A 57671-nucleotide genomic window follows, 5' to 3' on the forward strand; every position below is an offset into this window, starting at 1 on the left:
CGACGACGGCGAACCCGAAACCCCCGCCGACACCGAGGACGACGGCGTCAACGGCGCACCGCTCGCCGACTCCGGCGGGCCCGTCCACCCCGGGGTGTGCACCGACGACGGCCCCGTCTCGCAGGACTGCAGATACTCCCCGACGCCCGCATCGTCACCCGCCCCGGCCGTCCGCTCCGCCGGCGCCACCGGCCCACCCGCCACCCGGCTCGTACCCCCGGCCGGGCCCCCGCCGCCCAGCTGCGCCAGCATCCCCCCGCAGGCCGCGACGACCCCCACCGCGGCCACCGCGCGCGCCACCCGCGCCCGCCGCAGCCGGCGCTGCCCCGCCTGCCGCAGCTCGGCCAGCGGCACCCCGCCCACCGGCACCCGGCTCCCGGCCTGCTCGCTCAGCCGGACGACCAGGTCCTCCTCGAACCTGTCCTCAGCGTCCACTGCCGACCACCTCCCGCTCGTGCCCCAGCTGATGCCGGAGCGTCCTCATCGCCCGTGCCAGATGCGTCTTCGCCGTCGCCAGCGAGCAGGAGAGCTCCTCCGCCACCTGCCCCATCGGCAGGTCGAGGTAGTACCGCAGCACCACCACCGCCCGCTGACGCGGCGGCAGCGCGCCCAGCGCCGCGCGCAGTTGCTCGTCCCGCTCCCCGTTCACCGGCTCCACGCCGGGGACGTCCGGCAGCAGCGGGGTGAGCACCTCCCGCCTGGTCCGCCGCCAGCGCGAGACATGGGCGCGGACCATCGCCTTCCTGACGTAGCCCTCGGCCGCCGCGAGCTCCCGGATCGAGCCGCGCTTGACGTACACCCGGGCCAGGGCGTCGTGCAGCAGGTCCCGGGCGTCGTGCACATCGCCCGTGATCAGGTACGCCCCGCGCAGCAGCGCGGTGTACCGCGCCGCGACGAACTCGTCGAACGGGTCTGGTCCCGGGCCCACCGGCCGGCTCACTCGGCCACCACCCGGTTCGAATCGCGTGTCATACCCTCAGGACGCACCGGCGGACCGAAACGGATGACATCCGCCGGGAAATGACGAAGGGCCGGCGCCCGGACACCCGGACACCGGCCCCACCGTTCGTTTCGACCAGCCGTCAGTCGGAGCCGGGCACTCCCGCCCGACGCCGCTTCAGCCACAGGGCCGCCCCGCCCGCCACGACCACCAGGCCGCCGCCGACCGCGACCAGACCCGCCTCGCCGCCGACCGAGCCGCTCAGCACCGGGGCGAAGTCGGCCGACACCGGGGCCGGGGAGGACGCGACACCCGAGTCCGTCTCCGCCACCGACTCCGCATGGGCGACACCCGCACCGGACAGCAGCACCCCCGCCGCACCCACGACGCCGACGGCACCCGCCGCGCCCGTACCCACCCGGCGGCCGAGCTGCCTGAGCCTTACCACCCGGACGCGCCGCAACCGCTGCATCCGCCGCAAACCCCGCATCGAGAACTCCCCAAGAACCCCTTCGCGTACGGGATCGACGGTAGCCGATCCGCGTTGCCGTACCGGGCCGTACACCGGTGCCGGAGCCCAAGCGTTGTACGACCGTTGCGCATCAGCCCCGCCCCACCGGCCCGGTGACCACATGTCAGGACCGGCGCCGGGCGCCGGCGTCAGGTGTTGTAGACCGACTGCGCGCGCTCCAGGCCCTCCGACAGCAGCGACTCCACGGCGTCCGCCGCCCGGTCCACGAACCAGTCGAGTTCCTTGCGCTCGGCACCGGAGAAGTCCTTCAGCACGAAGTCGGCGACCTCCATCCGGCCCGGCGGGCGCCCCACCCCGCAACGCACCCGGTAGTACTCCCGGCCCAGCGCCTTGGTGATCGACTTCAGGCCGTTGTGCCCGTTGTCCCCGCCGCCCAGCTTGAGCCGCAGCGTCGCGTAGTCGATGTCCAGCTCGTCGTGCACGGCCACGATCGCCGAGGTCGGCGCCTTGTAGAAGTCCCGCAGCGCCGTCACCGGACCGCCCGAGAGGTTCATGAAGGTCATCGGCTTCGCCAGCACCACCCGCTGCCCCGCCAGCCGCCCCTCGGCGACCTGAGCGCGGCTCTTGTGCGCCTTGAACTTCGCGCCCATCCGCTGCGCCAGCAGGTCGGCCACCATGAAGCCGATGTTGTGCCGGTTGCGGGCGTACGTCTCGCCCGGGTTGCCCAGCCCGGCCACCAGCCAGGGGCCGGTGTACTTCTCCTCGTCGCTCATCCCACGCTCCTCACTCGCTGAACCGATCATCCCGGACACACCGCTGCCGGACCTACCGCTGCCGGACACACCGCTGCCCCGGACTCCCCCACCAGGGGGACCGGGGCAGCGGTCTCAGACAGTGCGCGGGGCTCAGGCCTCGGCGCCGGCCTCGGCCTCGGCGGCCTCGGCGTCGGCGTCGGCCTGCGAGGCCTGGGCGCCGATGACCTGGAGGACGACGGCGTCGGCCTCGACGGCCAGCGTGGTGCCCTTGGGGAGCTCGATCTGACCGGCGGTGACGGAGGCACCGGCCTCCAGGCCCTCGACCGAGACGGTGACGGACTCGGGCAGGTGGGTGGCCTCGGCCTCGACCGGCAGCGCATTCAGGACGTGCTCGAGCAGGTTGCCGCCGGGGGCCAGCTCGCCCTCGGTGAGAACCGGGATCTCGACGGTGACCTTCTCGCCGCGCTTGACCAGCAGCAGGTCGACGTGCTCGATGGTGCGCTTGATGGCCTCACGCTGGACGGCCTTCGGCAGCACGAACTCGTCCTTGCCCTCGATCGGCACGACCAGCAGGGCGTTCGGGGTCTTGAGGGCCATCATCAGGGCGTGGCTCGGCAGGTTCAGGTGAACCGGCGCGTGGCCGTGGCCGTAGACGACACCGGGGACGAAGCCGGCACGGCGGGCGCGACGGGCGGCACCCTTGCCGAACTCGGTACGGGTCTCAGCGTCAAGGCGGATCTCGGACACGACTGCACTCCTCGTGGAAGAAACGGGCGCGGGGGTGCAGGCAACGCGAAAAACCGCCGGGACCACACCCTCAAACAACTGGGGGGTACTCGGCGGCGTACGACTCTGCGAACGACCGGAAACCGGCCGCAGCAGCGCGTCGATCACGGAGCGGGCACCCGAGAACGGGCACACGGCATCCCTCGCCGAGCATTCTCAGGAGTCTAACCGCTCCCCGGCCCCACCGCGAAATCGGGAGCGGCCCCGGTCCACGAAGGACCGGGGCCGCCGGGGCCGCACAACGAGGCGATCGTCAGTGCACACCCTCGAACAGGCTCGTGACCGAACCCTCCTCGAACACCTCGCGGATCGCGGCCGCGATCGACGGCGCGATCGACAGCGTGGTGATCTTGTCCAGCTGGAGCTCCGACGGGGTCGGCAGCGTGTTCGTGAAGACGAACTCACTCACCCGCGAGTTCTTCAGCCGGTCCGCGGCGGGACCCGACAGCACCCCGTGCGTCGCCGCCACCAGCACATCCGCCGCACCGTTCTCGAACAGCGCGTCCGCGGCCGCACAGATCGTGCCCGCCGTGTCGATCATGTCGTCGACCAGGACACAGACCCGGCCCTCGACATCACCGATGACCTCGGCCGACAGGATGGTGTTCGCCTGCGTCATGTCACGACGCTTGTGGATGATCGCCAGCGGCGCACCCAGCCGGTCACACCACTGGTCCGCGACCTTCACCCGGCCCGCGTCCGGCGAGACCACCGTCAGCTTCGAGCGGTCCACCTTCTCGCCCACGTAGTCCGCCAGCATCGGCAGCGCGAACAGGTGATCCACCGGACCCGAGAAGAAGCCCTGGATCTGCGCGGTGTGCAGATCCACCGCCATGATCCGGTCCGCACCGGCCTGCGCCAGCAGGTCCGCCATCAGGCGGGCCGAGATCGGCTCACGGCCCAGGTGCTTCTTGTCCTGGCGGGCATAGCCGTAGAACGGGACGATCGCCGTGATGCTCCGGGCGGAAGCCCGCTTCAGAGCATCGATCATGATCAGCTGCTCCATGATCCACTGGTTGATGGGAGCCGTGTGGCTCTGCATCACGAAGCAGTCGGCGCCACGCGCCGAATCCAGGAAACGCACGTAGATCTCGCCGTTGGCGAAGTCCAGGGCCTTGGTCGGGACGAGCTCGGTGCCCAGCGCCGCGGCCACCTCCTTCGCCAGCTCAGGGTGGGCACGGCCGGAGAAGAGCTTCAGCTTCTTCTCACCCGACGTCGTGATCCCGCTCACTGCACCGTCTCCTCGCGTTGCTTACGCACATGAACCCGCCCCGCCGCAGGCAGGCAGACGCCTGAGAGCGATGAGAGTCGGGGATTGGCGGTACGCCTCGGCACGGGCCGTAAGCCCAATGGCGCACGTATGTACTCCAGGTTACGCGCCCGCCAGGAAAGCGTCCGCTCCGGGACCGCCCCTCGGACACCCGCCAACCCCGCCCCGAGGCCACACCCACGGCACCTCAGGCCTCCGCGGGCCCCCCCGCCGCAGCCGCCTGCGCCGCCTCGGCCGACGACGTACCCGGACGCTTGCGCGCCACCCAGCCCTCGATGTTGCGCTGCTGCGCCCGGCTCACGCCCAGCGCACCCGCCGGCACATCGTTGGTGATCACCGATCCCGCCGCCGTGTACGCCCCGTCCCCCACCGTCACCGGCGCGATGAACATGTTGTCCGACCCAGTCCGGCAATGCGCCCCGATCACCGTCCGGTGCTTGTTCACCCCGTCGTAGTTCACCGTCACCGAAGCAGCACCCACATTGCTGCCCTCACCGATCGTGGCATCCCCGATGTACGACAGGTGCGGCACCTTCGCACCCTCACCCAGCTCCGAGTTCTTGATCTCCACGTACGTCCCGACCTTCGCCCTGCGCGCCAGCCGCGCCCCGGGCCGCAGATACGCGTACGGACCCACCGAAGCACCGTCCCCCACCTCCGCACGATCCGCCGTGGTGTTGCTCACATGCGCCCCCGCACCCACCCGCGTGTCACGCAGCGTCGAGTTCGGACCCACCTCGCAGCCCTCACCCAGATGCGTCCCCCCGTGCAACTGCGTGTTCGGCAGCACCACCGCATCCGGCTCGTACGACACCTGCACGTCGAACCACGTCGACGCCGGATCCACCACCGTCACACCCGCCCGCATCGCCCGCTCCAGCAGGCGGTCGTTCAACAGCCGACGCGCCTGCGCCAGCTGCACCCGGTCGTTGATCCCCAGAATGTCCCGGTAGTCCGCCGCCACCACCGCACCCACCCGGTGACCACTCTTCCGCAGGATCTCCAACGTGTCCGTGAGGTACTCCTCACCCTGCACGTTGTCCGTCGTCACCCGGCCCAGCGCCTGCGCCAGCAGCTTCGCATCGAACGCGAACACCCCCGAGTTGATCTCGGTGATCGCCCGCTGCGCGTCCGTCGCGTCCTTCTCCTCGACGATCGCCGCCACCGCGCCGTCCGCCTCGTCCCGCAGGATCCGCCCGTACCCGAACGCGTCCGGCACCACCGCCGTCAGCACCGTCACACCGTTGCCCTGCTCCGCGTGCGCCCGCGCCAGCGCCGCCAGTGTCCCACCCGTCAGCAGCGGCGCGTCACCGGTGGTGATGATCACCGTGCCGTCCAGCCGCGCCCCGTCCGCCGCCAGCGCCTCCAGCGCCGTACGCACCGCGTGACCGGTGCCCTTCTGCTCCGCCTGCACCACCGCCCGCGCCGCCGGGTACTCCGCGGCCAGGTGCTCCTGCACCTTCTCCCGCATGTGCCCGACCACCACGACCAGCTGCTCCGGGGTCAACTCCTGCGCCGCCGCCACCGCGTGGCCCACCAGCGACCGCCCGCACACCTCGTGCAGCACCTTGGGCAGGCTGTTCGACTTCATCCGCGTCCCGCCGCCGGCGGCGAGCACAATGACAGCGGCAGGGGAATTGGCACTCACGCGGAGGCTCCTCGATCGGGTTCACAGAGAGGGCAGAGCAGCCCGAGACCCAGATCCGCACATCCGCGCCTCGGCGGTTCGAGGATAGTGCGAGGCCGGACGGCAAGCAGACAGCCCCCGACCCTGCTGCACGCTGGGCCGGGGGCTGCTCGCGCTGTGCTCCCGGAGGAGGATTCGAACCCCCATAAGCTGGACCAAAACCAGCTGTCCTGCCCTTAGACGATCCGGGACGGACACTCCGATCGACCCTGTCGCCAGGGCTGCGTCCGCCTAGCCTACGGGGTACGGGGCTCCGCATCTACCACCATTCCTGACCACCACCCCTCGATCCGCCGGTAGAGATCCGCGCAGCCGAGCACGTTGACGGACAGGCAGCCGTGGTGGTTGACCCCAATGTTCTTCCGTGTCGTTGTGGGGTTGTGCCGCTTGAGTGTCGCTCGCTGGAGGAAGTCGGTCGGCACGCCCGCGATCTGGGCCCAGTAACGCTCGGCCGAAGTGACATCCGCCGACTCGTGAATCGCCACCCTCAGTCGCCATCGGTCCTGCTCCACCCCCAGGAGGCGAAGCCACCTCAGGTAGAGCTGGATGACCTGCGGATCACTGTTGATGAACCGCACTCTCTCCCGGCGGTCGTACTCCTTGTCCTTGCCGCCCTCAGCCCAGTAGAGCGCCACGCCGAGCACGAAGAGATCCCGCTCACTGAGTGGTCCGACCTCGGCCCTCGCCGTCGCCTTCGTCCTTGCACGGTGCTCTTCCCGCCTCGCCATGGCGGCCGCAAGCCGCTCCTTGCCGCGGTACGCCCTGGCTCTGCGGGGCGGCTTCGGCATGTCCCGCACCCAGAGGGATATCGAGCTCTTCGACACCCCCAGGGCCGCCTGGATCTCGTCGTACGTCCGGCCCTCGCCGCGGAGGCGCCGGGCTGCTGCCTGCTGTTCGGTCTTCGCTCGCATGGGGGGATTCTGTGCAGGCGCGGCGGTCGTTACCGGTGGGTTCAGACAGGGTCCATCCAGTCGAGTGAATTTGCTAAAGCCCAGTTCGGATCCCCCTCCCGCTACTTCCCTTCCGGATGCCGGGCAACCTACGATGCCGTAAGTTACGCCTTCGTAGGCTCGCTCTCCTCCCTCAGGGACTCCCCATGACCATCCAGGCCAGCGAAGCGCGCGCAGACTCCGCGCCCGACCCCGACCCCAGACTCCTCTCCGCCACCCGCGGTGGCGAGAAGCAGGGGGCCGCCGAGCGGATCACGCTCGCCCTGTTCATCGGTGTGCCGTTCCTGGCCCTGGTCGCCGCCGTGCCGGTGGCCTGGGGGTGGGGGCTGGGCTGGACGGATCTCGCGATCGCGACCGTCATGTACTTCACCGCGTGCCACGGCATCACGATCGGCTATCACCGCTTCTTCACCCACGGCGCCTTCAAGGCCAACCGCACCCTGACCCTCGCGCTGGCGATCGCCGGCAGCCTGGCGATCGAGGGGCCGCTGGTGCGCTGGGTGGCGGACCACCGCAAGCACCACCGGTTCAGTGACAAGGAGGGCGACCCGCACTCGCCGTGGCGCTACGGCGAGAGCGTCCCCGCCCTGCTCAGGGGTCTGTGGTGGGCGCACATGGGCTGGCTCTTCGACGAGGAGCAGACCCCGCAGCTGAAGTACGCGCCCGATCTGGTGCGCGACCCGGCCATAAGGCTGATCTCCCGGCTGTTCTGGCTCTGGACGCTGATCTCGATGCTGATCCCGCCGCTGGTCGGCGGTCTGGTCTCGATGTCCTGGCAGGGTGCGCTGTCGGCGTTCTTCTGGGGCTCGCTGGTGCGGGTGGCCCTGCTGCACCACGTGACCTGGTCGATCAACTCGATCTGCCACGCGATCGGCGCGCGGCCGTTCAAGTCGCGGGACAGGTCCGGCAACGTGTGGTGGCTGGCGGTGCTCTCCTGCGGTGAGTCGTGGCACAACCTGCACCACGCGGACCCGACCTCGGCCCGGCACGGGGTGCTGCGCGGCCAGGTGGACTCCTCGGCTCGGCTGATCCGCTGGTTCGAGCTGGCCGGCTGGGCGCGGGACGTCCGCTGGCCGGACGCGGAGCGGATCGCCGCCCGCCGCGCCGCATGAGGCGGCGCCTGCAGCATGATGTAGGGGTGAACGGGAGCAGCGGAGACAGTGCAGACGGCCACCGGACCTCGCGGACGGGGGCCGCGCCGGGCGCGGCGGCCCGGCCGCGGTCCGCTGCCCCGGCGGCCCGCCCCCGGGGTGGTCGGGTCCGGATGACCGGGAAGCAGCGGCGGGAGCAGTTGCTGGAGATCGGTCGCTCAGTGTTTGCCGAGCGGGGGTACGACGGCACGTCGGTGGAGGAGATCGCCGAGCGTGCGGGGGTGTCGAAGCCGGTGGTGTACGAGCACTTCGGGGGCAAGGAGGGGCTGTACGCGGTCGTGGTGGACCGGGAGATGCAGCTGTTGCTGGACATGGTGACGGGGGCGTTGACGGGCGGGCATTCGCGGGAGCTGCTGGAGCAGGCGGCGTTCGCGTTGATGGATTACATCGACACGTCGACGGATGGTTTCAAGATTCTGGTGCGGGATTCGCCGGTGGCGCAGTCGACGGGGACGTTCGCGTCGCTGATCAGTGATATCGCGACGCAGGTGGAGGACATTCTGGGGCTGGAGTTCAAGGCCCGGGGGTTCGATGCGCGGTTGGCGCCGATGTACTCGCAGATGCTGGTGGGGATGGTGGCGTTGACGGGGCAGTGGTGGCTGGAGGTGCGTAAGCCGCAGAAGGCGGAGGTGGCGGCGCATCTGGTGAATCTGGCGTGGCACGGCCTGGAGGGTATGGAGCGGCATCCGACGCTGGTGGGGGAGCGCAAGGCGTAGCCCGCCGGGCTGCCGGGGTGGCCGGCGGGCTTGGACCCCGGCTGGTCCCGGCCTGAGGACGTGACTGAGGCCCTGACTGAAGCCCCCGCCTGGGGTTCGGGTGGGCCTTGCGGGCGGGTTCAGGTGCGTGTTGCGACGGCGAAGATGCGGCGGAACGGGAAGACGGTGCCGTGTGGGCCTGCGGGGTAGGCCTGGTCGAGCAGGGTGCGGTACTCGGTGAGGAAGGCCGTCCGGTCGGCGGGGCCGGTGAGCCGGCTGAGGACGGGGCGCAGGGTGGTGCCCTTGACCCATTCGAGGACGGGGTGGGGGCCGGTGAGCAGGTTGTAGTAGGTGGTCTCCCAGAGGTCGACGGTGCAGTGGGCGGCTGTGAGGGTGTCGAGGTAGTCGGTGGGGTGGTGGGTGCCGGCGGGGGTGGTGTCGTGGCCGAGGGTGGGGTTCCAGCGGGGGCTGTGGCGGAGTTCGGTGAGCAGGGTGTGGCTGGGTGCGTCGAAGTTGCCGGGGACCTGGAAGGCGATGGCGGCGCCGGGTTTGAGGGCGTGGGCCCAGGTGCTCAGGAGGTCGAGGTGGCCGTCGACCCACTGCAGGGTGGCGTTGCTGAGGATGAGGTCGGGGGCGGTCGGGGTGGGGTCGTAGTCGCGGGCGTCGGCGAGCAGGTAGTGGGCATCGGGTTCGCCGTGGGTGCGGGCGGTGGCGAGCATGTCGGGGGAGTTGTCGATGCCGGTGAGGTCGGCGTGGGGCCAGCGTTGCCGGGCGGCGGCGGTGGAGTTGCCGGGGCCGCAGCCGATGTCGTGGATGACGGGGGTGTCGGCGCCGGGGAGGGTGGGGACGCGGGCGAGGAGTTCGTGGACCGGCCTGGTTCGTTCGTCGGCGAAGCGCAGGTACTGGGTGGGGTCCCAGTGGGGTGTCGTCATGGCCGCACCTCTCAGGTCTCTTGACGTCAAGATATTCACTCGCAGCCTGCTCCTGGCATTTCTCGATGTCAAGAGACTTCACATCGACACATCCCCCGATACACTGATCGTCATGGAGGACGAGGTCGACCGCCTGGTCGCAGCATGGCGCCGAGAGCGCCCCGACCTCGACGTGGAACCACTTGAGGTGCTCAGCCGGGTCAGCAGACTCGCCCGGCACCTCGACCGCGCCCGCCGCACGGCCTTCGCCGAGCACGGCCTGGAGCCGTGGGAGTTCGACGTTCTGACGGCGCTTCGACGGGCCGGCCCCCCCTACCAGCTCTCCCCCGGACAGCTGCTCACCCAGACGCTGGTGACCTCCGGGACGATGACCAACCGGATCGACCGCCTCACCGGCAAGGGCCTGGTCAAGCGCCTGCCCGACCCGGACGACCGGCGTGGCGTCCTGGTGCGGCTGACCGACGACGGCCGCGACCGCGCCGACCAGGCACTCGCCGGGCTGCTCGCCCACGAGCGGGCGCTGCTGGCCGAGCTCACGGCCGGGCAGCAGGGCGAACTGGCGGGGCTGCTGCGCCGGCTCGTCGCACCGTTCGACAACGTCCCGGGCTGAGCCCCCGCGCTCCGCCGCCCCTCCCGCTCCCGCCTCCTCCTCGCGGGCGCGGCCCCGCCGGCTGCTCCACCCCGGTGTCGGCCGCCCGGGCGACCCGCGAGCGGCCCGCGCGGTCCGGCTGCACCCCGCGCCCAGCCCTCAACTCACCCTTCGGGCAAGGACGTCCGCCGATCGGGGCGCACTCCGCCGGCCCGGCCCGCCGGGCCGCAGGTGCGGCGGGCCGCCGGGTGGATCGCGGCGCCCGGTGATCTGCTGGAGACCCGGCCGGATGCCCGACGCGGACGAAGCCCTGCACTGTGGGCGGCCCGGCACCAGCCACCCACCTCCCAGGGAGAGACCTTGCTGAGATTCCCACGCCGCGCCGCCCTCGGCGCCGCGGCGGCCGCGCTGGCCCTGTTCGCCCCGGCCCCGGCGACCGCCGTCGCCCCGCCGCTCTCCGATCCGCACATCATCGCGCACTTCGACAAGTCGCTTGGGCAGTTGCCGGAGAACCTGGCGCTGGAACCGGACGGCTCGGCCGACCTGACCTTCGTCGGCAGCCGGCAGATCGTCCGGGTCACCCTCGCCGGCGATCTCACCACGCTGGCCCAGCTGCCGCCCACCTCGGCGCCCGTCACGCCGGTGATCGGCATCGCGGCGCCCACCGGGATCGACCGGGCGCACGACGGCACGCTGTACTTCAACTACGCCACCGGCACCGCGGAGCTCCAGGGCGTCTGGCGGCTGGTCCCCGGCGGCACGCCCGAGCGGATCGCGGCGCTGCCGCCGAACGGCCTGCCCAACGGGCTGGCGCTGGACGAGCACGCCGGCGTGATCTACTCCGCGGACTCGGTGCTCGGCACGGTCTGGCGGATCCCCCTCGCCGGTGGCACGGCGACCGCCTGGGCCACCGGGCCGGAGCTGCTGCCGACCACCTTCATCGGCGCCAACGGTCTCAAGGTGCACCACGGCGCCGTCTGGGTGAGCAATTCCGACCAGGGCACCCTGCTGCGGATCCCGCTCTGCGACGGCGGATCGCCGGGGCCGGTCTCGGTCCGGGCCTCCGGGCTGCCCGGGATCGACGACTTCGCCTTCACCGGGCACGGTGACACGGTGCTCGCCGCGATCAACCCCTCCAGCGAGCTGGCGCTCGTGACGCCCGACGGCGACCACCACATCGTGCTCACCGCCGCGGACGGCCTGTCCAACCCCTCCGCCGTCGCGCTGCGCGGCCGCACGGTGTACGTCACCAGCCCCGCCTTCAACACGGCGGACCCCAACCTGCTGCTCGCCCGGATCACCCGGTACGACCGGACCGACGGCTCCGACAGCTAGGCGCCGGGCCCCGGGCCCGCGCTCAGAACCCGTCCGGGTACGGGCTGCTGAGCGCGGGCACCGGGGCCTCCTGCGGGGTGCGGTAGCCGGGCAGCAGCTCGGCCAGGCGCCGGCGGACCTCCGGGTCGCAGTTACCGGCGGCCGCCTCGTACAGGCCGGTCAGGCCGCCGGCCAGGTCCTCGGGGCCGGCCGTGTGCTCGGCGACGGTGGCGTAGATCCGCGCGTGCGCCGTCGGCAACCGCTCCTCCCCCTCCGAGAACAGCGCCTCGTTGAGCTTCTCCCCCGCGCGCAGCCCCGTGTAGCGGATCTCCACCTCGTCGGCGGCCAGCTGCACCTGCTCGGCGAAGTTGTGCACCAGGTCGACGATCCGTACCGGCTCACCCATGTCGAGGACGAACACCTCCCCGCCGCGCGCCATCCGGCCGGACTCCAGCACCAGGCCGACGGCCTCCTCGATGGTCATGAAGAACCTGGTCACGTCGGGGTGGGTGATGGTGACCGGGCTGCCGCTGCGCAGCTGCTCGGCGAGCACGGAGAGCAGGGAGCCGCGGGAGCCGAGGACGTTGCCGAAGCGGACGGCGGAGAACACCCCGGTGCCGAGGTTGCGGGCGTCGCGGGCGTTGGCCTGGACGATCAGCTCGGCGAGGCGCTTGCTGGCGCCGAGGACGGAGGTCGGGTCGGCGGCCTTGTCGGTGGAGATCAGGACGAACCGTTCGACGCCGGTGGCGAGGGCGGCCTCGACCAGGTGGTCGGTGCCGAGCACGTTGGACTTCACGGCCTCGCTGGGGTGGCGTTCCAGCAGCGGCAGGTGTTTGTGCGCGGCGGCGTGGAAGACCACCTCGGGTTTCAGGTCGCGGAAGATCTGCTGGATCCGGGGGCGGTCGCGGATGTCGGCGATCACCAGGGAGTCGTCGGTGAGCAGCGCCTCGCCCCAGATCTCCAGCTGGAGGCGGTGCAGGTTGGACTCGTCGTGGTCGAGCATGTAGAGCTCGCTCGGGCCGAAGGCGTGGACCTGGCGGCAGAGTTCGCTGCCGATGGAGCCGCCGGCGCCGGTGACCAGGACGCGTCGGCCCTCGATCACCGCGCGGACGTCGGAGGAGACGACGTGCACCTCGTGGCGTCCGATCAGCCGGTTGACGTCCAGGCTGCGCATGTCGGAGCCGACCACCTCGCGGCGTAGGGCGGAGAGGAAGGAGGGCAGGTAGCGGACGGCGGCGCCGGCGGCCGCGGCGGCGGTGGCGAGGGCGCGGACCCGCTGCGGGGCGAGGCCGGGGATGGCGAGGGCGACGACCTGGGCGCGGTGGTGGACGGCGAGGGCGGTGAGGTCGGTGAGCGGGCCGAGGACGGGGACGGCGTCGACGAGGCGTCCGGCCTTGGCGGGGTCGTCGTCGAGTAAGCCGATCGGGGTGAGGCCGAAGTCGGGGGTGCGGTGCAGGTCCCGGACCAGCGCGGTGCCGGCCGACCCCGCCCCGACGACCAGCGTGCGCAGGCCCGCCGTCGGGCCGTGCTGCCTGGTATGAACCGAATTCGGGCGTGCGGGATTACTGTTCGGCGACATCTGTCCTCCGGTTTTCCCTGACCTGACGGAGTCGGTACCTGGGTGGTGCGGGGCTGGTCAGCCGACGCCGGGCGCTGCGGTCGAGGCGACGGACGGCGGTGCGGTGATCGGGGCCGGCTCGGCGGGGCCGACGCCCGCCCGGCGGGCGACCGCGACGGCGGCGAGGGTGGAGTGCACCCCGAGCTTGCCGAGGACGTTCTGCATGTGGGTGCGCACGGTGTGCGGGGAGAGGTAGAGCCGTTCGGCGACGGCCTGCCGGCCCAGGCCCGCGACCATGCAGCGCAGGACCTGCTTCTCCCTCGGGGTGAGGGTGTCGACGAGCCGTTCGCTCTCGGTGCGGTCGCGGCGGGCGTTGGTGAGTTCCCTGATCACGCCGGTGAGGAGGGCGGGCGGGAGGTGGGTCTCGTCGCGCAGGACGCCGCGGACGACGGCCATCAGGCGGCTGAGGGAGCTCTCCTTGGCGACCCAGCCGCCGGCGCCGGCGTGGAAGGCCCGGGCGGCCCGGCGCGGGTCGTCGGCGGCGGCGAGGACGATGGCGCGCAGGCCGGGGTGGTTGCGGCGGGCCCGGGCCAGCAGCGTGATGCCGTCGGCGGCGGGGCCGTGCGGGGGCGCGTGGACGGGCGCCGGGGGCTGGGCGGGCGCGAGGCCGGGGCGGGCGTCCGCCCGGACCTCACTCCGGAACTCGTTCCGGGAGTCGCCTCGGACCTCGGCGCGGGTGTCGCTCCGGGTGTCGCTCCGGAGTTCGGTCGTGGCCCTGCGCGGGGGCGGGACGGAGGGCACCGCACGCGGCCGGCCGGAGCCGAGGTCCGCGTCGATCAGGACGATGTCGAAGGCGCGGCCCTCCGCGGCGGCCCGCTCCAGTGCCCGTTCGGCCGCGGTCGCACTGCCGGCCGCGCCGACCTCGACATCGGGCTCGGCGGCGAGTGCCGCGGCCAGCGCCTCGGCGAAGATCCGGTGGTCGTCGACCACCAGGACGCGGATCCGCCCCATCGTCACTTCCCCCCTGCTCAGGCGCCGACCCCCACCGGTACCGGAATCAGCGTACGGGGCGGGGGACGGCTCGGTGGGGGTTTGGTGAAGTTTCCCGCGGCGGCGGCGGGGACGGGCGAACTCACCTGGGGCACACTCGACTTGGGGCCCCTGGGGCAGGAGTGACGACAGCGTCTCCGGGGCCGCGAGGGGCCGCTCGGCCGACGCGGCGCGGGCGGTGCGGCGGGCGCCGGCGGTGCGGCGGGCGCGGCGGGCACGGCCGGTGCGGCGGGAACCGCTCAGCCGGTGCCGCCGACGACCGGTCAGCCGATGCGGCGGGCGCCCGCCGACGGGACGGCGGTGAAGGTGCGCGGCTCGGCATGGCCGGCGTCCCGGAAGGCCGCGGTCACCGCCTCGGCCACCTGGTCGAGCGCGTACTGCGCCACCAGCGCGATGACGGAGCCGCCGAACCCGCCGCCGGTCATCCGGGCTCCGAGCGCGCCGGCCGCGACGGCGGTGGCGACGGCGAGGTCGGTCTCCGGGCAGGAGACCCGGTAGTCGTCGCGCAGCGAGGCGTGCCCGGCGGTGAGGATCGGGCCGAGGGCGGCCGCGTCACCCCGGTCCAGGTGCTCGACGGCCTGCCGGACCCGGCCGTTCTCGGTCACCACGTGGCGTACCAGCGGCCCCAGTTCGGCCGGCAGCCGGCCGAGGGCGGTGTCGAGGCCGTCCGCGGGCAGGTCGCGCAGCGCGCGCAGGCCGAGCAGTCCGGCCGCCCGCTCGCAGCCGGCCCGCAGCCCGGCGTAGGCGCCGTCGGCGAGGTCGTGCTTGACCCGGGTGTCGATGACCAGCAGCCGCAGGCCCTGCGCGGCGAGGTCCAGCGGTACCTGGCGCTGGGTGAGGTCGCGGGTGTCGAGGAAGAGCGCCGCGCCGTCGGCGCAGCACATCGAGGCCATCTGGTCCATGATCCCGCAGGGCACGCCGGCGTAGTCGTTCTCGGCCCGCTGGGCGATCAGGGCGAGGTCGGCCGGGGCCAGGGCGAGGTCGTAGAGGTCGTTGTAGGCGGCGGCGACCGCGCATTCCAGCGCTGCCGAGGACGACAGCCCGGCGCCGGTGGGGACGTCGCTGTCGATGAGGATGTCGGCGCCGCCGACGGCGTGCCCGGCGTCCCGAAGGGTCCGGACGACCCCGGCGGGGTACTTGGTCCAGCCCCGGGTGCGGGCGCCGGTGAGCAGCGGGAGGGGGATCTGCAGCGGCAGCCGGGCCTGGACGCTGTAGAGGCGCAGGACGTCGTCCTCGCGCCGCCGGACGGTCGCCCTGGCCGCGTGCGGCAGGGCGATCGGCAGGACGAAGCCGTCGTTGTAGTCGGTGTGCTCGCCGATCAGGTTGACCCGGCCCGGCGCCGCCCACGTTCCGTCGGGGGCGGCGCCGAACACCTCGTAGAACTGCGTCACTTCGTCCTTTCCAGGGTGAACGCCCAGGCGTCCGCGACGATCGCGTCGAGCTCCGGGCGGCTGGGGCGCCAGCCGAGGGCGTCGTGGGCGCGCTGGGCGGAGGCGACCAGGACGGCCGGGTCGCCGGGGCGGCGCTCGGCGGTGACGACCGGGATCTCCCGGCCCGTCACGCGCTTGACCGACTCGATGACCTCGCGGACCGAGAAGCCGCTGCCGTTGCCGAGGTTGCAGATCAGGTGCTCGCCGGGCTTGGCGGCGTCCAGGGCCAGCAGGTGGGCCTCGGCGAGGTCGGCGACGTGGATGTAGTCGCGGATGCAGGTGCCGTCGGGGGTCGGGTAGTCGTCGCCGTAGACGGCGATGTGCGGGCGCTGCCCGAGCGCGGCCTGGAAGACCAGCGGGATGAGGTGCGACTCGGGGTCGTGCCGCTCGCCGTACGCGCCGTACGCGCCGGCCACGTTGAAGTAGCGCAGGCTGACGGCGGCCAGCCCGTGGGCGGCGGCCTCGCTGGTGATCAGGTGGTCGACGGCGAGCTTGGTCGCGCCGTAGGTGTTGGTCGGGGAGGTGCGGGCGGTCTCGGCGATCGGGACGATCTCGGGCTCGCCGTACACGGCGGCGGTGGAGGAGAAGACCAGCTTGCGGACGCCGGCCTTGCGCATCGCGGCGACCAGCTCCAGCGAGCCGGCGACGTTGTTGCGCCAGTACTTCTCCGGGTCCGCGACCGACTCGCCGACCTGGGAAGAGGCCGCGAAGTGCAGGACGCCGTCGAAGGAGGCGTCGAGTACGTCGCCCGCGTCCTGGATCCGGCCGCGCACGAAGTCGGCGCCGGCCGGCACGCCCTCGCGGAAGCCGGTGGAGAGGTCGTCCAGGACGGTGACCTGGTGGCCCGCCTCCAGCAGGTGGGCGGCGACGACGCCGCCGACGTAGCCGGCGCCACCGGTGACCAGGTACTTACTCATTGTGCGACCTCCCGCAGGCGATGCGCCGCCGCCTCCGGCGACACATCGTTGATGAACGCGTCCATGCCGGATTCGGTCCCGGCCAGGAACTTGAGCCTGCCCACCGTACGACGGATCGTGAACAGCTCCAGGTGCAGGGCCAGCTCCTCGCCGTGGAGTGCCGGTGCCTGGTGCCAGGCCGCGATGTACGGCGTCGGTTGGGCCCGCTCATTGTGCCCCGGATCGGCGTCGGGGCCGTCCTCGGTGAAGATCCGGTCGAAGCGTCGCAGCAGGTCGAGGTAGATCCTGGGGAACTCGGCGCGCTCGTCCTCGGTGAGGCGGGTCAGGTCGGCGACCCTGCGGTTGGGCTGGAGGTGTACCTCGTACGGCCAGCGTGCGGCGAAGGGCACGAACGCCGTCCAGTGCCGGCCCGTGATCACCACCCGTACGGGGTCGGCGTGTTCGGCGGCGAGGAGGTCCTCGAACAGGTTGCGCCCGGTGCGGGCCCGGTGCTCGGCGGCGCGCTCGATCATCCGGGCGGTGCGGGCGGTGACGAACGGGAAGGCGTAGATCTGGCCGTGCGGGTGGGCCAGGGTGACGCCGATCTCGGCGCCGCGGTTCTCGAAGCAGTAGACCTGCCTGACACCGGGGAGGGCGGAGAGTTCGGCGGTGCGGTCCGTCCAGGCGTCCAGCACCCGGCGGGCCTTGGCCTCGCCGATGCCGGCGAAGGAGGCGTCGTGCTCGGAGGTGAAGCAGACCACCTCGCAACGGCCGATGCCGGGGGCGGCGCGGTACGGCGACGGGGTGGTGGCGGGGGCCTGGCCTGCGGGATCGACGGGGTGGACGAGGTCGGCCGGGTCCCCTTCGAAGGCTCCTGCGCTGAGAGACGGGAAGCGGTTCTCGAAGACCACCACGTCGTAGTCCTCGGCGGGGATCTCGCTGAGGCGGCCCTCGGCGCTGGGGCAGAGCGGGCACTGGTCGGCCGGGGGGTGATAGGTGCGGGCCTGGCGGTGCGCGGCGATGGTGACGTGGTCGCCGGTGGTCGGGTCGCGGCGGACCTCGGCCCGGTCGGCCGCCGGCTCCAGCGGCCGGCGGTCGACGGCCTCGCGGGGGGCCGCGCCGTCCTCGTCGTAGTAGATGAGTTCGCGGCCGTCCGCCAGCTTGGTGGTGGTCTTACGCACGCCCTGGATCTCCTGCCGCTGTGCGCCACATGTCGAACATAATTGAACGAGAACCCCCAACAGTCAACACTCCCGCGTACGCGGGCGGCTGGCGGCTGGCGGCTGGCGGCTGGCGGCTGGCGGCTGGCGGCTGGCGGCTGGCCCAGGATTCGGGCCCGGGCTCGGGCGCGCGCCCGGGCTCGCGGGCATGGATTGGACGCCCGGGCTCGGGGAGCGCGGCTCAGTCGCGGGCGACGCGTTCCAGCAGGCCGGTACGGGCGGCCACGGCGGCCGCCTCGAGTCTGGTGCGCGCACCGAGCTTCATCAGGACCCGCTGGACGTGGGTGCGCGCCGTACTGGAGGCGATCCGCATGCCGGCCGCGATCGCGTGGGTGTCCTCGCCCTCCGCGATCCGCGCCAGCACCTGCACCTCACGGCGGGTCAGCAGCCGCAGCAGCCGCAGCGACTCGTCGTCCGGCTCCGCCGCGGGCCGCAACAGCCGCTCGAACGCGCCCTGCAGGACGTCCACCGCGACGGCGGCCTCCCCGGCGCGCACCCGCGCGATGGCCCGTTCGACCACCTCGATCCGCTCGTCGCTGCGCACATAGCCGGCCGCCCCGGCCGCGAAGGCCGCTGCCACCCCGCGCAGTTCGCCGACCGGGCCGAGCACGATCACCGACACCTCGGGCCGTTCCCGGCGGATCCGCCGCAGCGCCTCGAAGGCACCGGGCTCCCCCGGTGCGGCCACGCCCAGCAGGCACACCTCCGGCCTGCGGGCCACCACCAGGTCAGCGGCCGCGCCGCCCGGCGAGCCGACGGCGAGGATCCGGTGTCCGCGCAGCTGGAGGGCGGTGGCCAGTGCCTCAGCCAGCAGCCGGTGGTCGTCGACCACCACGAGCCGAACGCCCAAGGCGCCCCTCCCACCAGTCCGGTCCGGCCGGCGCCCGCACCGGACTGCGACGGGCCGCCAATGACGCACCATCACAGCGCATTCCGTACCCGACCCGCCAGACCGCGTACCCGCGCCCGGTCCACGGCCTTGACGAGGGTACGCAAAAGACCCCCGCCAGAGGCGAGGGTCTTGCTTGTGGAGCCCCCATGCGGAATCGAACCGCAGACCTTCTCCTTACCATGGAGACGCTCTACCGACTGAGCTATAGGGGCGAACTGGCCGAACAAGGAAGACAGTACACGGCCTCCGGGCCGAAAGTGAAATCGATGCCCCGGCGGACCCGGCCACTCCTCGCCCACCCCGCGCTCACTCCTCCGCGGCTCCGGCGTGCAGAGCGTCGAACTCCTCGCGGGCCGCGAGCATCCGCTCGGTGTTGAGCTCCGTCCAACGCCCGATCGGCGTCACCAGCGCGGCCAGCTCGCGCCCCGGCGACAGCAGGTCGTACACCACCCGGGGCGGAGTCTGCGGGTGCACGGTGCGCCGCACCAGACCGTCCCGCTCCAGGGTGCGCAGCGACTGGGTGAGCATCTTGCGACTGACCCCGTCGACCGCCCGCTGAAGCCCGGAGAAGCGCTGCGCGCCGAGCTCCGCCAGGCACATCAGGATCAGCAGCGACCACTTGTCGGCAAGCTCGGCGAACATCGCCCGGCTCGGGCAGAGCTGCGCGAAGACGTCGAGCGCCTGCTCCTGGCCTCGGCCCGCGCCCTGACCCTCGCTCTGCCGGTCCTGCTCCCGCTGCTCCTGCGTCGTCATGACTCCCAGGGTACCGGCAAGGTCTCCATCGAGCACTTGGTAACCAGGAGAGACTTGGTCTATATTCGAGACCGAGAGCGGCGCCCGTCCGTCCGCACCGCTCTCGACCTCTGCCGTATCCCCCTGCGTTCAGGAGTGCCTCCGCCATGACCACCACTCGTCCGACCGTCGCCATCGCCTTCCACTCCGGCTACGGCCACACCGCCGTCCTGGCCGAGGCCGTCGCCCGCGGTGCCGCCACCGCCGGTGCCGACGTCGTCCCGATCGCCGTGGACACCATCACCGACGAGCAGTGGGCGCAGCTGGACGCCGCCGACGCGATCATCTTCGGCTCGCCCACCTACATGGGCACCGCCTCCGGCGCCTTCCACGTCTTCGGCGAGGCCAGCAGCAAGCGCTGGTTCACCAACGCCTGGGCCGACAAGCTGGCCGCCGGCTTCACCAACTCCGCCTCCAAGAGCGGCGACAAGTCCTCCACCCTGGCCGGCTTCCAGGTGCTCGCCGCCCAGCACGGCATGCACTGGGTCAACCTCGGTCTGAAGCCGGGCTGGAACTCCACCACCGCCAGCGAGAACGACCTCAACCGCCTCGGCTTCTTCGCCGGCGCGGCCGCGTCCACCCCGTCCGACGGCGGCGTGGACGCCGTGCACAAGGCCGACATCGCCACCGCCGAGCACCTCGGCGAGCGGGTCGCCCGGCACGCCGAGGTCGTCCTGGCGGGCCGGGCCGCCCTCGCCGCGCGCGGCTGAGCGACCCGCTCCGCCTCGCACCCCCACGCCGTCACGCTGGTACGCCGTCACGCGTCGCCCGTCACGCCGCCGGGTCCGTACCCGGTACGGCTGCCCGGCGGCGTCCGGTGTCCGGGTGCGGCCGCGCCGTGAGGTCCGCGCCGCTGGTCTCGGGCAGCAGCCGCACACAGAGCAGCGCGACCAGGCCGAGCCCCGCCAGGTACCAGCCGGCGGGCTCGGCCGTGCCGTACGCCTCGGTCAGCCTGGTCGCCAGCAGCGGCGTGGTCGCCCCGCCGATCACACCGCCGAGGTTGTACGTCAGCGCGGCTCCGCTGTAGCGGACCCGGGTCGGAAACAGCTCGGGCAGGTACGCGGCGACCGGCCCCAGCAGCAGTCCCAGCACCACCATCGCGCCCGCCAGTCCCAGGAACATCAGCGGCGTCCGCACCGTCTCCAGCAGCGGGAACAGCACCAGCGACCAGCCCGCCGCCAGCAGCGTGGCGACCTGGAGGGTGCGCCGGCGCCCCCAGACGTCGCTGCACCGGCCGCTGAACCAGACCGCCACCCCTTTGCCGACCGCCCCGACCAGCAGCATGCCCAGCACCAGGCTGCTGGAGGCGCCCAGCCCCGTGGTCGCGTACGCCAGCGAGTACGTCGTGGTCAGGTAGAACAGCGCGTACCCCACCGTGATCGCGCCCCCGCCGAGCAGCACCGCCCGGCCGTGGTCGCGCAGCACCTCCACGGCGGGCGTCCGGGCCCGGTCGGCCTCCGCCCTGAACAGCGGCGTCTCGTCGAGCCGCAGCCGGACGAACAGGCCCACCGCCACCAGGGCCAGCGAGGCCAGGAACGGCACCCGCCACCCCCAGCCGATCAGCGCGGCCTCGTCCAGCGACCGGGTGAGCAGCAGGAACACCCCGTTGGCGAGCGCGAACCCGACCGTCGGCCCGAGCTGGAGATACGCGCCGTACCGGCCGCGCCTGCCGGGCGGGGCGTTCTCGGCGATCAGCAGGGCCGCGCCGCCCCACTCACCGCCCAGCCCGACGCCCTGGCAGATCCGAAGCACCACCAGCACCACCGGCGACCACCACCCCCAGGCGCCGTACCCCGGCAGCAGCCCGACGGCCGCCGTCGACAACCCCATCAGCAACAGCGACACCACCAGCGTCGCCTTGCGGCCGAGCCGGTCCCCGAAGTGGCCGAACAGCAGCGCCCCCAGCGGGCGCGCCAGGAACGCCACCGCGTAGACCGAGAAGGCCGCCAGCAAGGCGCCCACGCTGCCCAGTTCGGGGAAGAAGACCTTGCCGAACACGAGCGCTGCTGCTGTTCCGTAGATGAAGAAGTCGTAGAACTCGATCGCGGTGCCGATGAAGGCCGCACCGGCGGCCCGTCTCAACTCGGCGGCGGGGACGGGGACTGGGACTGGGACTGGGACAGAGTCGGGGACAGGGGCAGGGCCGGGGTGCTCACTGGTCTCACGGCTCTCGTGGGTATCCATACCGCCACATTGGAGACGTTCCGGGGCATGCCGACAGCGGCCACCCGAGTGACGGCGGTGCACTCTCGGGGCGTGCGGACACCCGTGCACGCTCCCGCGCCGCCACCACGCCGCCAGCGCCGCTCCGCCACCGCCAATCCGCACGGACCCGGACCGCCCCTGGCCGGCCGTGGCCGGCCCTTCGCGGCGACCCCCGCGACCGACCTACGCGGTGATCCGCAGCGCGCCGACGCCCTCGGCGTCGGCCAGCAACAGGATGCCGTCCGGCGTGACATCCGCCCCCGCGAGCGGACCGGCCGAGAGGAACACCGCCACCGGCCGGTCACCCGTACGCGCCCAGATCCGCAGCTCGGCGGCGCCCGAGCCACCCGTACCCGGCTGCGCCGCGGTGAGCGCGTACCGGGCGTCGGCCCGCGCGCCCTCGCTCGGCGCGGCCAGCCGCTCCGGGAACGGCAGCGGCGCCCCGCTCACCGCGTCGTACCCGGCCAGCTCGGTGCCCTCCACCGCCGGCAACGCGACCAGCACCGCGGGCGAGCCGTCCGGCGCGTACGCGGCGCCCACCGCGGTGACCTCCGGCAGCGACTGCCACCAGAGCGTGCGCCACGGCAGGCAGGGGCCGAGGTCGAGCTCCGGCAGACCCTCCCGGTGCCAGGCGTGCTCCAGCAGCCCGGCCCGCACCGCCGGGCCGGCCTCCGCGCCGATCAGCAGCGGGGCGAGCCGCAGCCAGGTTCGGGCCTGCGGCGGCACCTCCACCCGCCGGCTCACCAGGCATTCCACGGCGGCGCGCAGCACCACCTGCGGGGAGTGCAGCAGGAAGCCGGGGTCGGCCAGCAGCTCGGGCAGCTGCCCGGCGGCCAGGGCGTGCCCGGTCAGCAGCTCCCGGACGGCGGGGTCGAGCGCCGCCCACCGCTGCGGCCCGCCGCCGGGCACGGCGTCCAGCAGAGCCCGGGTGATCCTCCGCTGGGCCTCCCGCACGGCGGTGCCGAGCCCCTCGCGTACCTCGGCCCCGACGGCCGGGTGCAGCAGCCTGACTGCGGGCTCCCCGCCGTCCTGGCCGCCGCTGTGGCTGCTGCTCGGCCCGCCGTCCGCCGCGCCGCCCCGGGTGCCCGCCCCGACCGGCACCACGAACGGCGCCACCAGCGCGTGCCCGTCCAGCAGCGCCACGGAGAGATCCCGCCCCGCCACGGCGGACGCCAGCCGTACCCAGAGCGAACGCGGGAGCGCCGCGCCCTCACCCGCCAGCGCGAGCGGGACGAGCAGCCTGCGCAGCGTCAGTTCGTCGGCGCCGCAGCGGGCGGCGTGCAGCGCGATGGCGTCGGCGACACTCGCGGGCAGCTCCTGCGGGGTGGCCGGCCGGGCGGACTGCGGATCGTCGTGGTCCGGCGGGACGCTGCGCAACGACCGGGCGGCGAGACGCACCACCAGCGGGCTGCGCGCCGTTCTCGCCAGCGCGGCGGCCAGGCCCGCCCGGGTCCGGTCCCCGAGCTCGGCCTGAGCCTGCGCCGTCAGGGCTCCGCGGTCCGCCCACCGCTCCTCGTCCAGGTCGAGCACCGCGACCTGGCCCGGCGGCAGCTGATCGGCGAGCCAGTCGGCCTGCGGGCGAGGCAGGTCGGCGAGCAGCCGTACCCCCGGTGACTGGGCGAGCGGGCTGAGCACCGACCGGGTCGCCTTGGCCGCCTCGTCGAACTCCCGCAGCACCCCGACGCGGTCCACGTCCAGCACCACGACGGCGACCGGCGCGTCCTCGTCCAGCCCGGCGAGCCGCTCGTACACCTCGGCGGTGGCACCCGCCCCGGGGACGAGCCCGTCCGCGACCCGCCCGAGCAACTGCGCCGAGGTGAGCCCGGCACCGCCGACCACCAGCGGGCGGCTCGTCCCGCCGCCGAGGAAGTCCGTGATCAACCGGGTCCGCCCACTACCCGGGCCGCCCGTCACCAGCAGCACCCTGGGCGCCCCCGGCCCACCGAGCTGCCAGGCGCTCAACTCCCCCAGGGCGGCGGCGCGGCCGCCCTGGTCAGCCTGTGGGTGCCGGTTCGGGTGCGGCTGGTGGCCGACGGTGCTCGGGGCGGTCATTCCCACTCTCTCCCTCGTCGCGATGGAGGTCATCGCGGCACGGGACACCCGCACGGCGACCACACCCCGTGCCCTGCCCCCGCACAACCGGCAACCCCCCACGGCCCACCCGGAGGTGACCTGTCTGCCGCTCAGCGTAGTGCCAGCAACGCCCCCCATCCGGCAGCGGGGCCGCATCCCCCTGCGCGGGCATGTTGAGTATCCGAACTCATGCGGGCCACCCGAAGTGGCCGCTAGCTTTGGTCGGCCGCACACAAACGGGCGGTATCCCACAGGACGACGGCGAGACGAGGAGGACGACTGTGGCCCCATCGGGCTCCGGATACAAGGTCGATCCCGACGAGTTGGACGCGGCCGGCAAGAACGGTCACCAGGTAGCGTCCGCAGTCCCAGGTGAGACGAAGGTGGTCCTCATCGCCAGTGACCAGGCCGAGGGCAGCCTGCGTGGCTGGCAGACCGGGGCGGCGCTCAACGACTGCACCGACGCATGGCGGCAGATGCTCGACGAGTTCGCCAAGGAGATTGATCAGACCGCCGCCAATCTCACCGAGAACGCCCGGACCTACCGGGAAGGTGACGCCAACGTCGCCAGGGCGATGAACCCACCCGTCGCAGGACCGGGCAACGCCGGCGTCATGAACGCCCGGCTCAACACAGCGGCGATCGCCGACACCGCCACGCGAGCAGCAGTCGCGGGAGTCGATGGTCACTACACCACCGGACCCGCGTTCCAGGAACGACCTGCCTTCATCACCGGTCCGGTGAGCACAAGGCCCACGCCCGCCGACTCCGGCGATCCGTTCCTCACTCGCCTGCCCGGGCAGATTCCCTTCCGGACTCACCAGTTCGACCGCCCGTCCCCTGAGGGCAGGGACCGCATGGCCCAGGTGATCCACAGCGAGGGCCCCAACCCGGTGGGGCTCTGACCCATGGACATTCCAACCCTGCGCGACGCCAAGCCCAGCGATCTCCACGGCGCTGCGGACGCCTACGACCAACTAGACAATGCGTTCACGACCCATCTGGCGGACTGGCGGAGCGGCACCGCCAACCGGGTCAAGAACTGCGGCTGGACCGGTGACGCCGCCGACAGCGCCAACTTCTCGATCCGCGAAACGGACAAGAAGCTCCACGCCGCGGGCATCGAACTCACCTACATCAGCCGCGTCCTGCGCCAGGGGGCCGAGGCCTTCCTGCTGGCCCAGTCCCAACTGCAACAGGCTCTGGCCGACGCCAAGACACACGACCTTGTTGTCCACGACGATGGCCAGATCTCCTGGGGCCCATCCAAGGAAGTCCAGAACGGCGACGGGCTCAAAGAGCTCGACAGAGCGAAGAAGCACCAGGCCGAACTCATCAGCGACCGCATCGCCAAGGCCTTGGGCAACGCGGCCCAAGCGGACCGCACCACCGCCGAACGCCTCCGAAACTACACCGCCAAGGCCCGCACAAAGTCCGGTCTCGACCTCGCCGGCGCCACCTCGCAGCAGGCCGTGACGATCGCCTCCTTCGGCGGCTCCGACCCCATCGACGCCATGTTCCCCAAACCGGACGCCTCGCCCACCGAGGTCAATTCCTGGTGGAAGGGCCTCACCCCTGAGGAGCAGAATCGCCTCATCGAGGCGCACCCGGAGCGCATCGGCAACCGCGACGGTATCCCCGCGGATGTCCGCGACCAGGCCAACCGGAAGAACCTGAGCACCCTTATCGACCAGTACCGGAAGCTGAATCCACCGTCCGCCGAGCAGAAAGCAAAGCTGGAAGGCTTCGAAGCGATCAAGGCGAAGATCGACGAGGGTGAGAGGAACGCAGCCCAGCGGGACAAGCCGAAGCCGTACCTGATCGGCATCGGCGATCAGGGCCAGGGCCGAGCGATCCTCTCCTACGGGAACCCCGATACCGCACAGAACGTGGCGTCGTACGTTCCTGGCACCAGCACGACGCTGAAGGGGGTCGGCGGCTCCGACGCAGACCGAGCAGAGCGTATCTGGGAAAGCGCAAGGGGGCTCAACGGCAAGCAGTCCACAGCCTCGATGGTGTGGCTCGGCTACGACGCTCCGCCCGAGATTCCCGACGCGGCGGACGGAGGCAGGGCAGGGGTCGGCGCCGTTTCGTACCAGAAGTTCATGCAAGGCCTGCAAGCCACCCACCAAGGCGATCCGGCCCATGTCGCTTCGGTGGGGCACAGCTACGGCTCCACCGTTGTCGGGCTGGCGGCCCAACTGCCCGGAGGGCTCGCCGCGAACGATGTCGTCCTGGTCGGGAGCCCGGGAGTCGGGGCCGACAACGCTTCGAAGCTCAGCGTCGGAGCCGACCACGTCTGGGTCGGCTCCGGCATGGTCGACCCCGTGACCCAACTACCGTCCCCCGCCGACGTGGCTGGCGGAAGCCTCACCGGAATGACGATCGGGTCGGTCGTGGGTCCGTGGGGCACGCTCGGGGGCAGCGCACTCGGAGGCGTGGGAGGACACATCATTTCCGGTAGCGACGACCGTTGGTTCGGCAAGGACCCTGCCAGCGAGGCATTCGGAGGACAGCGATTCACCGTGGACGACTTCAACCCGAACAACCCGGCCGACTTCGCCGGCACTCATTCGCTCTACTTCAGAGACCAGTCCCTCGACAACATCGGCGCCATCGTGGTCGGCGACCTGGGCTCAGTCAAGCGGGAGGAGAAGCGATGACCAAGCGCTTTCGGCGGTTCCTCCCGGCCGTGGCTCTGCTTCTCGCCACAGGCCTGTTGACCGGATGCTCCACGCTCTCCAGCCCGACGACGGTCTCGGTGTTCGACGCACGGCAGGAGCTGGATGCGCTGATGGACTACACGGTCGGAGCCGTGAACCCGAAGCTGGAGTGGGCTTCGGACCCGTACAGCATGGCCGAGGACAAGGACGACCTCACCGGCAAGGAACCGGGCACCGTGACGGTTTACACCGCACGTCACCTCAAGACGATCGTCGGCCCTTCGAAGGCGGAAGAGCTGTTCAGTGCGGTAGAGAAGCGATTGAGGGAGAAGGACTACCGCCCTGAACGGACCGCCAGGAGCCTGACAGTCACGCAGGGCAGGATCTACTTCAACCTGGAGAACCACCAGGACGGCTTCGGCGTCCGGGTCGAGTACGGCCCCGCCGCTGACCCGCACAACTCCACGGTCTTCGACCCTGCCACCCCTGTGGTCGAACAGGCGGTCATGTCCCGGGGGACGGTCACCGACCCGTACTGGTCCCACTGACGAGGCCACTTGCACCACAAAGGGCGGGCAGTGGCCACATCGGCCGCTGCCCGCCCTTCTGTTCTGCTACTGGGCGTACGGGTTGTCGCCGGGCGGGGTCGCCGGCGGCTCGTAGACCGGAGGCGGCGGCGGGGTGCCGGGGCCGCCCTGCGGCGGGAGCTGCTGACCGTACGAGGACTGCGGGGCTGCAGGGGCTGCGGGAGCCGCCACCGGCTCGGGTGAGGCCGCTGTGGCGGCCGAGCGCCTGCGGAGCAGCGCGAACACGACTCCGCCGACGAGGAGTACACCCACCACGCCGCCGCCGATGATCAGCGGCAGGTTGCCGGAGCCGGAGTCGGAGTTGGCGTCGGCGGCGACCGTCTTGGTCCCCGGGACGTCGACCGGCTCGCTGCCCTCCCCCGGCGTCCCGCTGGGCGCCGCACCGGGCTCGGACGCCGCCGGGGACGCGGGCGCGGTGGTCGCCTGGCCCGGGTCGGTGGCGGGCGCGCTGCTGCCGGGCGCGGGCTCGGAGGGATCCGGCTCACTGTCGAGCTGGCTGACGTTGGCCGGCCCCGGGTCACCCGGCGTGGCGAGCGCGACGCGGGGGCGGACGATGCCGTAGCCGATCTGGTCGGTGCGGCTTGCACCGTTCTGCGGCTTGCCGGCGGTGTTGATCAGGACGCGCAGGATCTGGTTCGCAGTCCACTCCGGGTGGACGGACCAGAGCAGCGCGGCGGAGCCGGATACCAGCGCGGTGGCGTCGGAGGTCCCGTGGCCCTTGCAGTAGCCCGACGCGGCCGTGCACGCGTTGAACATGTCCATGCCCGGCGCGGCAAGGTCGACCTGGCGGCCACGCTCCGACTCGGAGGTGACCGCGCCCGCCCGGTCGGTTGCACCGACTCCGACGACTCCGGGCAGAGCAGCCGGGTACTCAACCGGGTTCCCCTGCGCAGCGGAGTTCCCGACCCCTGCCACCACAAGGGAGCCCTTCGAAGTGGCATACGACACGGCGGACTTCAGAGCGTTGAAGTCGGCGGTAGAGGCTCCGGCTCCGGCAGAGGCCTGCGAGATGCTGATGATCTTGGCGCCTTGATCGGCTGCATAGGTAATGGCCTGGCCGATCTGCTTGAAGAACTCCGAGGCGGTAACGCCAGTCGAGTTGTCATCGTTCTTGATCTTGATGGGAAGGATTCTGGCAGCAGGCGCAAGGCCGTAGGCCCCCTTTCCACCCAGGCCCTTCCCGGTGGCAGCGATGAGACCCACCATCTCTGTGCCGTGACTCTCCTTGTAGGCCCCGACTCCGCCCGGCAACCCGCTGAAGTCCTTACCCGGCAGAAACTGGCCGACAAGGTCCGGGTGATCCAGCTTGAATCCGCTGTCGATCACCGCGACGGTGATGCCCGCACCCTTGGTGGTCTGCCACATCTCCGGTGCCTTCATGGCGTCCAGATGCCACTGCTGGTCCCGGATCGAGTCGGCCGCCATGGCCGACGGTGCGGCCAGTCCCAACACCACACCTGCCGCCAGCAATCCTGCGGCGAAACGCCGCCCTCGCGCTCCCACGCCCGTCCGCAGCATCACAAGCTCCCTCGTCGCTCCCCGTCGACCGAGGACTTCGCCCCCGGACAGGTCTGCCCGGCCACCAGGTGTCGCCCTGGTGGCCGGGCAGTTGGTCTGGCCCTTACTCAATCACGCCCGGATTGCTCTGCGGCGTGCCGTCGGTCCAGGTCTCCTCGTCCTCGTGCAGGTAGTCGGCACGGTTGCGACGCTCGCGCTCGCTCTTGCCGGCTCCGCCCATGCCGCCCATCATGCCGCCCTGGCCCTGGCCGCTGCGGCCACCGCCGGCAGCCGCGCCGCCCGCACCGCCGCCGGCCGCACCGGCCCGGTTGCGCAGGCCACTGCCGCCGGGGGTGAACTCGCCACCGGGGCGCGGCCCCTTGCTGCCGCCGATCGTGCCACCGGCCGTGGACGTCAGGCCACGGCCGCGCGAGCTGCCGCCACCGGCACCTCCGCCACCACCCATGCCGCCACCGTGCATGCCACCGGCGCCCATGCCGCCGGCGGTCGCGCCGGCGCGACCGGCCTGGCCGTCCTTGGCGCCGAACGCACCGCCACCACCACCGATGACGCCACCGCCCGAGGACCCGGAACGCCCGGGGATGCCGCCGGCGCCGATCGTCCCGGAGCCGCCCTTGCCGGGCAGGCTGCCGCCGCCGTAGCCGCCGCCTCCGCCCTTACCCGGGATGAAGCCGCCTCCGGGCAGACCGCCTCCGGGCAGGCTGCCGCCCCCGGTGCCGGGCCCGCCACCGGGCAGGCTCCCGCCGGGGAATCCGGGACCGCCGCCACCGGGCAGGGTGCCGCCCGGCACCGTCCCACCGGGGTAGGTCGGTGAGGTCGCCGCCGGAGGAAGGCTGTTGATGTCCGTCCCCGGCAGGGGAGTCGGACGCGGAGTCGGGTGCTGGCCGAACTCGTCGTCGTAGGAGGGATGTGCGGGGACGGGCTGCGGACCCGGCGTGGGAACGGGCTTGGACGGGTCCACCCGCCCGCCGGGCAGGCCGCCGCCGGGCGGCAGGGGTTGCCCGGGCGTGGGGTGCCCCGGAATCGACCCGCCGCCACCACCCCCGCCGCCACCGCCGCCACCGCGGCCGCCGGGGATGTAGCCGCCGCCACCTCCGCCGCCGCCGCCACTACCACGGCCACCGGAGCTGCCACCCGCGCCGGGGCCAGGACCAGGGCTGGGGGTGATCGGAACCTCTTCCGATCCACCGACTCCGCCGCTGCCCGGCGTCGGGCTGATCACCGGCACCTCGAGCGCGTTCAGTCGCGACGTGGCCGACTGGTACGCCTGCCCCAGCTTCTCCATCTCGTGGATGGCTTCCTGGTGCGCCTTCTCGACCCGCGCCTGGGCCGCCTTCGCCTCGCCCTCCGTCACCCAGCCGGAGTCGAACGCACGCGCCGCGTGGTCCGCGCCGAAGGCCCCCAGCGCCGGGTTGTCGAGCAGCGTCGCACCGGCGACCTTGCCCAGGAACGTGACGGCCGACGGCTGGTTCTTGTGCTTGTCGACCGCCGCGATGTCGGTCTTGGGGACCTCGGGGATGCCGCTCCTGGCACCGCTGAGGGCCTCGCCCGCCTCCACCATGCACTCGCCGGCGACCTTCGAGTACTGACCGGTCTCGCCCGTGCTCTTGTGGACCAGCGCCGCCCACTGCTTGAAGCTCTCGGCCGCCTCGCCCTCCCAGGAGAGGTGGCCGATGAACGCCTGCAGCGCCTGGCTGATCTCTTCGAGCACGACGCCGGCGTGGCTGAGCTGCGTACCGCGGCTCATCACGCGCCCCGGGTCCGCGTGCTCGACCATGGCCTTGAGATTGGCGTGCTCGATGCCCTCGAAGTTCGTTCCGCCCATCACATGCTCCCCGTGTAAGTGAACCGACCGCCAGTGAAGTGACCGGCCATCAGTACGCTCCGGCCCCGCCGGCGTCGACGGTCGTCGACGGCGGCGCCGCCGCCGCACCCGCCGCGCCCGCCGACTGGCCCGCCACCGCGGGGACGTTCGGCACGGGCCCGCTGTACCCGACCACCTTGCCGTCGACGCCCTTGATGTTGCTCGTCTGCGCGTCCTCGGTGCCGCCGTAGTTGGCCGCGGCGGCGGCGATGGCGCTGCCCATCGCCTCGATCTGGGTCGCGAGCGCCTTGGCGAGCTGGTCCAGGTTGCCGTGCGTCCTGTTGTACGCGGCCATCAGATCGGCCGACTCGGAGAACCCCGAACCGAGGTTCCCGTCGCTCAGCTGCTGTTCCGAGATCTTGGCCTGCGCAGCGGGCGAGGCCTCCAGATCGTGCAGCAGTCCGTCGATCTTCTTCTTGAAGCCGATCAGCGTGTCCAACTCGACCTGGACGGTCTTCGCCCCGTAGGCGGCGACCAGACTGGCCGCGCCGGCCGCGGCGGCAACGCCCGCCGACGCCAGGCTCGCGGCACCCATGCCGGCGACAGCCCAACCGATCGGGTCGGACGACGCCGACGGAGGCGTGCCGCCACCACCGTCTGCAGCAACGCTCACCACAGCAATCCACCTCTCCCCCGCGTGCGCGCCAACCCCCGGCTGCCGCGCCGCAACACACCATCAACTACGAAGTCGTGCGCCCTGCTCGGCGCGTTCCCGGGATCCGGGACAGCACGCGCCACCGCCATCGTAGTCACCCCCGCCGTCGGACCGGCAGGGGCCATGGCCCACAGGACCGCGATCGGTACGAACTTGTCACGAACAGGACCGGCCCCGCCCGACGCACCGTCAGCCGGACACGCACCGGCGGGCCCAGGACCAGCGGGTCCCCCTCGCAGGACGTCCCCCGCCCCCACCCGCAACCCCCGGGGCCCGGAGCGAACAGCCCCGGGCCCCTACCGCCCCGCGTCAGATCTGCTCGGCCAGCTCCATCCAGCTCAGCTCGAGCTCCTCCTTCTCCTCCCGCACGGCCCGCAGCTGCCCGTCCAGCTCCGCGACCTTGGAGAAGTCCGCGGCATGCTCGGCGAGTTGGGCGTGCAGCTTGGCCTCCTGCTGGTCCAGCTTGGCGATCTGCCGCTCCAGCTTCTGCAGTTCCTTCTTCGCCGCCCGGGTGTCACCGGCCGGCCTGGCCGCGGCCGCCGCCGGCGCGGCGGGGGCGGCCTCGGCGGCGATCCTCGCCCGGCGCTCCAGGTACTCGTCCACGCCGCCCGGCAGCATCCGCAGCCGCTTGTCGCCGAGCAGCGCGTGCACGGTGTCCGTGGTGCGCTCGATGAAGAAGCGGTCGTGACTGATCACGACCATCGAGCCGGGCCAGCCGTCGAGGAGGTCCTCCAGCTGGTTGAGGGTCTCGATGTCGAGGTCGTTGGTGGGCTCGTCGAGGAACAGCACGTTGGGCTCGTCCATCAGCAGGCGCAGCAGCTGGAGCCGGCGGCGTTCGCCACCGGACAGGTCGCCGACGGGCGTCCACTGCTTGTCCTTGCCGAAGCCGAACTGCTCGCACAGCTGGCCGGCGCTCATCTCCCGGCCCTTGCCGAGGTCGACCCGGCTGCGGACCTGCTCGACGGCCTGGAGCACCCGGGTGGCCGGGTCCAGCTCGGCGACCTCCTGGGAGAGGTAGGCGAGGCGGACGGTCTTGCCGACCTTGACCACGCCGGACGCGGGCTGCACGTCCCCCTCCGAGGCGTACGCGTCCCGCATGGCGCGCAGCAGCGAGGTCTTGCCGGCGCCGTTGACGCCGAGCAGGCCGATCCGGTCGCCGGGGCCGAGCTGCCAGGTGAGGTTCTCCAGCAGCAGCTTGGGGCCGGCCTTGACGGTGACGTTCTCCAGCTCGAAGACGGTCCTGCCCAGCCGCGCGTTGGCGAACTTCATCAGCTCGCTCTTGTCACGGGGCTCCGGGACGTCGGCGATCAGGGCGTTGGCCGCCTCGATCCGGTAGCGCGGCTTCGAGGTGCGGGCGGGGGCGCCGCGGCGCAGCCAGGCCAGCTCCTTGCGGGCGAGGTTCTGCCGCTTGGACTCCTCGGTCGCCTCGATCCGGGAGCGCTCGGCGCGGGCGAAGACGTAGTCGGAGTAGCCGCCCTCGTACTCGTGGACGGAGCCGTGCTGGACGTCCCACATCCGGGTGCAGACCTGGTCGAGGAACCACCGGTCGTGGGTGACGCAGACGAGCGCGGAGCGGCGGTTCTGCAGGTGCCTGGCGAGCCAGGCGATGCCCTCGACGTCGAGGTGGTTGGTGGGCTCGTCGAGCACGATCAGGTCGGGCTCGCCGAGCAGCAGCTTGGCCAGCGCGATCCGGCGGCGCTCGCCGCCGGAGAGCGGGCCGATGACGGTGTCCAGGCCCTGGTCGAAGCCGGGCAGGTCGAGGCCGCCGAAGAGGCCCTCGATGATGTCGCGGATCCGGGAGTCGCCGAGCCACTCGTGGTCGGCCCGGTCGGCGATCACCTCGTGCCGGATGGTGGCCTTGGGGTCGAGCGAGTCGTGCTGGGTGAGGACGGCCATCTGGACGCCGCCGGCGTGCGTGATCCGCCCGCCGTCCGGGTCCTCCAGCTTGGCGAGCATCCGGATCAGGGTGGTCTTGCCGTCCCCGTTGCGCCCGACGACGCCGATCCGGTCCCCCTCGCTGACGCCGAGGCTGACCCCGTCGAGAAGGGCCCGGGTTCCGTAGACCTTCGTGACGGACTCGATGGTGGCGAGGTTGACGGCCACGTGTGCTGCGCTCCTGGGATCGGCTGGGCCGGGGGATGCCCCGGTCTTCCCAAGAGTAGTGGGGCCGGGCCCGCCGCCCTCCCGGCCGTCCGCCCGGCTGCCCGGGCACGCCACGCGGCCCCGTGCCGTGCTCCGAACCAGCCGGAACGAGCCCCACCCCCGGAGGACACCCGCCGAGCCCGCCGAGCCCGCTCAGCGCCCCTCAGCACCCGCTCAGCACCCGCTCGGCGCCCGCTTCAGCCCGCGAGGACCCCCGCTCCCGCGACGGGCCCGTACGTCGCCCGTGCCGCACGGCAGGTGCCGGAGGCGGTGAGGGCGGCGGCGACGGCGACGGCGGAGTCGGCGTCCTTGGTGAGGAAGGCGCAGGTTGGGCCGGAGCCCGAGACCAGTGCCCCGATGGCGCCCGCGTCCGTGCCGGCCCGAAGGGTGGCGGCCAGGGACGGGCGCAGCGACAGGGCGGCCGACTGCAGGTCGTTGGTGAGCGCCGCGGCGAGGGCGGCCGGGTCGCCGTCGGCGAGGGCGGCGAGCAGCGCCGGGTCGGCGTCGGGGGTGGGGACCTCGGTGTCGGCGGAGCCGGTGCCGGCCTCCTCGCGCAGGCGGTCGCACTCGCGGAAGACGGCGGGGGTGGAGAGGCCGCCGTCGGCGACGGCGAAGACCCAGTGGAAGGTGCCGGTGACGGGCAGCGCCTGGAGGATCTCGCCGCGGCCGCGGCCGAGGGCGACGCCGCCGAGCAGGGCGAAGGGGACGTCGGAGCCGAGTTCGGCGGCGAGGCCGAGCAGCACCTCGAAGGGGGTGTCCAGGTCCCACAGCGCGTCGCAGGCGACCAGGGCGGCGGCGCCGTCCGCGCTGCCGCCGGCCATGCCGCCGGCCACCGGGATGTCCTTGGCGATCTGCAGGTGGACGTCGGCGCCGATGCCGTGGTGGGCGGCGAGCAGCCGGGCGGCGCGGGCGGCGAGGTTGCTGTCGTCCAGCGGTACGTGGGCGGCGTCCTGGCCGGTGCAGCCGAGGGTCACACCGGTGCCGGCCGGGCGGGCGGTCGCGGTGACCTCGTCGCCGAGGGCGACCGCGAAGAACACGTTGGCGAGGTCGTGGAAGCCGTCGCCGCGCAGGCCGCCGACGCCCAGCTGGACGTTGACCTTGGCGGGCACCCGGACGGTGACGCCGGCGCCGCTGGTGGCACTGGTCCCGCTGGTGGCAGGGGTCGCGGTGTTCACTGCTGCTCCGGCTCCGGGTTCGGCTTGTGCTCGGCGATGGCCGCGAACTGCTCGACGGTGAGCATCTCGCCGCGCAGCTTGTGGTCGATCCCGGCGGCGGCGAGCGCCTGCTCGGCGGCGGCCGGGGAGCCGGCCCAGCCGGCGAGGGCCGCGCGCAGGGTCTTGCGGCGCTGGGCGAAGGCAGCGTCGACGACCTTGAAGACCTCGGCGCGGGTCGCGGTGGTCTTCGGCGGCTCCCGGCGGATCAGCGAGACCAGGCCGGAGTCGACGTTGGGTGCGGGCCAGAACACGTTGCGGCCGATCGCGCCGGCGCGCTTGACCTCGGCGTACCAGTTGGCCTTGACGGAGGGCACGCCGTACACCTTGTTGCCGGGCTTGGCGGCGAGCCGGTCGGCGACCTCGGACTGCACCATCACCAGGGTCCGCTCGATGCTGGGGAAGGTCGCCAGCATGTGCAGCAGGACGGGGACGGCCACGTTGTACGGGAGGTTGGCGACCAGCGCGGTGGGCGGCGGTCCGGGGAGCTCGGTGACCTCCATGGCGTCGCTGAGCACCAGGTCGAAGTCCTCGACGCGGGCGGGCAGCCGGGCGGCGACGGTGGTCGGCAGGTGCTGGGCGAGCAGCGGGTCGATCTCGACTGCGGTGACGTGCGCGGCGACGTCCAGCAGCGCCAGGGTCAGCGAGCCGAGCCCGGGGCCGACCTCGACCACCGCATCCTCGCTCGTCACCTCGGCGGCCCGGACGATCCGGCGCACGGTGTTGCCGTCGATGACGAAGTTCTGCCCGCGCTGCTTGGTCGGCTTCACCCCGAGGGTGGCCGCCAGCTCCCTGATGTCGGAGGCGCCGAGCAGGTGCGTGTCGGAGGTGGGGTCGGTGGTGCTCACCCCGCAAGGATACGGGCGGGGCGGGTGCTCACAGTTCGACGACCTGCTTGAGGTCGATCTCGACGGGGTACGGCAGCTCGGTGCGCAGCACGCCCGCGTGCTGGGCGAGGGGAAGGTAGCCGCCCTCCTCCTCGTCCCGGTGGAACTCGTGGACGAGAGGGAGGTCGTCGCTCCCGCGCTCGACGCGCCCGGCCGGGGTCAGTCGGGCAGCGGGGGTCGGAGAGCCGGAGGGTCAGTACCCGAAGGCCCGTGCCGTGTTGGCCGCGATGGCGGTGGCCAGCTCGTCCTCGTGCAGTCCGAGGGTGGCGGCCATCGAGCGGACCGTCACCGGGATCAGGTACGGCGCGTTGGGGCGGCCCCGGTAGGGGTGCGGGGTGAGGAAGGGCGCGTCGGTCTCGACCAGGACGCGGTCCAGCGGGGTGGCGGCCAGGGCGTCCCGCAGCGGCTGGTTGGCCTTGAACGTGACCGGCCCGGCGAAGGAGAGGTACCAGCCGTGCTCGGCGCAGACCTTGGCCATCTCGGCGTCGCCGGAGTAGCAGTGGAAGACGGTGCGCTCGGGCGCGCCCTCCTCCAGCAGGACGCGGATGACGTCCTCGTGGGCGTCCCGGTCGTGGATGACCAGGGTCTTGCCGTGCCGCTTGGCGATCTCGATGTGCCGACGGAACGACTCCTGCTGGATCTCCACGCCGTCCGGCCCGGTGCGGAAGTAGTCCAGGCCCGTCTCACCGACGGCCTTGACCTGCGGCAGGGCGGCGAGCGCGTCGATCTCGGCCAGGGCCGCGTCCAGCGCGGCGGCGCCGCCGGCCGGGCGCCGCTGACCGGACCACCCGTCCGGGTCGCCGAGGTGGATCCGGGGCGCCTCGTTGGGGTGCAGGGCGACGGCCGCGTGGACCTGCTCGAACTCGGCGGCGAGTTCCGCCGCCCAGCGCGAGCCGGCCACGTCGCAGCCCACCTGGACGACGGCGTCGACCCCGACGGCCGCGGCCTTGGCGAGGCCCTCGGCCGGGGTGCCGGACTGCATGTCCAGGTGGGTGTGCGAGTCGGCCACCGCCACCGCCAGCGGGGCGGGCGGGGGCGGCGGGGTCGACCGGTCGTCGTCCTTCTTGGCCATCAGGCTGCGGGCTTCTCTTCCAGGCGGGGGAACAGGATGTCGCCCTTGGTGATGACGGCGCCGGCGGGCAGCCGGCCCCAGTCGGCGACGGTGTCGATGCGCTGCTCGGCGAGCGCACCCAGCGAGGCCTGGGCGCCCAGCGAGGCCCACAGCTTCTCGGCGGTGGCCGGCATCACCGGGTTGAGCAGCACGGCGGTGGCGCGCAGCGACTCGGCGGCGGTGTAGAGGATGGTGGCCAGGCGCGCCCGGCCCTCCTCGGAGTCGTCCTTGGCGACCTTCCAGGGCTCCTGGTCGCTGATGTAGCCGTTGACCTGCTTGACGAACTCGAAGATCGCGGCGAGGCCGCCGGCGAAGTCCAGGTCCTCGCCGATCTTCTGGTCGGCGGCCTTGGCGGCGGCGGTCAGACCGTCGGAGACGGCCTGCTCGGCCGCGCCGGCGGCGGTGGCGGCGGGCAGCGCACCGTCGAAGTACTTGCCGACCATGGCGGCGACGCGCGAGGCGAGGTTGCCGAAGTCGTTGGCCAGCTCCGAGGTGTACCGGGCGGAGAAGTCCTCCCAGGAGAACGAGCCGTCGGTGCCGAACGGGATGGCACGCAGGAAGTAGTAGCGGTAGGCGTCCACGCCGAAGTGCGAGGTGAGGTCCTGCGGCGCGATGCCGGTCAGGTTGGACTTGCTCATCTTCTCGCCGCCGACCATCAGCCAGCCGTTGGCGACAACGCGCTTGGGCAGCGGCAGCCCCGCGGCCATCAGCATCGCGGGCCAGATCACCGCGTGGAAGCGCAGGATGTCCTTGCCGACCAGGTGCACCGAGGCGGGCCACAGCTCGGCGAAGCGCTCCGGGTCGCTGCCGTAGCCGGCCGCGGTGATGTAGTTCTGCAGCGCGTCGACCCAGACGTAGAGGACGTGCTTCTCGTCCCAGGGCAGCGGCACGCCCCAGTTGAAGGTGGAGCGGGAGATCGAGAGGTCCTGCAGGCCCTGCTCGACGAAGCGCAGCACCTCGTTGCGGGCGGACTCGGGCGCGATGAAGCCGGGGTTCGCGGCGTAGAACTCCAGCAGCTTCGGGCCGTAGGCGGAGAGGCGGAAGAAGTAGTTCTCCTCCTCCAGCCACTCGACCGGCTTCTTGTGGATCGGGCAGAGCTTCTCGCCCTCGGTGGCGCCGTCGAGCAGTTCGGCCTGGAGCTTGTACTCCTCGCAGCCGACGCAGTACGGGCCGGAGTAGCCGCCCTTGTAGATCTCGCCCTTGTCGAAGAGGTCCTGGACGAACTCCTGGACCCGGTCGGTGTGACGCGTCTGGGTGGTGCGGATGAAGTCGTCGTTGGCGATCTCCAGGTGTTCCCAGAGCGGCTTCCACGCCTCCTCGACCAGCCTGTCGCACCACTCCTGCGGGGAGACGCCGTTGGCCTCCGCGGTGCGCATGATCTTCTGACCGTGCTCGTCGGTGCCGGTCAGGTACCACACCTTCTCGCCGCGCTGGCGGTGCCAGCGGGTGAGGACGTCGCCCGCCACGGTGGTGTACGCGTGGCCGAGGTGCGGGCGATCGTTGACGTAGTAGATCGGGGTGGAAACGTAGTACGCGGGGGTCTGGGCCCCGGTGGTGCTGTGGTCTGCAGTGGCCGCCATGGTCGGAAAGCTTAGTCGGGCCCGGGGGCCGCCCTCGACCGGTCACGTCGGGGGCGGCCCACCGGCCCGGCGACCGTGCGGCTCAGCGGCCCACCGGCCCGGCGACCGTGCGGCTCAGCGGCCCACCGGCTCGGCGACCGTGCGGCTCGGCGACCCGGCGGCTCAGCCGAGCAGCCGCGACCAGAACCGGGCGAAGCGCCCCTGTGCCTTCTCCTCGGTGCCCGCCGCGGTCGGGGTGCTCCGGGGCCCCGATCCGGCCGCGCCGCTCGGCGCGGTGGCCGGGCCGGCCGCTCTGGTCCGCTCGGCCGACTCGGCCGGTTCGGCGTGCGCCGGGTAGCCGGGCGCGTGGTACGGCCTGGACTGCTCGGCGGTCGCGACCCGCCCCTCGCGCATGATCCGAACGGTGTGCCCGCCGCAGCCGGGGCACGTCGGCTTGAGCAGCGGCGAGGGGACCAGGACCCCGTTCGCGTGGTACTCGTGCGTGGTCCGCCCGTCCCGGCCGACGTGGTGCTCGATGTCGTAGGCCTGCTCCCAGCCGTAGCCGCAGCTGAGGCACGCGAAGGAGTACGCCTCCCGGACGGTCTCCACGGGAGTGGGCGGCCGGCTGGTCAGGCCGAGGCCGCTCATGGCGTTGCCACCGAGGGGGCTACCAATCGTTTCGCTCATAGCCGTCTCCCAGTGCCCGCCGGGCGTTCGCCCGGCTCGGGTCTTTCCATACCGGGGAATGCCCGGGGCTACCTGGCTGATACCCAGCTTGTGAAGACTTGGACCGGTGTTGGGGATCCCTGTACGAAGACCCGCCCAAAGCTTCAGCTCAGCTGGTGTTTACCAGGGCCTTCTCTCCAAGGTACGCGTCACTCGCCCCGGCGGCACCCCCGCTTCTCAGCTGCGGTTTCCGGCCTCGTTCTTCGCTGCCACCACAGCGTCGAAGACCTCCCGCTTGGGCAGCGCGAGCTCCAGTGCGACGGCCGCGATGGCCTCCTTGCGGCGCTCGCCGGCTTCTTCCCGGACGGCCACCCGGCGGGCCAGCTCGGCCGGGGTGAGGTCGCTCGGGGCGGCCGGCGGGGCGCCCGCGACGACCACGGTGATCTCGCCCCGCACGCCCTCGGCGGCCCAGGCGGCCAGCTCGCCGATCGGGCCCCGCTTGACCTCCTCGTACGTCTTGGTGAGCTCGCGGCAGACGGCGGCGGGCCGCTCGGCGCCGAACGCCTCGGCCATCGCGGTCAGCGCCTCGGCGATCCGGTGCGGCGCCTCGAAGAAGACCATGGTGCGCGGCTCGGCGGCGACCTCGGCCAGCTGACGGGCGCGGTCCCCGGCCTTACGGGGAAGGAACCCCTCGAAGGTGAAGCGGTCCACCGGCAGACCGGACAGCGCGAGCGCGGTGAGCACGGCGGACGGGCCGGGCACGGCGGTCACCTTCACCTGGGCCTCGACGGCGGCGGCGACCAGGCGGTAGCCGGGGTCGGAGACCGAGGGCATCCCGGCGTCCGTGACCAGCAGGACCCGGGCCCCGCCGAGCAGCGCCTCGACCAGCTCGGGCGTGCGGCCGACCTCGTTGCCCTCGAAGTAGGAGAGCACCCGCCCGGCCGGGGTCACCCCGAGAGCCTGGGTGAGCCGGCGCAGCCGACGGGTGTCCTCGGCGGCGATCACGTCCGCCGTGGCCAGCTCGGTGACCAGCCGGGGCGGGGCGTCGGAGACGTCGCCGATGGGTGTGCCTGCAAGAACGAGTACGCCTGTCACGGGCTCCATCCTCGCAGGGTCCGGGGGCGCGGCGGTCCGGCGGCGGTCCGGCGCGGTGGATCGCCGGCCCGTGACGGGTCCGGCGCGGGCGGATCGGCGGTGGGCGGCCGGCGCGGCGCGGGGCCGCCGGGCGTTTGGTGACGAACCGGGCAGCTGCGGAGGGAACCACTCCACGCTCATCCGCCGCCCCTACGATGTCCGGGTGAACGGCGACACGGCGGCGGATGAGCCCACAGCTACGGACCACGACCCCCGGGGTGGCGTCGATGTCCTGGGCCGGTCCGACCGGAGCGACCTGACCGACCTGGCTGACCGGCCGGCCACCCCGGGCCTGCCCGGCGTCCCCGGCGTCCCGGCCGCGCGCGATCCGCAGGCGCCCGGGGAGGCGGCGGCGGACACCGGCAAGCCAGGCACGCCGGGCGGCGCCCGGACCGGTGCTCCGGCACGGCCGTCGCCGTGGCAGCGGATCCTGGCCGGCTACGGTTACCGCACCCCCGCGCCCGTCCCGCTCGCCGAGCAGCTGGCGCCGCCGATGCCGGACGGCCCCGGGGTGACCCCCGTCCGGGCCCAGCCGTCGCCGGTGCTGGTGCGGCTCGGCGTGTTCGTGCCCGAACGGCTCTGGTCCTGGCTGTGCCGCTGGGCGCACTGGCTGGGGCCGCTGGTGGTGGCCCTGTTCGGCGGGGTGCTGCGGTTCACCGGCCTCGGCGAGCCGCACGCGATCATCTTCGACGAGACGTACTACGCCAAGGACGGGTACTCGCTCTGGCACGGCGGCTACGAGACCAGCTGGGGCGACTCCGCGAACCAGCAGATCATGGCGCCGGACCAGGTCATCCCGTACAAGAGCGACCCGGCGTACATCGTGCACCCGCCGGTCGGGAAGTGGATCATTGGGGCCGGCGAGCAGCTGTTCGGGATGAACCCGTTCGGCTGGCGCTTCGCGGTGGCCCTGCTCGGCACCCTGTCGATCCTGATGATCGCCCGGATCGGGCGCCGGCTCCTGCGTTCCACCCTGCTGGGCTGCGTCGCCGGCCTGCTGCTGGCGGTGGACGGCCTGCACTTCGTGATGAGCCGGGCGGCCCTGCTGGACCTGGTGGTGATGTTCTGGATCCTCGCCGCCTTCGGCTTCCTGCTGCTGGACCGCGACCGCACCAGGGCCAGGATCGCCGCCCGCCTGGGCGGCGTGGCGGACCCGCTGACGGCCCGCCGGATGAACCTCGGCTGGCGGCCCTACCGGCTCGCCGCGGGTGTCTGCGTGGGTCTGACCTGCTCCACCAAGTGGAGCGGCATGTACGTGGCCGCGGCCTTCGGCGTGCTGACGGTGCTCTGGGACGCCGGCTCCCGGCGGCTGGCGGGCGCCCGGCACCCGCATCTGTGGTCGCTGGTGCGCGACGCCGTCCCGGCCTTCTGCTCGATCGTGCTGACCTCGGTGGTCGTCTACATCTCCTCCTGGGCCGGCTGGTTCGCCAGCAGCAACGTCCAGGGGCAGGGCGGGTACGGGCGGGACTGGGCGGTCGGCCGCTCCGGGCTGTCCTCGGAGTTCGTCACCCTGCCGGTGCTCGGCAAGGTGCGGATGCCGTTCCAGGTGGACCTCACCTGGGTGCCGGAGGGCCTGCGCAGCCTGTGGCACTACCACTCGACGATGTACGACTTCCACACCCACCTGACCAGCCCGCACACGTACCAGTCGAACCCGTGGAGCTGGCTGGTGGTGGGCCGGCCGGTCTCCTACTTCTACGAGTCGCCCAAGGCCGGCCAGGACGGCTGCAAGGTGAGCGAGTGCGCCCGCGAGGTGCTCGGCATCGGCACGCCGATCCTGTGGTGGGCGGGCACGGTGGCGCTGGTCTACTGCCTCTACCGCTGGGTGGCCCGGCGGGACTGGCGGGCCGGCGCGGTGCTGTGCGGCCTGGCCGCCGGCTACCTGCCGTGGTTCGCGTACCAGGAGCGGACGATATTCCTCTTCTACGCCGTCGCCTTCGTGCCGTTCCTGGTGCTTGCTCTGACGATGATGATCGGCGCCCTGATCGGGCCCGCCCACGCCTCCCGGGAGCGGCGGATCATCGGCTCCTCGGTGGCCGGGCTGCTGATTCTCGCCGTCATGTGCAACTTTTTGTACTTCTATCCGCTCTATACCGGGCAGACGATACCGATGGAGGACTGGCGCGGTCGGATGTGGTTCAACAGCTGGATCTAGCCGGTTCCGGCCGGATCCGCGAAACCGGACCACGTACCAGATGCGTCACAAGAACCGGACGTTTCGTAAACGGATGGAAAGGGACCTGCCTAGGCTGGTCCGCGAAGATGCTTGCGACAGCCACTCGGAAGCCCGCCAGACGCCAGACCCTTGGGGGACCAGCACCATGCGCAAAGGCGCGAAGATCGGCCTCATCACCGGAGTGTCCGTAGCGATGATCGCCGCCGGCAGCTACGGGGCGTACAGCCTCGTCGGCTCCGACGGCGGCTCCTCGGACGACGCCAAGACCCCGAAGGTCCGCACGGTGGTCGCCGAGCCGCCGTCGGCCGAGCTGGCCGCCGGTGGTGCCAAGGCGTTCCTCGAGGCCTGGGCGGGCGGCAACCTGGAGGCCGCCGCCAAGCTCACCGACGACCCGGCGGCGGCCACCACCGCGCTGACCGCCTTCAAGGACAAGGTCAAGCCCAGCGCGCTGACCATGGTCGCCGGCGGGCCCGCCACCACGGCGGCGTTCGACAAGGCCACGGCGGACCCGTCCGCCAGTGCCGGCGCCAAGCCCTCGGCCGCCCCCTCGGCCTCGGCTTCCGCGTCGGCCCCGGCCTCCGCCACGCCGGCCCCCGCCGGGCAGGTGCTGCTCACCTACAAGGCCAAGGCCGAGTTCGAGGGCACCACCAGCGTCTGGCAGTACGACGGCTTCCTCGGCATGGTCAAGATGAGCGACGGCACCTCCGCCGTGCACTGGTCGCCGACGGTGATCCACCCGCACCTGGGCGCCGGCGAGAGCATCATGACCCAGCCGATATTCGCCCCGGCCTCCAACGTGGTCGACCGCAACGGCAGGACGCTGGCGGCCTTCGCCTCGCTCGCCCCGCTGCTGCCCTCGCTGCAGAAGAACGCCGTCGGGGATCCGGCGGACGCCGGCAACGGCGTGGTGATCGTCAACGAGTCGGGCAAGGGCGCGCCGGAGAACGTCTTCACGATCACCGCCCCCAAGCCCGGCAAGCCGCTCAAGGTGACCATCGACGCGGCGCTCCAGGCCGCGGCCGAGAAGGCCGTCTCCGAGCAGTCGCAGGGCGGCAAGCGCAACGCCGCGCTGGTGGCGATCGAGCCGACCACCGGCAAGGTGCTGGCCGTGGCCAACTCCGGGAGCTACAACTACGCCTTCCTCGGCGCCACCGCGCCCGGCTCGACCATGAAGGTGATCACCTCGGCGGCCCTGCTGGAGGCCGGTCTCAGCCCGGACTCGCCGATGCCCTGCCCCGCCACCACCTCGGCCGGGCACACCATCAAGAACGACTTCGACACACCGCACCCCGAGTACACCTTCCGGGACGACTTCACCAACTCCTGCAACACCGCCTTCGTCATCGAGGGCAAGGCCAGGCTGAAGTCGGGCGACCTGGCCGAGGTCGGCAAGAAGTTCTTCGGCTTCGAGAGCGTCTGGAAGACCGGCGTGCCCAACGTCGACGCCGTGATCCCGGGCGCCGGCCAGACTGCCGACGAGGCCGCCGACGAGTACTACGGCCAGGGCAAGATCAAGATGAACGCGCTGGCCATGGCCTCGGTCGCGGCCACCGTGAAGGGCGGCGTCTTCAAGCAGCCGATCCTGATCGAGGGCCTCAAGCAGAGCGAGGCGCCCGGCCAGCTCTCCCCCGACTCGCTCGCCAAGCTGCGGGACATGATGGCCGCCACCGCCAAGGGCGGCACCGCGACGGCCCCGATGTCCGGCCTGCGCGGTGACATCGGCGCCAAGACCGGCACCGCCGAGCGCGCCGCCGGCGCGGCCACCGACAGCTGGTTCACCTCCTACCGCGACAACCTCGCCGTCGCGGCCTGGGTCGAGGGCGGCGGCCACGGCGTCGACGCCGCCGGCCCGGCCTCCGCGGCCGTCCTGGCCGTCGGCAACGGCGGCTGACGCGACCGCCCGGGGTACGCCCCCGGGCGCACCGGGCACCGTGAAACGGGACCGCCACCCCCACCACCGCCGAGGCGGCCGGGGTGGCGGTCCCGTCGCGTTCACTGGGACATGCTGGCGGCGGGCACGCTCATCAGGCAGTTGGCCGGGACGGGCCTGCGGGCGAGCCAGCGGCGAGCCGCCAGGCGGGGCCAGATCACCAGGACGACGGGCAGCGCCAGGTACCCGAAGCGGCCGGCCGGGGCGAGCGTGAACGCTATCGTCAGGCCGGCCGCCAGCAGGTCCGCGGCGGCGATCGCCGAGACCGGCGGACGGGCCAGCAGCCAGATCGCCACGCCCGCGCCGCCGAGCGTCAGCAGCGCCAGCGAGACGGTGTGCCCGGTCGGCCCGAAGCCGGCCAGGATCTTGCCGGGCAGCGGGCTGCCGGCCGGGGTCCGGATCGCGGTGAGGCCCAGCGGGAAGCGCACCACCTGCTCGCGCAACGCCTCGGCGTGGGTCAGTGCGACCGGCAGGATCACGGCCAGAGTGGTGCCGAGCGCCGTGAGCGCGGCCCGGGCGGCGGGCCGGCGCCCGTACAGCCGCCAGAGCAGTAGCACGGCGACCGGCAGGGCCGGCCAGGCCGTCCACTTCAGGGTGCAGGCGAGGGCGAGCACCAGCCCGGCCGGGATGGTCCGGTCCCGCTCGGCCAGGGCCATCGCCAGGCAGCAGACGCCGATCAGCGGCAGGTCCACCCCGCCGACGGCCAGCGCCAGCGCGATCAGCGGCGAGGCGGTGAGGACGGCGAGCGGCAGCAGCGGCGCGCGGTCACGGCTCGGGCGCAGCAGTCGCCAGCTGAGCAGCAGGCAGGCCAGGAAGGTCAGCGCGAACCAGATCCTGGCGTCTCCCAGCACCAGCGCCAGCGGCCCGTCGCTGCCGAGCAGGGCCCGCGGCATACCGAAGAGCGCCATCGCGGGCAGGTATGGGTTGTAGTCGGTGACGACGGTGGGGTCGGCGAGGTACGGGTTGCCGGTGCCGAGCAGCAGTCGGGCCGAGCGCTCGACCACCATCACCTCGGACTGGTGGCGCCCCTGCAGGGCGAGCGCGGCCAGCGGCACCAGGACGGCGCCGAGGACGGCGGTGGCGGCGGCCGCCCGGGGGGCGAGGCGGCGCGGCAGGGTGAGGCAGAGCAGGCCTGCCAGGGCGTACGAGGGTGCGGCGACGGTGCCCCAGAGCCGCTGGTTGGGCAGGTCCGAGACGATCGGGAAGGCGGCGGCCCAGCCGGCCGCGATGGCGCAGCCCAGCGCCTGGACGCTGCGCATCCGGGCGAACCGGGCTGGCTGCCAGCGATCGGGTGGGCTGTCGTCCGGCCCGGTGTCGCCGCGTTGGCGGGGGAAGGGACGGGGGCCGGAGCCGCGTCGCGAGCCTGCGCGCCGTGGGGCGTGGGCGGGCGCGGCGGGGTGGGCCTGCGGGCTGCGGCGGCCGTTGAAACGCCCGCGGGGGCGGGACTGGCCGGGCGTGCGGGTGCTCACCATGGTGGAAGGTTATGGGTGGTGAGCCCCCCCTGTCGCCATGTCCGCGTAGGGGGTTCGGGGTGTCCCTGTGGAGCTCTCGGGGCCACCGGCACTTCCTACTTACCGGTAGCCCCGTGCTGACCTGCGCGGACGCCGTCAGCCGACCTCGGCGAGGTCGCTTTCGCGCTCCTGGGTGTTCAACTTGGAGTGCTTGATGCTGTAACCGAAATAGACGGCTGCGGCCAGCACCAGCGTCACCGCGGCGAACAGGTACACCTTCGGGTCGAGCCCGTAGATGAGGTATGCGCAGAAGCCGACGCTGAGGATCGGGGTGACGGGGTAGCCCGGGACCTTGAAGCCGCGCGGCAGGTCCGGCTGGGTACGGCGCAGCACGATCACGCCGACCGAGACCACCGAGAAGGCGACCAGGGTGCCGAGGCTGGTGAGGTCCGTGAGGATGTCCAGCGGCACGAAGGCGGCCAGCGCGCCGACGGCGACGCCGACGACCAGGGTGTTCCAGACCGGGGTTCCGGTGCGCGGCGAGAGCTCGGCGAACTTCTTCGGCAGCATGCCGTCGCGGCCCATGGAGTACAGGATGCGGGTCTGGCCGTAGATCACCACGAGGGTGACACTGAAGATCGAGATGATCGCGCCCAGTGCGAACATCATGGCCGGCCAGCTCTGGCCGGTGATGTCCTGGAGGATCTGGGCGAGCCCGGCCTCCTGGCCGTCGAACTGCTTCCACGGCTGGGCGCCGAGGGCGGCGATCGCCACGCCGATGTACAGCAGCGTGACCACGACCAGCGAGATGATGATCGCCAGCGGCAGGGTGCGGCGCGGGTTCTTGACCTCCTCACCGGCGGTGGACACGGCGTCCAGGCCGATGAAGGAGAAGAAGATGCTGGAGGCCGCCAGCTGGACGCCGCCCATGCCGAGCGGCATGAAGGGGCTCAGGTTGCCGGAGTGGAAGCCGGTGACGCCGATCGCGATGAAGAGCAGCAGGATGAAGATCTTGATGGCCACCATGGTCGCGTTGACCTTGGCCGACTCGCTGACGCCGCGCACCAGCAGGAGGCAGATCAGCGCGACGAGGATCACCGCGGGCAGGTTGAGGTAGCCGCCGGAGCCGGGCGAGGCGGACAGCGCGGCCGGGATCTGGACGCCGAACGCCAGGTCCAGGAACTTGTTGAGGTACTCGCTCCAGCTGACCGCGATCGCCGAGGCCGAGACCCCGTACTCCAGCAGCAGGCAGACCCCGACGCCGAAGGCGACTCCCTCACCGAGGGTGGCGTAGGCGTAGGAGTAGGACGAGCCGGACGCGGGGATGGCGGAGGCCATCTCGGCGTAGCAGAGCGCGGTGAGGCCCGCGGTGACCGCCGCCAGTACGAAGGACAGGATGACGGCGGGTCCGGCCTCGGGCACAGCGCTGCTGAGCACGAAGAAGATCCCGGTGCCGACCGTCGCGCCGATGCCGATCGAGGACAGCTGCCAGAGGCCGATCGTGCGGCGCAGGTGGATGCCGGAGCGTCCGCCCTCCTCGGGCGCGCCGGCGGGCAGGGCGTCGCCGCCCTCGCTCTCGGCGATCAGGGTGGCTACGGGCTTCCTTCGGAGCAGACGCTCTCCGAGGGGGGTGTTGCTGGCCAAAACGTGATCCTTCTAGGCGGGGGAGGGTGTCCTAGCGACCGGTCACTCGATGCCCCATCGGGAGACATCGCGGACCAACCGAACAAACATGGGACAGTACCCCGCGAATGCGCCAGTGTCGTAAACGAACAGCCTGGGGCCCCGCCTTGTACGAATCGTAGAAACAGTCAGCACAAACCGGACAGTTCGCAGGCGGCGGACCGTCGTACCAGCAGGTAGGGGGCATGATCCGCCCCTCGTGGGCGAGGCGCCCGGGCGCCGTGCCGGCGCTGATACCTCGTCAGCCCCGGGGCGGCGTCAGCCCTGGAGCAGCTTCAGACCTGGGGCGGCGTCAGCCCTGGAACAGGTGGTGGCCGACGTCCGAGGGCACCACGTCCTGGACGGGCCTGCTGTCCGGGCCGGGCACCCTGGTGCCGGGCACGGTGTCGCTGCTCTCCCGGTGCAGCAGCACGACGCCGTCCTCGGCCCAGATCTGCCGGTAGCCGTGCGCCAGCAGCAGCTGGATCCGCTCGGCCTGCTCCCGGTCGGTGGCGAACGGGAAGGACCGCTTGTCCGACCTGGTCAGCACGTACTCGCGCCCGCGCGGCGTCTGGTCCACCAGCACCACGTCGGTACGGGCGGTCAGCCGGGGCGCCACCTGGTTGTCGGCCTCCACCGAGGCGCCGTCCGGGATCAGCGCGGCCGCCCGGACCAGCGCCGCCTCACTGGTGGCCGGCCGCCAGTTCGAGGGCAGCGCCAGCGTCGCCAGGCCCATCGGCACCGCCGCCACCAGCACGCAGCCGGCCGAGGCCAGGCCCAGCACCAGCGCCCTGCGCCGGGTCCGCTCCACGGCGTACAGCCGGCCGAGCACCTCGATCGCGGCGGTGAGCAGGATCGGCCACAGGAAGGCGTCGTAGTGCCGGGCGACCGACCAGTGGTTGGGGTTGCTGGAGAGCACCCGCTCGGCCAGCAGCGGCACCGCGCACAGCACGGTGGCCGAGCGCAGCGGCAGCAGGCACATGGTGCCCAGCAGCCAGAGCAGCAGCAGCGGCTTGAGCGGCTGGTCGAAGGCGGCCCGGACGAGCAGCAGCGGGTTCCCGAGCAGGTTGTGCAGCGCGCCGCCGGCGTCCGGGCCCAGCGAGCCGTAGTTCCAGTAGTACCCGGGCTGCCCGCCCATCGCGGGGATCAGCCAGGTGATCGCGACCGCCGAGGCGAGCGGCCCGCCCAGCAGCAGCCCGGCGCCCGTCCAGCGGCCGGCCGGCTCCCCCGTACGACGCGCGCGCAGCAGCAGCACCAGGCCGTACGCGCCGACCATCAGGCCGACGTCCTCCTTGGTGCAGCAGAGCAGCACCGCGGCGAACACCACCGCGCCGTAGCGGCGGGCCTGGCCGCGCTCCAGCAGCAGCAGGGTGAGCGGGACGGCGAAGGCGACCTCGTGGAAGCCGACCCGGGCGGCGACCAGCAGCGGCCAGCCCAGCGCGTACACCAGCCCGGCCAGGTCGACCGCGCGGCGGGCGGCCACCGGCCCGGCGCCGGCGAAGCAGCGGGCGGTGATCCGGCGGATCAGCGGCACGCCGGCGGCGAACAGCAGCGACTGGCCGATGATCAGCGAGCGCGGGTCGTCCCAGATCCAGTACAGCGGTGCGAGCAGGGCCAGCACCGGCGAGAAGTGGTCGCCGAGCAGCGAGAAGCCGGGCGGAAACTCGTGGTGGTAGCTCTTGAGCGAGGAGACGGGCGACCCGAGGTGCGCGTAGCCGCGTACACCCTGGTCGAAGATGCCGAGGTCGAAGCCGCCGAGCTGGGCGCTGGCCCAGCCCCGCAGGCCGATCGCGGACATGACGGTGAAGCAGAGCGCGGTCAGCAGCAGGGTCCGCCGGCGGGCCGTGAGCAGGCCCGCCAGCCGGGCGCGGGCACCGGCCGGCGCGGCGGCCGGGGCGGGCCGGGGTTCCGTATGAGTGGTCACGTCGATCTCTGCTCTGCTTCGTCTTCTGCTTCGTCGGTGCTGCACCGCGGGCCGGCACAGCGTCCTCGGCTCGGCCCGAGCGGACCGGCCAGACACGACCGGGCGTGGTCGGGCACGGCCGGGGACGGTCAGGAACGACCGGCCCGTCCGGTCACGACCGGGCGCTCCCGCGCGCCCGGGGCGCAAGGCCGAAGGCACCAGTCTGCCTCAGCCCCCGCGCGCCACCGACCACGCGGTCAGCCGCCCAGCACCGCCTGCATCACCGATCTGGCGATCGGCGCGGCCAGGCTGCCGCCGGTGACGTCGGTGGCGGCACTGTCCGCGATCACCACGGCGACGGCCACCGGCGGCACGGCCGTGGAGCCGGCGGGCTTCGCCCAGGAGATGAACCAGGCGTACGGGGTGCCGGTGTTGTCGACGCCGTGCTGGGCGGTGCCGGTCTTGCCGCCGACGATCGCGCCGGGGATCCGCGCCCTGGTGCCGGTGCCCTGCTCGACCACGTCCGTCATCAGCTGCTGGACCTGCCCGGCGACGGCCGGCGTCATCGCCTGCCGGTAGGTGGTGGGACGCATCACCTGCACCGTGGCGCCGTCGCTCCTGGTCAGCCTGTCCACAAGCTGTGGATGCATCACCGTGCCGTTGTTGGCGACGCCGGCCGCCACCATGGCCATCACCAGCGGTGTCGCGGCGGTGTCGAACTGGCCGATCGAGGAGAGCGCGAGCTGCGCCTGGTCCATCCTGGTGTCGAAGTTCGAGCGGGCGGCCCGGACGGGGACGTCCAGCTGGGCGTCGTTGAAGCCGAAGCTCTCCGCCATCGCGACCATCTTCTCCAGCCCGGTCTGCACCCCGAGGTAGCCCAGCACGCTGTTGCAGGAGAGGACCATCGCGGTGTCCAGCGACAGTCCCGGCCGGTCGCACGCGGCGGTGTCGTTGACCAGCGGCGTCGTCGTCCCCGGCAGGATGTAGGGGGACGGCGCGCCGGTCGGTGCGTCCAGGTCGCCGACCACGCCCGCCGCGAGCGCGGCCGCCGCGGTGACCACCTTGAACGTCGAGCCGGGCGGGTAGATCTGGCGCAGCGCCCGGTTGAGCATCGGCTGGTTGGTGTCGGCCTGGAGCCTGCTCCAGGCGTCCTGGTCGGCGGCCGAGGTGCCGGCGAACGTCCCCGGGTCGTAGGACGGCGTGCTGGCCAGCGCCAGGATGCGCCCGGTGGCGGGTTCGATCGCGGCGACCGCGCCCTTCTGCCGGCCCAGGCCCTTCATCGCGGCCTCCTGGGCGGCCCGGTCGATGGTGGTGTAGACGTCGCCGCCGGGGTTCTGCCGGCGGGCGATCTCGTTCCAGAGCGCCCAGCTCGCCAGTCGGCTGTCGGTGCCGGAGAGGACCGCGTCCTCGGTGCCCTCCAGCAGGCTGTTGCCGTACGTCTGGGAGGAGTAGCCGGTGACGGCGGCGTACGTCGGTCCGTCGGTGTAGGTGCGCCGGTAGTCGTAGCGGCCGCCGGTCGGCACGGAGCCGGTGACGGTGTCGGCGCCGACCCGGATGTTGCCGCGGGGCTGGGAGTAGCGCTCGATGGTCAGCCGCTGGTTGGCCGGGTTGTGGTCGAGCCGCTCCCGCTGGAAGACCTGCACCCGGGTGGCCTGCGCCGCCAGCGCCACGATCAGCAGCACGCAGAAGGTGCCCGCGCGCCGTCCGGTGGTCGAGATCCCCGGGCGGCCCGGCGGCCCGGCGGCGGGCGGGCGCGGCCGGCCGCGTCGCAATCTCACGCGCCCTCCCCTGGCGGCGGCGGGCGCCGGGCGAGGTCGCTCATCCGCACCAGCAGGGCGACGATGATCCAGTTGGTCACCACCGAGGAACCGCCCTGGGCGATGAACGGGAGTGTCATCCCGGTCAGCGGGATGAGATCCAGGACGCCGCCGGCCACCACGAAGACCTGGAGCCCGACGATCGCGGCCAGCCCGATGGCCAGCAGCCTCCCGAAGGGGTCGGGCAGCGCGAGGCCGGTCCGAAAGCCCCGCGAGATCAGCAGCGCGTACAGCAGCAGGAGCGAGATCAGCCCGGCCAGCCCCAGTTCCTCGCCGACGGTGGCCAGGATGAAGTCGGACTTCGCCGCGAAGCCGATCAGGATTGAGTGGCCGAGGCCCAGGCCGGTGCCGAGGAGGCCGCCCCAGGCGAAGGCGAACAGCGACTGCGCGATCTGGTTGGCGCCCCGGCCGGCGGCGATCGAGCCCAGCGGGTCCAGCCAGTCGGCGACCCTGCTGTGCACGTGCGGGGAGAGCCAGCCCACCCCGACGGCGGCGAGCGCCGTCAGGAACAGCCCAATGGCGATCCAGCCGCTGCGGGCGGTGGCCACGTACAGCATGATCACGAAGAGGCCGAAGAACAGCAGCGACGTCCCGAGGTCGGTCTCCAGCACCAGGACACCCACGAACGCGGCCCAGATCAGCAGGACCGGCCCGAGCACCCGCCCGCGCGGCAGCTGGAACCAGAGGAAGCGCCGGCCGGTCAGCGCCAGCGCGTCGCGGTGCACGGCCAGGTAGGCGGCGAAGAAGACGGCCAGGAGGATCTTGGCGAACTCCCCCGGCTGGAAGGAGAGCGGTCCGAGGGTGATCCAGATCCGCGAGCCGTACACCGGCGGGAAGAGGACCGGCAGCACCAGCAGCACCAGCGCCAGCAGCGCGCCGATGTACGCGTAGCGCTGCAACCGCCGGTGGTCGCGCAGGAAGACCACCACGGCGATGAAGAGCGCCACCCCGAGCGTGGACCAGAGCAGCTGGGTCTGTGCGGCGGCGCTGCCCGGGGTCGCCCGGTCCAGGCGGTAGATGACGACCAGCCCGATCCCGTTGAGCAGGATCGCGATCGGCAGCAGCAGCGGATCGGCGTACGGCGCCCGCCAGCGGATCACGCCGTGCGCCAGCAGGGCGAGCACACCCAGCGCCGCGCCGTAGCCGGCCGCGCCGGAGGGCACCTCGCCGTCGATGTTGGCCCCGACCTCGATGTAGCCGAAGACCGCGATCAGGACGGCGGCCAGCACCAGGGCGAGTTCGGTGTTGCGACGGGTCCTCACCGGCCGCCGGGGCCGGGCGCCGGCCCTCGTCACGGCGGATGGAGTTGCCACGGATCGTCCTGTCGCAAGCTCGTCGGGTCGCCCTCGTCGGGTCGCCGGCTCTGGTTGGCCACCCTAACGAGAATTAGCCATATTTACGGACCTTGGTGTCGGTGTGTCCGATATTCGCCCGCCGACCCGTCAGCGGCCGGGCCGAGAGCGCGCCCGCAATCGCCCTCGCGCCCCCGGGCCCCCGGCCCCGGCCGGGCGCGAGGCCGGTCGTGTCCGGAGCAGAAGTCGCCAGCCCCGGCCCCAGATTGGCCGTCCCCGACCGGTGATCCATAGGATTCGGCGGGTGACTACCGGACGACGACCCAGAGCCAGGCTCGGCAGCCTGCTGGCCGCCCTGGCGATAACGGGTGGTGCGCTGCTCAGCGGCCTCCCCGCCCACGCCGACGAACCATCAGCCGGCGCCGCCGCGGGCAGGGAGGCCCCCAGGGTCGACCTCGTCCTTGACGTCAGCGGCTCCATGCACGCCACCGACATCCAGGGCAAGAGCCGGATCGCGGTGGCCCAGCAGTCCCTGAACGAGGTGATCGACGCCCTGCCGCCGGAGACCGACTTCGGCATCCGCACCCTCGGCGCCAACTACCCCGGCGACGACAAGAACCAGGGCTGCCAGGACACCAAGCAGCTCTTCCCGGTCGGCAAGACCAACAAGGTGGAGGCGAAGACCGCCGTCGCCACCCTGCGGCCCACCGGCTGGACCCCGATCGGCCTCGCCCTGCGCGGCGCCGCCCAGGACCTCGGCAAGGGCGAGACCACCCGCCGGGTGGTGCTGATCACCGACGGCGAGGACTCCTGCGCCCCGCCCGACCCGTGCGACGTCGCCCGCGAACTCGCCTCCCAGGGCATCCACCTGGTCGTCGACACGCTGGGCCTGGCGCACGACGACAAGACCCGCCAGCAGCTGCTCTGCATCGCCAACGCCACCGGTGGCACCTTCACCGACGTGCGGACCCAGGAGCAGCTCACCGACAAGGTCAAGCAGCTGGTCGACCGCTCGGTGGACACCTACACGGTGACGCCCACCAAGACCACCGGCACCGACAAGTGCGAGAGCGCGCCGGTGCTGACGCCCGGCGTCTACAGCGACCGCGAGAAGTTCTCCGAGCACCGGGTCTACCGGGTGCCGGTGAAGGCCGGGCAGGAGCTGCGGGCCTCGGTGAGCGTCTCGGTCGACCGGGCGGTGGCCCGCGACTACGGCGTGCTGCTCCAGGCGACCAGTACCACCGGACAGGAACTCGTCCGGGGTACGGACGCCGGCAGCGGGCGTACCGACGTGGCCTCCGCCGGCCTGCGCTGGTCCTCGTCGATGTCCTCGACCTCCCCGACGGCGTCCGCCTCCCCCAGCGGCGCGGCGGAGACCGCCGTCTGCCTGGTGATCAGCAACTCGCTCGCCCCGCAGCCCGGTGTGGCGGCGGACCCGGGCCTGCCGCTGGAACTGACGGTCGACCTGGCCACCGCCTCCCCCGCGCCGGACGGCCCGGCGCTGGGCCTGGGCCGCGGCTGGATCCTGCTGCTGGTCCTGACCCTGGCGGGCCTGCTGACCGGTCTGCTCTTCGGCTGGATCGCACGCTGGCGGATCGCTGTCTGGCGGGAGAACTGACGATGCGTACCACTCTCAAGGCCGCACTGGCCGCCGTCGTACTGGTGCCGCTGCTGGCCCCGGCCGCCTCGGCCGCCTCACCGTCCGCCTCCCCCAGCGCGAGCAGCCTCGCCCCGGTCAACAAGGCCGGTACGTCGTTCCTGACCGCGACCGCACTGGCCGCCGGCCAGGACGCCAAGGTGGCCGCCTCCACCGGTGACTACCTCTACTGGTCGTTCGGCGCCGCCGAGGGGCAGACGCCCACCATCGAGCTGTCCGTCACCCTGGCGCCGGCCGCCGACCGGCACGGGCCGCAGAGCTGGAGCGTGGAGGTCTTCGACGGCCTGCGCCGGCGCCAGTCCTGCACGGCGGGCACCCAGAACGCCACCGGCGCGCCCACCGCCACGGACCTGACGCTCAGCTGCACCCTGCGCCAGATCCGCTCCTGGGCCGAGCCCTGGTCCGGTGACCCGCTGCCGGGCACGTACTACGTCCGGCTGTCGGTCGCCGACGCGCCGCAGCAGGACCTCGGCCTGGCCGCCGGCGCCCAGCTGCACATCGCCACCAAGGGCGGCCCGGACGACGCCCAGCCCGAGGGCGGCTCGTTCAAGGCCCCGCTCGTGCCCCCGGTGAACGCCGGCGGCAGCGCGGTCGGCGGCAAGACGGCCGCGGTACCGCAGGAGCCCGAGTCGCACTGGTACTCGGGCTGGTTCTCGGGCTGGAACAGTCGCTGGTTCTGGACGCTGGCGGGCGGCGCCCTGGCCGCCCTGGCCGGCGTCGGCGGCTACACCGTCACCCGCCACCCGCGCGGCCGGCGACCGGCCCGCTACGGCGCCGTCCCGCCGCAGGCCGGCGCGCCGCAGCCGGGTCCGTACGCCGGGTCGGGGCAGTCCTGACCGGTGCGTGAGGCGAGGGCCGGCCGGGCTTCCCGGCCGGCCCTCGCCCGTACCCCGGGGCCTCGCGCGCCCGCCCTTCCTCCGCCCCTGGTGGGCGCACGGCCGCGCTCAGCCCTCGCAGCACCGCCGCAGGCCCTCCGCCTCCATCCCGAGGAAGCGCCGCGCCCGCTCCCCGAGCAGCAGCTCCACCGGCCGGGCCAGCGGGCCGCTCTGGTCCAGCGTCAGGGTGAGCCGCATCCCGCCGGCCGGCCCGCGTTCCAGCTCGTGCCCGCCGACGGTGGTCACCCCGGGCCCCGCGCTGAGCCAGCTGAACGACCGCCCCAGCTCGAACCCCGTGACCCGCCAGACCGCGGCCGGGAGGCCGGGCTGCTTCAGCCGGGCGGTACTGCCCAGCAGCAGCGGACCGTCCTCCAGCCGCCGCACATGCGTCATCGAGGCCGTCCAGCGCGGCCAGCTCTCCACGTCGACCAGCGCGGCCCAGATCCGCTCGGGCGGGGCATCGATCCTGACCATGACGGTGTGGCGCACCCGTACCCCCCGCGATCTCGCTCTCCTGCGACAGCCGGTGCCAACCAGCGTAGGGGCGGGCACCCGCCGAGGACAGACCTCTGCAAGCCACCCGGAAGGCCGCGGGTCGCGCGCCGGCCCGCGCGCGCCGGCGGCCTAGGCTCGGCCCCGGCCGACGGGACCGCGATCCACCGGAGCGGAGCGAGGAGCGAGCGATGGGCGGCGGGCGACCGCAGGACCGGATCGTGGTGGGCGTCGACGGCTCGGCGCTCTCCCGCGCGGCGATCCGATGGGCCGCCAGGCAGGCCGCCCTCACCGGCAGCGCCCTGGAGGCCGTGACCGTCTGGCACTTCCCCAGCCTGTACGGCAGCACCGGGATGGTCCCGCCCGTCCTGGACGGCTTCGACCTGGAGGCCGACGCCGCCAAGATCCTCGACGAGAGCCTGGCCGCCGCCCTCGGCCCCTCCCCCGACCTGCCCGTCCAACGCCACATCAAGGCCGGCCAGCCCGCCCGCGCCCTCGTCGAGGCCGCCCGGGGCGCCTGCGCCCTGGTCCTCGGCAGCCACGGCCACGGCGCCCCCCTCGACACCGTCCTGGGCTCCGTCAGCCACTACTGCGTCCACCACGCCCGGTGCACCGTCGTCATCGTCAAAGCCGAGCCGCCACCCCACTGACGACCGGTCACCCCCATAAACGCAGAGATCCCGCCCGATCAACTGATCGGACGGGATCTCGTGGCCACTCACGAGCGGCCGTTGGGTGGAGCTGAGGGGATTCGAACCCCTGACCCCCTCGATGCGGACTACCGGCGGGGCGGTCGTTGGGGTCTCCGGCGCTGGTCGCCCTGTCTGGGGCGTCCGCCGTCGGCCAGCTGCGACCGCCCCGGTTGCTGTATCGCGCTGCTGTACAGCAACCCACCCATGTCGACGGGGCGCATGCCCGTGTCGGCTCCGCATGCCACAGACTGGCTGTCCGCGGCATCTCCGTCCCGAAGCAACCTGGGCGCCCACCCGACCTCGGCGAGCAGCGTCGCTGACCTGCCCGAACGATTCCCAAGTGTCCGTGGCCGTCCACCGCTGTACGCGGCCGTTGTAGCGCAGTTAGACACTCAGGCTTGCGCGGCCCGCGTGCGCACCCTCGCCGCGGGCATTCGCTCGCCGAGCATAAGCGCCACGATGCCGGCCACCGTCGAGAGGACCGTCGGCAGGATGTCGGTTGGCGCTCGCAGCACAACCACGATGACGATCACGGCCGCTGGCCAGATCTGGGGAGCCCTGGTTGACAGGGGCCCTGGGCTAGGAGACAGACTCACAGGGGTACCTCCAAGAGGTGCTCATGCCCGCCCTTGCCGCAATCGGTTCCAGCCTCAGCGGCAGTGGCGGGCTTGGCCATTCGGTTAACTGACCGTAGCAGTGGACGAGTACGCAAAGGCGCCGGAGCAATCACTCTCAGCTATGACCTCTGCTCATGCTTAGCGAGCAGGGCTCATACTCTCCGCCTCTCACGCGGCGTCGACTGCGCGGAGCAACTCTCCAAAATCCTCCATGCACCTGCGCTTCTGACTCTTCAGAATGCTGGAAAGTTGTCGCTGATTTGCTCACCCAGGGGAGCCGATCGAGTTGGCTGGATCCCGTCGTCGGAGACGAGCAACGCGGGTGGTGGAGCGGTTTTGGCCGGTGTCCTGTCTGGTCTGGGTCCGGGCATGATCGGGGCCCGTAAGCTCATCGCGTCTCGGTCAGGGCTTTTGGGCCTGACCGCAATTTGGCCGAGTGGCCCCCCGGTCTTGCTCGGTGCGGGTCCCGGTCCTGGCAGGTGGGTAAAACCGTGGAGCCGCCCGCCCCCAGCCCCGGTGGGGTTGGTCCTGAGATCGAATTCCCCTGCCCTCCTGTACCGGGGAGGGGGTAAGTCTGGACGCTGTCCGTTCCTGCCCCGGCCTTAGCTTTCCGCCCCTCGGGCGCGGCCGACGACGGCAAAGCCCCAGCCGGGGCGAAGACAGGAGGCGGGGCGCGCGCCGGAGGACGGCCGGCGCCGCCCGCGCATCGCGCGGCACCCCGAACCCTTGTGTGAGGCTGCTCCCCAGTCAGTCCAGGAGGCGGGGAATCCTCGCCGGTATCTCCGATGCCGCCGTGATGTGCCTTCCCCACTGGCCCCGCCCTCCCCGCGGCGAGCGCAGCGAGGCGCCTTGAACCCGTAGAGAAGGTTTCTACGCATCCCTGTACTCCCCGCACTCCTCGCTCTTCCTCCACTCGATCACTGACCGAACCGCCCCGTTCCGGCTAGCCATGGTGTTCACGAGCGTTACCGCCTGGGCATGCTGACCTGTTGTCAGGCATCTCGGCTGGGGAGGGCGGAGCCGCGTGGAGGAGCTGACGGTCAGGCCATGGCGGAAGCCGGGAAAGTGGCGGCTGTACGTCAACAGAGCCGGTGTCCGTGGTGCTGCGGTCGCATGGCTTGATTGCCTGACCGGCGTGGTCGAGATCCAGGATGCCGAGCGCGAGTCCGCTGCGCTGGCCAAGGTGGAGGAGTGGTGCGCCTCCTACGGGCAGTCTGTACCCCCGCGCACCGTACGACGCTGTGGGGACGCAACGCCGTCAGCGCCGGCCAAAGCGCCCGTGCCGAAGCAACGGGTCAGCGTGCCCTTCCTGCCACCTCTGCGCGATGAGGACGACCTTGCCTTGAACGCGCCCGGCGCCGGGCTGGAGAGCATGCTGCGGCGGGAGGAGCAGTCGCACAACGTCTGGGTTCGCCTGGTCGCCAAGGCGACCCGGAATCCCCTCGGCGCCCCA

At 72.6% G+C, this 57671-nt stretch carries 48 protein-coding genes, 2 tRNA genes and 1 pseudogene (1 of these 51 cut by a window edge); 14 read left to right on the forward strand and 37 right to left on the reverse strand.

The features are described from left to right. The 9 genes and pseudogenes from ACIBH3_RS01845 to ACIBH3_RS01885 form a co-directional block, all read right to left on the reverse strand. Positions 1-435: pseudogene (locus ACIBH3_RS01845) on the reverse strand (hypothetical protein); the annotation flags it as partial. Further along, complete coding sequence (locus ACIBH3_RS01850; RefSeq protein ID WP_396309853.1) at positions 425-928, reverse strand: SigE family RNA polymerase sigma factor; 504 nt, start codon at positions 926-928, stop codon at positions 425-427. The pseudogene ACIBH3_RS01845 and the gene ACIBH3_RS01850, both read right to left, overlap by 11 nt. Positions 929-1082: 154 nt before the next feature. After that, a complete protein-coding gene (locus tag ACIBH3_RS01855; protein WP_396309854.1) occupies positions 1083-1430 on the reverse strand; it encodes a hypothetical protein in 348 nt (115 codons plus the stop codon). 170 nt (positions 1431-1600) lie between these two features. Further along, a complete protein-coding gene (pth, locus tag ACIBH3_RS01860; protein WP_396309855.1) occupies positions 1601-2185 on the reverse strand; it encodes an aminoacyl-tRNA hydrolase in 585 nt (194 codons plus the stop codon). A 132-nt stretch (positions 2186-2317) separates the two neighbouring features. Continuing rightward, entirely contained in the window at positions 2318-2914 is a 597-nt protein-coding gene (locus ACIBH3_RS01865; RefSeq protein ID WP_396309856.1) for a 50S ribosomal protein L25/general stress protein Ctc, read from the reverse strand. Between the two features lie 292 nt (positions 2915-3206). Next, entirely contained in the window at positions 3207-4184 is a 978-nt protein-coding gene (locus ACIBH3_RS01870; protein WP_396309857.1) for a ribose-phosphate diphosphokinase, read from the reverse strand. Between the two features lie 226 nt (positions 4185-4410). Further along, positions 4411-5871: a bifunctional UDP-N-acetylglucosamine diphosphorylase/glucosamine-1-phosphate N-acetyltransferase GlmU gene (glmU, locus tag ACIBH3_RS01875; RefSeq protein ID WP_396309858.1), complete on the reverse strand. Its 1461-nt coding sequence runs from the start codon at positions 5869-5871 to the stop codon at positions 4411-4413. A 159-nt stretch (positions 5872-6030) separates the two neighbouring features. Continuing rightward, positions 6031-6101: transfer RNA gene (locus tag ACIBH3_RS01880), tRNA-Gln, on the reverse strand. 45 nt (positions 6102-6146) lie between these two features. Then, the gene (locus ACIBH3_RS01885) at positions 6147-6821 is read right to left on the reverse strand and encodes a hypothetical protein (RefSeq protein WP_396309859.1); all 675 of its coding nucleotides are present in this window, start codon (positions 6819-6821) and stop codon (positions 6147-6149) included. A 185-nt stretch (positions 6822-7006) separates the two neighbouring features. On the opposite strand from ACIBH3_RS01885, the gene ACIBH3_RS01890 reads away from it, so the two are divergent. Both ACIBH3_RS01890 and ACIBH3_RS01895 read left to right on the forward strand, forming a co-directional pair. Further along, complete coding sequence (locus tag ACIBH3_RS01890) at positions 7007-7972, forward strand: acyl-CoA desaturase (protein WP_396309860.1); 966 nt, start codon at positions 7007-7009, stop codon at positions 7970-7972. An 8-nt stretch (positions 7973-7980) separates the two neighbouring features. After that, entirely contained in the window at positions 7981-8727 is a 747-nt protein-coding gene (locus ACIBH3_RS01895; RefSeq protein WP_396309948.1) for a TetR family transcriptional regulator, read from the forward strand. 119 nt (positions 8728-8846) lie between these two features. On the opposite strand, the gene ACIBH3_RS01900 is transcribed toward ACIBH3_RS01895, so the two are convergent. Continuing rightward, positions 8847-9638 carry a methyltransferase domain-containing protein gene (locus tag ACIBH3_RS01900; protein ID WP_396309861.1) on the reverse strand — a complete coding sequence of 264 codons (792 nt, stop codon included), beginning with the start codon at positions 9636-9638 and terminating at the stop codon, positions 8847-8849. A 112-nt stretch (positions 9639-9750) separates the two neighbouring features. Between ACIBH3_RS01900 and ACIBH3_RS01905 the strand changes: the two genes are divergently transcribed. Further along, the gene (locus ACIBH3_RS01905; protein WP_396309862.1) at positions 9751-10248 is read left to right on the forward strand and encodes a MarR family winged helix-turn-helix transcriptional regulator; all 498 of its coding nucleotides are present in this window, start codon (positions 9751-9753) and stop codon (positions 10246-10248) included. Positions 10249-10587: 339 nt separating this feature from the next. After that, positions 10588-11562, forward strand: a complete 975-nt coding sequence (locus ACIBH3_RS01910; protein WP_396309863.1) for a hypothetical protein — start codon at positions 10588-10590, stop codon at positions 11560-11562. A gap of 22 nt (positions 11563-11584) precedes the next feature. On the opposite strand, the gene ACIBH3_RS01915 is transcribed toward ACIBH3_RS01910, so the two are convergent. The 8 genes from ACIBH3_RS01915 to ACIBH3_RS01950 form a co-directional block, all read right to left on the reverse strand. Next, positions 11585-13120, reverse strand: coding sequence for a polysaccharide biosynthesis protein (locus ACIBH3_RS01915; RefSeq protein ID WP_396309864.1), 1536 nt, complete (start codon positions 13118-13120; stop codon positions 11585-11587). 57 nt (positions 13121-13177) lie between these two features. After that, on the reverse strand, positions 13178-14110 hold the full coding sequence (locus ACIBH3_RS01920) for a LuxR C-terminal-related transcriptional regulator (RefSeq protein WP_396309865.1): 933 nt from the start codon (positions 14108-14110) through the stop codon (positions 13178-13180). A 302-nt stretch (positions 14111-14412) separates the two neighbouring features. Next, entirely contained in the window at positions 14413-15540 is a 1128-nt protein-coding gene (galK, locus tag ACIBH3_RS01925) for a galactokinase (RefSeq protein WP_396309866.1), read from the reverse strand. After that, positions 15537-16496, reverse strand: a complete 960-nt coding sequence (galE, locus tag ACIBH3_RS01930) for a UDP-glucose 4-epimerase GalE (RefSeq protein WP_396309867.1) — start codon at positions 16494-16496, stop codon at positions 15537-15539. Before galE ends, galK begins: the two co-directional genes overlap by 4 nt. Further along, positions 16493-17656 carry a galactose-1-phosphate uridylyltransferase gene (gene galT / locus ACIBH3_RS01935; protein ID WP_396309868.1) on the reverse strand — a complete coding sequence of 388 codons (1164 nt, stop codon included), beginning with the start codon at positions 17654-17656 and terminating at the stop codon, positions 16493-16495. Before galT ends, galE begins: the two co-directional genes overlap by 4 nt. A gap of 220 nt (positions 17657-17876) precedes the next feature. Next, positions 17877-18545 (reverse strand): LuxR C-terminal-related transcriptional regulator, encoded by a 669-nt coding sequence (locus ACIBH3_RS01940; RefSeq protein ID WP_396309869.1) that lies wholly within the window; start codon positions 18543-18545, stop codon positions 17877-17879. 178 nt (positions 18546-18723) lie between these two features. Next, positions 18724-18799, reverse strand: a tRNA-Thr gene (locus tag ACIBH3_RS01945). Positions 18800-18893: 94 nt separating this feature from the next. Beyond that, a complete protein-coding gene (locus ACIBH3_RS01950; RefSeq protein ID WP_396309870.1) occupies positions 18894-19340 on the reverse strand; it encodes a winged helix-turn-helix transcriptional regulator in 447 nt (148 codons plus the stop codon). Between the two features lie 146 nt (positions 19341-19486). Here ACIBH3_RS01950 and ACIBH3_RS01955 point away from each other — a divergent pair, with 146 nt between their 5' ends. Next, positions 19487-20089 carry a flavodoxin family protein gene (locus ACIBH3_RS01955; protein ID WP_396309871.1) on the forward strand — a complete coding sequence of 201 codons (603 nt, stop codon included), beginning with the start codon at positions 19487-19489 and terminating at the stop codon, positions 20087-20089. 61 nt (positions 20090-20150) lie between these two features. Here the strand turns inward: ACIBH3_RS01955 and ACIBH3_RS01960 are convergent, their stop codons facing one another. Both ACIBH3_RS01960 and ACIBH3_RS01965 read right to left on the reverse strand, forming a co-directional pair. Further along, positions 20151-21461, reverse strand: coding sequence for an MFS transporter (locus tag ACIBH3_RS01960; protein WP_396309872.1), 1311 nt, complete (start codon positions 21459-21461; stop codon positions 20151-20153). 306 nt (positions 21462-21767) lie between these two features. Then, complete coding sequence (locus ACIBH3_RS01965) at positions 21768-23636, reverse strand: ATP-binding protein (protein WP_396309873.1); 1869 nt, start codon at positions 23634-23636, stop codon at positions 21768-21770. A gap of 302 nt (positions 23637-23938) precedes the next feature. Between ACIBH3_RS01965 and ACIBH3_RS01970 the strand changes: the two genes are divergently transcribed. Genes ACIBH3_RS01970 through ACIBH3_RS01980 form a run of 3 tightly spaced genes read left to right on the forward strand, consistent with a single transcriptional unit; the run spans position 23939 to position 26868 of the window. After that, the gene (locus tag ACIBH3_RS01970) at positions 23939-24562 is read left to right on the forward strand and encodes a WXG100 family type VII secretion target (protein WP_396309874.1); all 624 of its coding nucleotides are present in this window, start codon (positions 23939-23941) and stop codon (positions 24560-24562) included. Positions 24563-24565: 3 nt separating this feature from the next. Beyond that, the gene (locus tag ACIBH3_RS01975) at positions 24566-26320 is read left to right on the forward strand and encodes an alpha/beta hydrolase (RefSeq protein ID WP_396309875.1); all 1755 of its coding nucleotides are present in this window, start codon (positions 24566-24568) and stop codon (positions 26318-26320) included. Beyond that, positions 26317-26868 carry a hypothetical protein gene (locus ACIBH3_RS01980; RefSeq protein WP_396309876.1) on the forward strand — a complete coding sequence of 184 codons (552 nt, stop codon included), beginning with the start codon at positions 26317-26319 and terminating at the stop codon, positions 26866-26868. Before ACIBH3_RS01975 ends, ACIBH3_RS01980 begins: the two co-directional genes overlap by 4 nt. 66 nt (positions 26869-26934) lie before the next feature. Here ACIBH3_RS01980 and mycP read toward each other — a convergent pair whose 3' ends face one another. The 10 genes from mycP to rsmI form a co-directional block, all read right to left on the reverse strand. Next, a complete protein-coding gene (gene mycP / locus ACIBH3_RS01985) occupies positions 26935-28359 on the reverse strand; it encodes a type VII secretion-associated serine protease mycosin (protein ID WP_396309949.1) in 1425 nt (474 codons plus the stop codon). Between the two features lie 169 nt (positions 28360-28528). Continuing rightward, entirely contained in the window at positions 28529-30250 is a 1722-nt protein-coding gene (locus ACIBH3_RS01990) for a hypothetical protein (protein ID WP_396309877.1), read from the reverse strand. Between the two features lie 49 nt (positions 30251-30299). Then, positions 30300-30902, reverse strand: coding sequence for a hypothetical protein (locus ACIBH3_RS01995; protein ID WP_396309878.1), 603 nt, complete (start codon positions 30900-30902; stop codon positions 30300-30302). 351 nt (positions 30903-31253) lie between these two features. Next, positions 31254-33047 carry an ABC-F family ATP-binding cassette domain-containing protein gene (locus tag ACIBH3_RS02000; protein WP_396309879.1) on the reverse strand — a complete coding sequence of 598 codons (1794 nt, stop codon included), beginning with the start codon at positions 33045-33047 and terminating at the stop codon, positions 31254-31256. A 236-nt stretch (positions 33048-33283) separates the two neighbouring features. Then, positions 33284-34261, reverse strand: coding sequence for a 4-(cytidine 5'-diphospho)-2-C-methyl-D-erythritol kinase (locus tag ACIBH3_RS02005; RefSeq protein ID WP_396309880.1), 978 nt, complete (start codon positions 34259-34261; stop codon positions 33284-33286). Beyond that, the gene (rsmA, locus tag ACIBH3_RS02010) at positions 34258-35145 is read right to left on the reverse strand and encodes a 16S rRNA (adenine(1518)-N(6)/adenine(1519)-N(6))-dimethyltransferase RsmA (RefSeq protein WP_396309881.1); all 888 of its coding nucleotides are present in this window, start codon (positions 35143-35145) and stop codon (positions 34258-34260) included. Before rsmA ends, ACIBH3_RS02005 begins: the two co-directional genes overlap by 4 nt. Positions 35146-35377: 232 nt before the next feature. Beyond that, complete coding sequence (locus tag ACIBH3_RS02015) at positions 35378-36256, reverse strand: TatD family hydrolase (protein ID WP_396309882.1); 879 nt, start codon at positions 36254-36256, stop codon at positions 35378-35380. Then, complete coding sequence (gene metG / locus ACIBH3_RS02020; RefSeq protein WP_396309883.1) at positions 36256-37875, reverse strand: methionine--tRNA ligase; 1620 nt, start codon at positions 37873-37875, stop codon at positions 36256-36258. The genes ACIBH3_RS02015 and metG overlap by 1 nt, the downstream gene beginning before the upstream one ends. A gap of 162 nt (positions 37876-38037) precedes the next feature. Beyond that, entirely contained in the window at positions 38038-38541 is a 504-nt protein-coding gene (locus ACIBH3_RS02025; protein WP_396309884.1) for a hypothetical protein, read from the reverse strand. Positions 38542-38757: 216 nt separating this feature from the next. Beyond that, positions 38758-39615, reverse strand: a complete 858-nt coding sequence (gene rsmI, locus ACIBH3_RS02030) for a 16S rRNA (cytidine(1402)-2'-O)-methyltransferase (protein WP_396309950.1) — start codon at positions 39613-39615, stop codon at positions 38758-38760. Positions 39616-40081: 466 nt separating this feature from the next. Here rsmI and ACIBH3_RS02035 point away from each other — a divergent pair, with 466 nt between their 5' ends. Beyond that, positions 40082-41809, forward strand: coding sequence for a dolichyl-phosphate-mannose--protein mannosyltransferase (locus ACIBH3_RS02035; RefSeq protein ID WP_396309951.1), 1728 nt, complete (start codon positions 40082-40084; stop codon positions 41807-41809). 166 nt (positions 41810-41975) lie between these two features. Continuing rightward, positions 41976-43721 (forward strand): penicillin-binding transpeptidase domain-containing protein, encoded by a 1746-nt coding sequence (locus ACIBH3_RS02040; RefSeq protein WP_396309885.1) that lies wholly within the window; start codon positions 41976-41978, stop codon positions 43719-43721. Between the two features lie 101 nt (positions 43722-43822). Here the strand turns inward: ACIBH3_RS02040 and ACIBH3_RS02045 are convergent, their stop codons facing one another. The 5 genes from ACIBH3_RS02045 to ACIBH3_RS02065 form a co-directional block, all read right to left on the reverse strand. Further along, a complete protein-coding gene (locus ACIBH3_RS02045; RefSeq protein ID WP_396309886.1) occupies positions 43823-45232 on the reverse strand; it encodes a glycosyltransferase 87 family protein in 1410 nt (469 codons plus the stop codon). 135 nt (positions 45233-45367) lie between these two features. Next, positions 45368-46855, reverse strand: coding sequence for an amino acid permease (locus ACIBH3_RS02050; protein WP_396309887.1), 1488 nt, complete (start codon positions 46853-46855; stop codon positions 45368-45370). 331 nt (positions 46856-47186) lie between these two features. Further along, the gene (locus tag ACIBH3_RS02055; protein WP_396309888.1) at positions 47187-48797 is read right to left on the reverse strand and encodes a DUF2079 domain-containing protein; all 1611 of its coding nucleotides are present in this window, start codon (positions 48795-48797) and stop codon (positions 47187-47189) included. Between the two features lie 236 nt (positions 48798-49033). Next, a complete protein-coding gene (locus ACIBH3_RS02060; protein WP_396309952.1) occupies positions 49034-50494 on the reverse strand; it encodes a penicillin-binding transpeptidase domain-containing protein in 1461 nt (486 codons plus the stop codon). A 56-nt stretch (positions 50495-50550) separates the two neighbouring features. Further along, positions 50551-51906: an FtsW/RodA/SpoVE family cell cycle protein gene (locus ACIBH3_RS02065; RefSeq protein ID WP_396309889.1), complete on the reverse strand. Its 1356-nt coding sequence runs from the start codon at positions 51904-51906 to the stop codon at positions 50551-50553. A gap of 283 nt (positions 51907-52189) precedes the next feature. Between ACIBH3_RS02065 and ACIBH3_RS02070 the strand changes: the two genes are divergently transcribed. Together ACIBH3_RS02070 and ACIBH3_RS02075 are read left to right on the forward strand one after the other, a co-directional pair. Beyond that, complete coding sequence (locus ACIBH3_RS02070) at positions 52190-53503, forward strand: VWA domain-containing protein (RefSeq protein WP_396309890.1); 1314 nt, start codon at positions 52190-52192, stop codon at positions 53501-53503. A 2-nt stretch (positions 53504-53505) separates the two neighbouring features. Beyond that, positions 53506-54378, forward strand: a complete 873-nt coding sequence (locus tag ACIBH3_RS02075) for a peptidase (protein WP_396309891.1) — start codon at positions 53506-53508, stop codon at positions 54376-54378. A 108-nt stretch (positions 54379-54486) separates the two neighbouring features. Here the strand turns inward: ACIBH3_RS02075 and ACIBH3_RS02080 are convergent, their stop codons facing one another. Continuing rightward, positions 54487-54891 carry an SRPBCC family protein gene (locus ACIBH3_RS02080; protein ID WP_396309892.1) on the reverse strand — a complete coding sequence of 135 codons (405 nt, stop codon included), beginning with the start codon at positions 54889-54891 and terminating at the stop codon, positions 54487-54489. A 209-nt stretch (positions 54892-55100) separates the two neighbouring features. Between ACIBH3_RS02080 and ACIBH3_RS02085 the strand changes: the two genes are divergently transcribed. Next, positions 55101-55559 (forward strand): universal stress protein, encoded by a 459-nt coding sequence (locus tag ACIBH3_RS02085; protein WP_396309893.1) that lies wholly within the window; start codon positions 55101-55103, stop codon positions 55557-55559. A gap of 434 nt (positions 55560-55993) precedes the next feature. Here ACIBH3_RS02085 and ACIBH3_RS02090 read toward each other — a convergent pair whose 3' ends face one another. Further along, a complete protein-coding gene (locus ACIBH3_RS02090) occupies positions 55994-56134 on the reverse strand; it encodes a hypothetical protein (protein WP_396309894.1) in 141 nt (46 codons plus the stop codon). 1108 nt (positions 56135-57242) lie between these two features. On the opposite strand from ACIBH3_RS02090, the gene ACIBH3_RS02095 reads away from it, so the two are divergent. Then, on the forward strand, positions 57243-57671 hold the beginning of the coding sequence (locus ACIBH3_RS02095) for a nuclease-related domain-containing protein (RefSeq protein WP_396309895.1). The gene runs 513 nt beyond the window's last position; only the first 429 of its 942 coding nucleotides appear in the window; its start codon is at positions 57243-57245; its stop codon lies off the right edge, out of view.

It is taken from the genome of Kitasatospora sp. NPDC050543 (assembly GCF_044457565.1).
GTDB lineage: Bacteria > Actinomycetota > Actinomycetes > Streptomycetales > Streptomycetaceae > Kitasatospora.

What these genes read in the sequence shown, in the direction of transcription:
- ACIBH3_RS01855 (WP_396309854.1), bottom strand. Translation starts at nt 1,430, where the DNA reads ATGCGGGGTTTGCGGCGGATGCAGCGGTTGCGGCGCGTCCGGGTGGTA.
- pth (WP_396309855.1), bottom strand. Translation starts at nt 2,185, where the DNA reads ATGAGCGACGAGGAGAAGTACACCGGCCCCTGGCTGGTGGCCGGGCTG.
- ACIBH3_RS01885 (WP_396309859.1), bottom strand. Translation starts at nt 6,821, where the DNA reads ATGCGAGCGAAGACCGAACAGCAGGCAGCAGCCCGGCGCCTCCGCGGC.
- ACIBH3_RS01890 (WP_396309860.1), top strand. Translation starts at nt 7,007, where the DNA reads ATGACCATCCAGGCCAGCGAAGCGCGCGCAGACTCCGCGCCCGACCCC.
- ACIBH3_RS01900 (WP_396309861.1), bottom strand. Translation starts at nt 9,638, where the DNA reads ATGACGACACCCCACTGGGACCCCACCCAGTACCTGCGCTTCGCCGAC.
- ACIBH3_RS01905 (WP_396309862.1), top strand. Translation starts at nt 9,751, where the DNA reads ATGGAGGACGAGGTCGACCGCCTGGTCGCAGCATGGCGCCGAGAGCGC.
- ACIBH3_RS01915 (WP_396309864.1), bottom strand. Translation starts at nt 13,120, where the DNA reads ATGTCGCCGAACAGTAATCCCGCACGCCCGAATTCGGTTCATACCAGG.
- ACIBH3_RS01920 (WP_396309865.1), bottom strand. Translation starts at nt 14,110, where the DNA reads ATGGGGCGGATCCGCGTCCTGGTGGTCGACGACCACCGGATCTTCGCC.
- galE (WP_396309867.1), bottom strand. Translation starts at nt 16,496, where the DNA reads ATGAGTAAGTACCTGGTCACCGGTGGCGCCGGCTACGTCGGCGGCGTC.
- ACIBH3_RS01950 (WP_396309870.1), bottom strand. Translation starts at nt 19,340, where the DNA reads ATGACGACGCAGGAGCAGCGGGAGCAGGACCGGCAGAGCGAGGGTCAG.
- ACIBH3_RS01955 (WP_396309871.1), top strand. Translation starts at nt 19,487, where the DNA reads ATGACCACCACTCGTCCGACCGTCGCCATCGCCTTCCACTCCGGCTAC.
- ACIBH3_RS01965 (WP_396309873.1), bottom strand. Translation starts at nt 23,636, where the DNA reads ATGACCGCCCCGAGCACCGTCGGCCACCAGCCGCACCCGAACCGGCAC.
- ACIBH3_RS01975 (WP_396309875.1), top strand. Translation starts at nt 24,566, where the DNA reads ATGGACATTCCAACCCTGCGCGACGCCAAGCCCAGCGATCTCCACGGC.
- ACIBH3_RS01980 (WP_396309876.1), top strand. Translation starts at nt 26,317, where the DNA reads ATGACCAAGCGCTTTCGGCGGTTCCTCCCGGCCGTGGCTCTGCTTCTC.
- ACIBH3_RS01990 (WP_396309877.1), bottom strand. Translation starts at nt 30,250, where the DNA reads ATGGGCGGAACGAACTTCGAGGGCATCGAGCACGCCAATCTCAAGGCC.
- ACIBH3_RS02015 (WP_396309882.1), bottom strand. Translation starts at nt 36,256, where the DNA reads ATGGCCAAGAAGGACGACGACCGGTCGACCCCGCCGCCCCCGCCCGCC.
- metG (WP_396309883.1), bottom strand. Translation starts at nt 37,875, where the DNA reads ATGGCGGCCACTGCAGACCACAGCACCACCGGGGCCCAGACCCCCGCG.
- ACIBH3_RS02025 (WP_396309884.1), bottom strand. Translation starts at nt 38,541, where the DNA reads ATGAGCGAAACGATTGGTAGCCCCCTCGGTGGCAACGCCATGAGCGGC.
- ACIBH3_RS02040 (WP_396309885.1), top strand. Translation starts at nt 41,976, where the DNA reads ATGCGCAAAGGCGCGAAGATCGGCCTCATCACCGGAGTGTCCGTAGCG.
- ACIBH3_RS02045 (WP_396309886.1), bottom strand. Translation starts at nt 45,232, where the DNA reads ATGGTGAGCACCCGCACGCCCGGCCAGTCCCGCCCCCGCGGGCGTTTC.
- ACIBH3_RS02075 (WP_396309891.1), top strand. Translation starts at nt 53,506, where the DNA reads ATGCGTACCACTCTCAAGGCCGCACTGGCCGCCGTCGTACTGGTGCCG.
- ACIBH3_RS02080 (WP_396309892.1), bottom strand. Translation starts at nt 54,891, where the DNA reads ATGGTCAGGATCGATGCCCCGCCCGAGCGGATCTGGGCCGCGCTGGTC.
- ACIBH3_RS02085 (WP_396309893.1), top strand. Translation starts at nt 55,101, where the DNA reads ATGGGCGGCGGGCGACCGCAGGACCGGATCGTGGTGGGCGTCGACGGC.